The following is a 55778-nucleotide window of genomic DNA, read 5'->3' as shown; positions in this document are numbered from 1 at the left end:
CAGCGGCGTGCTCGACTGGCCGTATAGCGAGGGCCTGCGCATGGACGAGGCGATGCACCCGCTGGCGCTGCTGACCTTCGGCCTGTACGGCGAGGTGCTGCCGAACCAGAACGGCGCGCCGGTGCGCATGGTGCTGCCGTGGAAATACGGCTTCAAGAGCGCCAAGTCGATCGTCAAGATCCGCTTCCTGGACAAGCAGCCGCCCACCAGCTGGAACCTTGCGGCGCCCAGCGAGTACGGCTTCTATTCGAACGTGAACCCCGACGTCGACCACCCGCGCTGGAGCCAGGCCACCGAGCGCCGCATTGGCGAGGACAAGGGCGGCGGCGGGTTTGCCGCGCTGTTCGCGCCCAAGCGCAAGACGCTGCCGTTCAACGGCTACGCGGCCCAGGTGGCGTCGCTGTACCAGGGCATGGACCTGAGGAAGAACTTCTGATGGCCGAGCGCGACCTGCAGGCCGCCGCGCGGGCCCGGGCGGCATCGGACGGCGGGCGCCCGGCGGGCGGGCTGGCGATGCTGGCCCCGGCGCGCGTGCGCGCGGTGAAGGTCGTGGTCTGGATCGTGGCGCTGCTGCCGTTCCTGCGGTTGCTGTACCTGGGCGCCACGTCGCAATTCGGCGCCAATCCGCTGGAATTCGTGACGCGCTCGACCGGCACCTGGACGCTGGTGATGCTCTGCGTGACGCTGTCGGTCACGCCGCTGCGCCGGCTCACCGGCTGGCCGTGGCTGCTGCGGCTGCGCCGCATGCTGGGCCTGTTCACGTTCTTCTACGCCTTGCAGCACTTCCTGCTCTGGCTGGCCGTCGACCGCGGGTTCGACGTCGCCTACATGATCCAGGACATCGGCAAACGGCCATTTATCACGATGGGCTTCGCGGCCTTCGTGCTGATGGTGCCGCTGGCGGCCACGTCGTTCAATGCGGCCATCCGCTGGCTGGGCGGCAAGCGCTGGCAGGCGCTGCACCGGTCGATCTATGCAATCGCCGTGCTGGCCATCCTTCATTACTGGTGGCACAAGGCCGGCAAGAACGATTTCGGCGAGGTGTCGATCTACGCGGCCGTCGTGTTCGTGCTGCTGGCCATGCGGGTGTGGTGGTGGGCGCGCAAGCCGAAGCTGCCGAAGGCGCAGGCCGTGGCACGATGAAAAAAGGGCGACGCGCAGTGCGCCGCCCTTTGGCTTTGCTTGAGGCTGGCCGGGCGTCAGTCGTTCAGCAGGCGCTCGCTGCGGAACAGGTCGGCCGGCAGTTCGCGCTCGCGCACGAGGTGAACGGCGTCGCCATCGACCATCACCTCGGCCGCCCGGCCGCGCGTGTTGTAGTTCGAGCTCATCACAAAGCCATAGGCGCCGGCCGACATCACGGCCAGCAGGTCGCCCGGCTGCACCGCCAGCGCGCGGTCGCGGCCCAGCCAGTCGCCCGATTCGCAGACCGGCCCCACCACGTCGTAGGTGGCTGGCGCGTCGGCGCGCGGCGCCACGGGCTCGATGCGGTGGTACGCCTCGTACATGGCCGGACGCGCCAGGTCGTTCATCGCGGCATCGACGATGCAGAAGTTCTTGGCCGCGCCCGGCTTCAGGAATTCCACGCGCGTCAGCAGCACGCCGGCGTTGCCCACCAGCGACCGGCCCGGCTCGAACAGCACCTCGCGGTGGCCGTGGCCCCGCGCGGCCACGCGGTCGATCAGCGTGGTGGCGAAGCCGGTGATGTCCGGCGGCGTCTCGTCGTCATAGGTAATGCCCAGCCCGCCGCCCACGTCGATGTGCGCCAGTCGGATGCCTTCGGCTTCCAGCTGCTCCACCACGTCCAGCACCTTGTCCAGCGCTTCCAGGTACGGCGCCACCTCGGTGATCTGCGAGCCGATATGGCAGTCGATGCCGGCCACTTCCAGGTGCGGCAGCGCGGCGGCGGCGCGGTAGGTCGGCAGCACGTCCTCGAACGCCACACCGAACTTGTTGCCCTTGAGCCCCGTGGAGATATACGGGTGGGTCTTGGCGTCGACGTCCGGGTTGATGCGCAGCGACACGCGCGCGCGCTTGCCCAGCCGGCCGGCCACGGCGTTCAGGCGGTCCAGCTCGGGAATCGACTCGACGTTGAAGCCGCGCACGTCGTGCTCCAGCGCCAGCGCCATGTCGGCCTCGCTCTTGGCGACGCCCGAGAACACGACCTTGCGCGGATCGCCGCCGGCGGCCAGCACGCGCAGCAGTTCGCCGCCCGACACGATATCGAAGCCCGCGCCCAGCCGGGCAAACACCTGCAGCACCGCCAGGTTCGAATTGGCCTTGACCGCGTACTGCACGTGGGCGTTGCGGCCCTGGCAGGCGGCCGCGTAGGCGTTGTACGCGGTGGTCAGGGCCGCGCGCGAGTAGACGAAGGTGGGCGTGCCGAAGTCGGCGGCGATGCGCGCCAGCGGTACCTGTTCGACGGTCAGGGCGCCGTCTTGCCGGCGATGGAAAAAATCAGTCATGTCGGAGCGGGCACTCAACGTGCCGAGGGGGCGGAGCTGTTCTTGGCGGGTTCGGTGCGCACCGGCGCGGACGTGGCCGGCTCGCCCATGGGCGTGGTGGCCGGCGGCGTGGCGCCGGGCTGGCCCAGGCCCGGGTCGGGCACGGTGGGCGGCGTGGGGGCCGGCGGCACGCGCGGCATGTACAGCGGGCCACGAATGCCGCACCCGGCCAGGGGTATCGCGAGCAGGGCGGCAAACGCCGATACAATCGCAGCACGACGCAGCATCGGGGAGTCTTTCATTGTTGGATGGCTTCCGGATGGCTTGGAAAGCGCGTGGCTTTCCTGTTTCCGATCAATTTGATGCCGGCCGAGTGGTCCCGTCCTGAGGGCTGCCGGCGGCCTTGGAGTGTAGCATGCCCCCCCTTAGCGAGACCGAGTTCCTGGCGCTGGCCAGCGCGGCCCTGGACAAGCTGGAAGCCGACATCGAGGCTGCCGCCGATGCCGCCGACGCCGACGTGGAGATCAACCGCACCGGCAACGTGATGGAACTGGAATTCGAGGACGGCTCCAAGATCATCGTCAACAGCCAGGCGCCGATGCAGGAGCTGTGGGTGGCGGCCAAGGCCGGCGGCTTTCACTTCCGTCACGAGGGCAGCCGCTGGGTCGACACGCGCAGTGGCGCCGAGCTGTACGCGGCGCTGTCCGGCTACATGAGCCAGCAGGCCGGCACCACGCTGGCACTGTGACGCCGTGATGCTGTGACACTGGCGCAAGCCACAAAAAAACCGGCCCTTCTGGGCCGGTTTTTTCGCCCGCCCTAGCCAGGGACGGGCGGCAGGCCGGGCAGGCCGTCAGGCGCCGCCGAACATTTCCAGGATCTTCTTCTTTTCCTGCTCGGTGTCCTGCGGCGGGCGCGAGCTTTCCTCGGGCTTGCCGGGCCACGGGTCTCCCAGGCCCACCGACGCCACGCCGGCGCCGGCCGCATTCTCCTCCAGCGTCCAGTCGCCCGCGGCCATCACCACGCCCTCGGGCGGCTGGCGATCCGGGCTCTCCGGCACGCCCTTGAGCGCCTTGCTCATGTAGCCGACCCAGATCGGCAGGGCCAGGCCGCCACCGGTCTCGCGCACGCCCAGGCTCTTGGGCTGGTCGTAGCCCATCCAGGCGATGGCCACCAGCTTCGGCGTGTAGCCGGCAAACCAGGCATCGACGGCGTCGTTGGTCGTACCGGTCTTGCCGGCCATGTCGTTGCGGCCCAGGCGCTGCTTGGCCGGGTTGGCCGTGCCGCTGCGCACCACCTCGCGCAGCATGCTGTCGGCGATGAAGGCGGTACGGGCGTCCAGCACGCGCACGGCGTCCTCGCCGGCCTTCTGCGGATGCGTCTCGGAGATGACCTTGCCGCGCGAGTCTTCCACGCGCTGGATCAGGTACGGATTGACGCGGTAGCCGCCGTTGGCGAACACCGAATAGGCGCCGGCCATCTGCAGCGGCGTGACGCTGCCCGAGCCCAGCGCCATCGGCAGGTAGGCCGGGTGCTTGTCGGCCTCGAAGCCGAAGCGCGTGATGTAGTCCTGCGCGTACTGGGTGCCGATCGCGCGCAGGATCCGCACCGAGACCAGGTTCTTCGACTTGGCCAGCGCGCGGCGCATGGTCATCGGGCCCTCGAACTTGCCGTCGTAGTTCTTCGGCTCCCAGACCTGGCCGCCGGTGTCGGGGCCGATGCTGAGCGGGGCGTCGTTGATGACCGTCGCGGGCGAGAAGCCCTTTTCCAGCGCCGCCGTGTAGATGAACGGCTTGAAGCTGGAGCCCGGCTGGCGCCAGGCCTGCGTCACATGGTTGAACTTGTTGCGGTTGAAGTCGAAGCCACCCACCATCGAGCGGATCGACCCGTCCTCGGGGTTCAGCGAAATGAACGCGGCCGCCACCTCGGGCAGCTGCGTGACCGACCAGCTGTTGTCCTTCGGGTCCTGCGTCACGCGGATGATCGCGCCCGGCCGGATCTTGACCTTGGGCTGGGCATTGGCCGACAGCGACGGCGCGATGAAGCGCAGCGCCGAGCCCTCGATCGTCGCCACCTCGCCGGACAGCAGCGTCGCCTTGACCTGCTTGGCCGACACGCTGGTCACCACGGCCGAGCGCAGGTCGTCGCTGCCCGGATGCTCGACCAGCGCGTCGTCGATGGCCTGCTCGCGCTCGGCGGCGCCGGACGGCAGGTCGATGAACGCCTCCGGCCCGCGGTAGCCGTGCTTGCGCTCGTAGGTCATGATGCCGTTGCGCACGGCCTCGTAGGCGGCGTCCTGGTCGGTCTTGTTCAGCGTCGTGTAGACCGTCAGGCCGCGGGTGTAGGTTTCCTCGCGATACTGCGCGTACATCAGCTGGCGCACGATCTCGGCCACGTACTCGGCATGCGTCGAGAACTCGTTGCCTTCGCTGCGCACCTTCAGTTCCTCGCGCACGGCCTGGTCGTATTGCTCCGGCGTGATGTAGCGCAAGTCGCGCATGCGCTGGAGGATGTATTCCTGGCGCACCTTGGCACGGCGCGGGTTCACCACCGGGTTGTAGGCCGACGGCGCCTTGGGCAGCCCGGCCAGCATCGCGGCCTCGGCCGGCGTCACGTCCTTGATCGACTTGCCGAAGTAGACGCGCGCGGCGCTGGCAAAGCCATAGGCGCGCTGGCCCAGGTAGATCTGGTTCATGTACAGCTCGAGGATCTGGTCCTTGCTCAGGTTGGCCTCGATCTTGTACGCCAGCAGCATCTCGTAGATCTTGCGCGTGTAGGTCTTCTCGCTGGACAGGAAGAAGTTGCGCGCCACCTGCATCGTGATCGTCGACGCGCCCTGCGACAGCCCGCCGCGCAGGTTGGCCAGGCCGGCCCGCATCACGCCCACGAAGTCCACACCGCCGTGCTCGTAGAAGCGGTCGTCCTCGATGGCCAGCACGGCCTTCTTCATGACGTCGGGAATCTCGCTGATCGGCACGAAGTTGCGGCGCTCCTCGCCAAACTCGCCGATCAGCACGTTGTCGGCGGTGTAGATGCGCAGCGGGATCTTGGGGCGGTAGTCGGTGATCGTGTCGAGCGACGGCAGGTTCGGCGCGGCCACGACCAGCGCATAGCCAACCAGCAGCGCCACGGCGACGGCGCCGGCAGCAAGCAGCCCAAGTACCCAGAACATGACGCGCGCCCACAGCGGACGGCGGACGGGGAGGGACGGCTTCTGTTGTGCTGTGGCCATAAGGGTTTACCTAACAAGAGTGCCGCGATTATATCGTCGGTGCCCGTGCGCCCCGGCCCGGCAGTGCCGCCGGAGACGCTACGACGCTGTTACAAGATGTAATGGCGCTGATATCAGATGGTCACGCGGTGAAAGAGGTGGGCGGGAGGCGGGCTGGCCGTCGTCGGACGCGGCGGGCGGGGCGATGCGGAGGATGATCGGGAGCGTTCGTGTCGGCCCGATGCCACCCGATCGCGGGGTTGCGGACCGTGGGATTTTGACAACGGATTCGGGGGCGCATTCTCAAAAAGAAAGCGTGGTCAGAGCGGCACATTGCCAGCGCCTCCGGATTTTGTGAGAATCCACGAACATAAAAGAGCAAACGTTTCATCCAAAGAAACTGGCTCGCACCATTAGAGCAAACATGCCGTGGGCGAGTTCAAATGTCAGGGGGTCACCTTGCGACGGGGCATCTTGTCGGGTCTTCTGCGCCGCACTACGGTCGGCGTGGATATCGGGTCGTCCAGCGTCAAGGTCGTCGAGCTGTCCGTCGGGGCAGGCAAAAACGACTTCAGGCTGGAAAAATGCGCCAGCGAACTGCTGGACCGCAACGCCGTTGCCGATGGCAACGTGGTCAACATCGAGGCCGTGGGCATCGCGCTCAAGCGCGCGCTCGGCAAGGCCGGCATCCGCACCAAGGACGTGGTCCTTGGCGTGCCGTCCATGCTGACGGAATCCCAGACGGTCAGTCTGCCGGACAACCTGTCCGAAGACGAACTCTATTCGCAGGTCGAATCGGAGGCGCACCGCCTCTATCCGCCTTCCCAGGCGGTGAACTTCGACTTCGCGGTGATTGGTCCCAGCGAAACGGAAGGCGGCATCGGCGTGCGTGTCACGGCCGCCAACAGTGATCGTGTCCAGGAGCGCGTGACGGCGGCCGAGATGGCCGGCCTGAAGCCGCAGGTGATGGACGTGGAGGAATTCGCCGTGCAGCGCTCGGTGGTCCAGATGCTCGGCGTACCCGCCGGGCTGACGGAGACCGACGCCAAGGACATGCCCGTGGTGGCAGTGGTCCACCTCGGCGGCAGCCGCTCCAAGGCCATCTTCTACCAGGGCTGGAAGGAACTCTACGAGCAGCCGCTCAACAGCTACGGCGACCAGTTGACGCAGAGCGCGGCGCGCATGTTCACGCTCGACGCGCTCAAGGCGGAAATCAAGAAGCGCAAGAACACGCTTCCCGATGCCTGGCGCGCGCAACTGCTCAAGCCGTCGCTAGAGGCGCTGGCCATGGAGGTGCAGGGCGCCATCGGCAACTTCATCGCCAGCTCCAGCCTCGGCCGCGTCGACGAGATCCTGCTTTCCGGCGGGCACGCATCGCTGCTGGGTGTCCAGGCGGCGATCCAGCAACAGACGCAGATCACGACCACGCTGGCCAATCCTTTCGCAAACATGACGACCGCAGGCAAGGTCAACGAGCGCTATCTCCAGCGCGACCTGCCCGCCTACATCGTCAGTGCGGGACTGGCGCTGCGCGGCCTGCAATAAGCCACCCGGGGGGACACCCATGTCCACGACGACGAATACCATTCCGTCGGTCAACCTGCTGCCGTATCACGAGGCGCGCAAGGCCGCCCGGCGCAAGAAGGTCTACACCATGCTCGGCGGCGCGGCGGGCGCCGGCGCGCTGGTAGTGCTGATCGGCGGCTTCTACATCGACGCGCAGATCGACGAGACGACGGCGCTGAACCAGACGCTGACGACCGAGAACGCCCGCATGGACGGGCAGATCCGCGAGGTCAACACCCTGAAGAAGGACATCGAGGCCCTGCTGGATCGCCAGCGCGCCATCGAGAGCCTGCAGGCGCAGCGCAACCTGCCGGTGCAGCTGCTGGAGGAACTGGTGCGCCAGGTGCCTGAAGGCGTGTACCTGAACGGGCTCAAGCAGACCGGAGACGACTTCGTCATGTCCGGCGTGGCCCAGTCCAACGAGCGCGTGTCCGAACTGCTGCGCAACATCGGCCAGGTGCAATGGCTCGACCGCGCCGAGCTGGTGGAGTCCAAGGCGATCATGATGACCAACAACCTGCGCGAGCAGCGCCGGCTGTTCGACTTCTCGATGCGCCTCTCGTACCGCGCCCCGGAGCAGCCGGGCGACAAGAAGAAGGGCGCCTCCGACGCGGCGGCCAAGCCCGCGGGAGGCAAGGTCTGATCATGGCACTCAATTCCGATATCTCGCTTCAGGACCTGACCGCGCAGTTCCGCGGCCTGAACCTCAACGAACCCGAGACCTGGCCCGCCGCGCCGCGCGTGCTGTTCTCCGTGCTGGCCGCGCTGATCGTGCTGGTGCTGGGATGGCAGTTCTACTGGAGCGACAAGCAGGACGAGCTGGAACGCAAGCACGCCGAGCACGAGCAGCTACGCCAGCAGTTCGCGTCGAAGGTCGCCCAGGTGGCCAATCTGGACGAACTGCGCAAGCAGAAGGTGGAGGTGGAAAAGCGCGTGGCCCTGGCCGAGCGGCAACTGCCGAACAGCACGGAAATGGACGCGCTGCTGGCCGACGTCAACCACGCCGGCGTGGCCCGTGGGCTGCAGTTCGAGCTGTTCAAGCCCCAGGCCGCCGTCGTGAAGCCGTACTTCGCCGAAATCCCGGTCAACCTCAAGGTCACGGGCCGCTACCACGACGTGGCGCTGTTCAACGCCGACGTGGCGGCGCTGTCGCGGATCGTGTCGATGCGTAACCTGAACATGACGACGGGCAAGGACGGCACGCTGTCGATGGAAGCCGTGGCAATGGCCTACCGGGCACTGGATCCGGACGAGCAGGCCGCGCAGCGCAAGGCTGCCGCCGATGCCGCCGCCAAGAAGAAGGGAGGCGCCAAGTGAGCCGCCTGACCCGATGCCCGCCGGTCGCCCTGCACACGTTCGCCGCCGCGGCCCTGGCCGTGATGGCCCTGGCCGGCTGCGGCCAGAGCGACGACGCCGGCCTGCAGCAGTGGATGGCGCAGACCCGCGCCGCCAAGGCCCCGCCGCCCGAGCCGTTGCCCGAGGTCAAGCCGTACACGCCGCGCGAGTACGGCGGGCGCACGTCGCCGGAGCCGTTCGCGCAGACCAAGATCGGCGAGCTGAACAAGACGATGTCCGAGTCGCCGGAGGCCGGCCGGCGACACGAGCCGCTTGAAGACTATCCGCTGGAGAACTTCAAGATGCTCGGCATGCTGAAGAAAAACGGCGAGACCTACGGTGTCGTACGCGTAGATAACAAGATCCACCACGTCAAGGTGGGTCAGTATCTCGGCCAGAGCTATGGCCGGGTGGTCCGCATCAGCGATCAGGAGATCGTGTTGCGCGAATTGGTTCGGGAAGGGGTCTCAGATTGGAAAGAGAAAATGACCAGCCTGAAGCTGGAGGCATCCGCATGATCACGGCACGTTGGGTCCGGGCGCTTGCGGGCGCTTCAGCGATGGCGCTGGTGCTGGCCTCTCCGGCCGCACTGGCACAGAACAACCAGCTCAAACAGGTGGAGGCCAACGTCGTTGGCGAGCAGACCGTGTTCACGGTCGACCTCAAGAGCCCGCTGGCGCAGAAGCCGGTGGATTTCACGACGCAGAACCCGGCGAAGATCGCGATCGACTTCTTCGACACCGGCTTCGCGGCGGGCCGCGCGCAGTACGAGTACGCCGGCAAGCTGCTGAAGAGCGCCAACGTGATGCAGATCGGGGACCGCACCCGCGTGGTGCTGAACCTGGCCCGCACGGCCACGTACCGCACGGAAATGCGCGGCACCCAGTTCGTGGTGCTGATGGACAACGTGGCGCAGTCCGCCACGGCGGCCGCGCCGACGTTCGCGCCGGCGGCCCCGGTCATGCAGCCCGTGGCGGTCAACCGCACGCTGATCCGCAACATCGACTTCCGCCGCGGCACCGACGGGGCGGGGCGCGTGGTGGTGGACCTGTCGTCGCGCGACTCGGGGATCAACATCCAGCAGCAGGGACAGAACCTGGTGGTCGACTTCATCGGCACGGGGCTGCCGGCGGACCTGCGCCGCCGCTTCGACGTGACCGACTTCGGCACGCCGGTCCAGGCCATGCGCGCCACCGACGCCAACGGCGCCGCGCGCCTGACGATCGAGCCGCGCGGCAACTGGGAATACAGCTCGTACCAGACGGACAACCAGTTCGTGGTGGAGGTGCGCCAGGTCAAGGAAGATCCGAACAAGCTGATTGCCGGCCAGGGGTATCGCGGCGAGCGGTTGTCGCTGAACTTCCAGAACATCGACATCCGGTCGCTGCTGCAGGTCTTTGCCGATTTCACGAACCTGAACATCATCACGAGCGACACGGTGCAGGGCAACCTGACGCTGCGCCTCAAGGATGTGCCGTGGGACCAGGCGCTGCAGATCGTGCTGGATTCGAAGGGCCTGGCATCGCGCCGCAACGGCAACGTGCTGTGGGTGGCCCCGAAGGCCGAGCTGGCGACCAAGGAAAAGCTGGAGCTGGAAGCGCAGCAGCAGATCAACGAGCTGGAGCCGATCCGCAGCCAGGTGTTCCAGTTGAACTACCAGCGCGCCGAGGACGTGCGGCGGATGCTGCTGGGCCTCTCTGCCGGCGGCGGCGGCGTGTCGGCCGCGGCAGTCGGCGGCGCGGGCGCCAGCGGTGGCGCCACGCGGATGCTGTCCAAGCGCGGCTCGCTGACGGCTGATCCGCGGACGAACCAGTTGTTCGTGTCCGACATCGGCTCCAAGCTGGAAGAGGTGCAGGGCTTCCTGCAGAAGATCGACATCCCGGTGCGCCAGGTGGTGATCGAGGCACGCATCGTCGAAGCCAGCGACACGTTCAGCCGCAACCTCGGCGTCAAGCTCGGGTTTGCGTCGCGCCGGTCGGGCGCCGGCTACGGCAACACGTACGAGAACGTGGCGTCGCCGTTCACCCAGGACGCGCAGTGGACCACGAGCCCGGCGGTCAGCCTGCCGGCGGCGGCGATCAACGGCACGAATCCGGCGTCGGTGGCGTTCAGCATCTTCAACACGGCGGCCGGCCGCTTCCTGGACCTGGAACTGTCCGCGCTGGAAGCCGACGGCAAGGGCAAGATCATCTCCAGCCCGCGCGTGGTGACGGCCAACAACATCAAGGCGCTGATCGAGCAGGGTACGGAACTGCCGTACCAGTCGGCCACGTCGAGCGGCGCCACGTCGGTGCAGTTCCGCAAGGCCAACCTGAAGCTGGAGGTCACGCCGCAGATCACGCCGGAAGGCAACGTGCTGCTCGACGTCGACGTGAACAAGGACAGCGTGGGTATCCAGACCGTCAACGGGTTCGCCATCGACACCAAGCACGTGCAGACGCAGGTGCTGGTGGAAAACGGCGGCACGGTGGTGATCGGCGGCATCTACAGCCAGGACGAGAGCAACAACTACAGCAAGGTGCCGTTCCTGGCCGAGATCCCGGTGCTGGGCTACCTGTTCCGGAATAACGCCAAGGTCAACAACCGCACCGAGTTGCTGGTGTTCCTGACGCCGCGGATCCTGAACGACAGCGTCTCGCTGAAGTAAGTCCGCAAGCAGGCCGGAGGGCGCCGCCCGCCCGCTTGAGACGATTCTGAAAACGGGCGCCCGGGTGCAGTTGGGGCCCCGGATGCAGTAGACTGGCAGGCCGCGTCGCATCTGACGCGGCCTTTTTCTTTTTGGCGGCAACGCGGGAAACCGGCGGCCAGCCGGAGCCGGTCACGACACGGCGCAATGGCGTATGCAGCACGCCGGCGCGGCGGACCGACCGGGTGGCCGGGCCCCGAGCCTTATCGTGCAAGACAGTCCAGTGACAGCCAATCGCCCGAATCTTTTCTTTGTTGGCCTGATGGGCGCCGGCAAGACCACCGTCGGCCGTTCGGTGGCCCGACGCCTGAACTACCCGTTCTTCGACTCGGACCACGAGCTGGAAGCGCGTTGCGGTGTCAAGATTCCCGTGATCTTCGAGCACGAGGGCGAAGACGGTTTCCGGGACCGCGAGGCGCAGATGATCGCCGAGCTGACCGGCCGGACCGGCATCGTGCTGGCCACGGGCGGCGGCGCGGTGCTGCGCCCGGCCAATCGGGAAGCACTGAAGGCGAACGGCACCGTGGTCTACCTGCGGGCCAGCCCGCACGACCTCTGGCTGCGCACGCGCCATGACCGCAACCGTCCGCTGCTGCAGACGGAGGACCCGAAGGGCCGGCTGGAGGCGCTCTACGCCCAGCGTGACCCGCTCTACCGCGAAGTGGCGGACTTCATCATCGAAACCGGCAAGCCGACCGTGGCGCAGCTTGCTAATATGGTTCTCATGCAACTTGAAATGGCCGGCTTCACGTTTCCGCCCGAGGAAACCGTGCCCGACACCGAACCGGTGGCCGGGCAGCCGGCGCAGGACACCCATTCATGATCACGCTGGAAGTCGATCTCGGGGCGCGTAGCTACCCCATCCATATCGGCGGCGGCCTGCTGGACCGCGCCGACCTGCTGCAGCCGCACGTGCGCGGCCAGCACGCCGTCATCGTGACCAACGAGACGGTCGGTCCGCTGTACGCGGCGCGCGTGGAGGCGGTGCTTGCCGGGCTCGGCAAGACCGTCCGCACCGTGGTGCTGCCCGATGGCGAGCGGTTCAAGCAGTGGGAAACGCTGAACCTGATCTTCGATGCGCTGCTGCAGGCGGGCGCCGACCGCAAGACCACGCTGATCGCGCTGGGCGGCGGCGTGGTGGGCGACATGACCGGCTTCGCGGCGGCCTGCTACATGCGCGGCGTGCCGTTCGTGCAGATGCCGACGACGCTGCTGTCCCAGGTGGATTCGTCGGTGGGCGGCAAGACTGGCATCAACCATCCGCTCGGCAAGAACATGATCGGCGCGTTCCACCAGCCCAACGCGGTGATCGCCGACATCGACACGCTGCGCACGCTGCCGCCGCGCGAGCTGGCGGCCGGTCTGGCCGAGGTCATCAAGCACGGCGCGATTGCCGACGCCGGCTACTTTGGCTGGATCGAGGCCAATATCGCGGCGCTCAACGCCTGCGACACGGTGCTGATGGCCGAGGCGGTGCGCCGCTCGTGCGAGATCAAGGCGGCCGTGGTGGCGCAGGACGAGCGCGAGGGCGGCCTGCGCGCCATCCTGAACTTCGGCCACACCTTCGGCCATGCGATCGAGGCCGGCATGGGCTACGGCGAATGGCTGCACGGCGAGGCCGTGGGCTGCGGCATGGTGATGGCGGCGGACCTGTCGCACCGGCTCGGGTTCATCGACACCGAGACGCGCGCCCGTATCCGCGAGCTGACGCAGACGGCGATGCTGCCCGTGGTGGCGCCGGACCTGGGCATCGACCGCTACATCGAACTGATGAAGGTGGACAAGAAGGCGGAAGCCGGCAGCATCAAGTTCATTTTGCTGCGCAAGCTGGGCGAGGCGTTCATCACCACCGTGCCCGACCCGGACCTGCGCGACACGCTGCGCCACGCCGTCCTGAAACCTCCCACCGAGGCACCGGTCGCCTGAGCGCCTGGTTATGCCTTGCAACCCCGAACCAGCCACGGAACCACGGATTGCCGCATGACCCACACGCCAGTGACCGACCTCGACGCCCATCTCGCCCCCTTTGCCGCGCGTTCCGCCAACACGCGCGGACGGGTGCATGCCGAGCCGGCGTCGTCCTCGCGCAGCGAATTCCAGCGCGACCGGGACCGCGTCATCCACAGCACGGCCTTCCGCCGGCTGGAATACAAGACGCAGGTGTTCGTCAACCACGAGGGCGACCTGTTCCGGACGCGCCTGACGCATAGCCTGGAGGTGGCGCAGATCGCGCGGTCGATCGCCCGCAACCTGCGGCTCAACGAGGATCTGGTCGAGGCGATCTCGCTGGCGCATGACCTGGGCCACACGCCGTTCGGCCATGCCGGCCAGGACGCGCTGAACGGGTGCATGAAGAACCATGGCGGCTTCGAGCACAACCTGCAGAGCCTGCTGGTCGTGGACGAGCTGGAAGAGCGCTACGGCGGCTTCAACGGGCTGAACCTGACGTTCGAGACGCGCGAAGGCATTCTCAAGCATTGCTCGCGCGTCAACGCGGCGGCGCTGGGCGAACTGGGCCGGCGGTTCCTGGAGGGCAGCCAGCCGTCGCTGGAGGCCCAGCTGGCCAACCTGGCCGACGAGATCGCCTACAACAACCACGATATCGACGATGGCCTGCGCTCGGGTCTGCTGACGCTGGACCAGCTGGACGAAGTGCCCATGTGGGCGCGGCACCGGGCCGAGGTGTCGGCCGCGTTCCCGGGCATCAACGGGCGGCGCGCGATCAACGAGACGGTCCGGCGCATGATCAACACGCTGATCGTTGACCTGATCGAGACGACGGGGCGGAATATCGCCGCCGCCAATCCGAAGTCGATCGACGATGTGCGGGCGGCCGGCCCGCTGGTGTCGTTCAGCCCGAAGATCCACGAGGAGGCGGCCGCGCTGAAGCGCTTACTGTTCCGCCACCTGTACCGGCACTACCTGGTGATGCGCATGTCCGCCAAGGCGCAGCGGATCATCGTCGACCTGTTCAACGCGTTCATGCAGGACTCGCGGCTGCTGCCGCCCCAGTACCAGGCGGCCCACGGCGCCGACCAGCCCCGGCTGATCGCGCACTACATCGCCGGCATGACCGACCGCTATGCGATCCGCGAGCATCGCCGCATCTTTGCCGTCACCGAGAGCCATTCGATCGGCTGACTGAAAACGGGGACAGATCACGGTATCATCCGGGCATCGCTCAACGAGGGATGCCCCGATGGCCCGCCTTCCCCGCTTTTCCCCCGCCGGCCTGCCGGCCCTGGTGTTGCAACGTGGCAACAACCGCCAGCCAGTGTTCCTGGGGAACGAAGACTACCTGCACTACCTCGACTGCCTGCGCATGGCGGCGCGCGAGCATGAGCTCGCCATCCATGCCTATGCGCTGCGGCCCAACCACATCCACCTCGTGGCAACGCCGAAGGGCCCGGATTCGCTGAGTCTGACGATGCAGGCGGTGGGCCGGCGCTATGCGCGGCACTTCAACCGCGTGGCGGAGCGCACCGGCACGCTGTGGGAGGGGCGCTTCCGCTCGGCGGTGATCGAGCCGGAAACGTGGCTGCTGCCGGCCATGCTCTACGCAGAAGGCAACGCCGTGCGCGCCGGCGACGTCCTGTCGCCCGAGACCGATCGCTGGAGCAGCTATCGCCATCACGCCGGCATCGAGGCCAGCGCCATTGTGAGCGATCACTCCAACTACTGGGACCTTGGCAACACGCCATTCGAGCGGCAATCGAATTACCGCGCGCTCATGGCCGAGGGCCTGTCCGGCCGGACGCTCGCCACCTTGCAGAAGCATGCGCACAGCGGCTGGCCGCTGGGCGGCGAAGCATTCCTGGCGCAACTGGAGCGGCATGCCACACGCCGCGTGCAGCCGCTGCCGAAAGGCCGACCACGGAAGTCGACTATTCCTGACGAAGACAGCGCGACGACCGACTGACTTCCGGAATCCAAAGGAATCGCACCAAACCAGTGCAAATGCGGCCGCAATTTAATGTGTCCCCATTAAAAATTCACGCCGAAACTGTGCGAAGAAAAATGTATTCCGACCCCATTTAATAATTTTGCGAGCAGTAGGGCTTTCTCTTATAGTTGCTCCACCCACAGTCATTGTGCGGCGCGTCACGCTCGTGTACGCCGCTGCGGTCCCGTTGTCCGTCCAAGCCCGTCCGAAGAGACAGAGGCGCCCCCGCGACAGCCATCCCGTTCGGTCTGCCTTGCTGGCTGCGCAGCCTTCACCGGAATTCAGCCCGTGGACCACTCGCAACAACCTTCCGATCTCGCCGCCCGCCCGCAGGCCCAGGGCCTCTACGACCCGACCAACGAGCACGACGCCTGCGGCGTCGGCATGGTCGCGCACATCAAGGGCAAGAAGTCCCACGAGATCATCTCGCAGGGCCTGAAGATCCTGGAGAACCTGGACCACCGGGGCGCCGTGGGCGCCGACGCGCTGATGGGCGATGGCGCGGGCATCCTGATCCAGATCCCGGACCAGTTCTACCGCGAGGAAATGGCCAGGCAGGGCGTGACGCTGCCGCCCAATGGCGAGTACGGCGTGGGCATGATCTTCCTGCCGAAGGAACACGCCTCGCGCCTGGCCTGCGAGCAGGAACTGGAGCGCACCGTACGCCTGGAAGGCCAGGTCGTGCTGGGCTGGCGCGACGTGCCGGTGGACTGCAACATGCCGATGTCCCCGACCGTGCGCAAGACCGAGCCGGTGATCCGCCAGATCTTCATTGGCCGTGGCCGCGACATCATGACCACGGACGCGCTGGAACGTAAGCTCTACGTGATCCGCAAGACGGCCAGCCACGCCATCCAGGCGCTCAAGCTCAAGCACGGCAAGGAATACTTCGTGCCGTCGATGTCGGCCCGTACCGTCGTGTACAAGGGCCTGCTGCTGGCCAACCAGGTGGGCGAGTACTACCTGGACCTGCAGGATTCGCGCGCCGTGTCGGCCCTGGCCCTGGTGCACCAGCGCTTCTCGACCAACACGTTCCCGGCCTGGGAACTGGCCCACCCGTACCGGATGGTCGCCCACAACGGCGAAATCAACACGGTCAAGGGCAACGTGAACTGGGTGAACGCCCGGACCGGCGCCATCTCGTCGCCGGTGCTCGGCGACGACCTGCCCAAGCTCTGGCCGCTGATCTACCCGGGCCAGTCGGACACGGCATCGTTCGACAACTGCCTCGAACTGCTGACGATGGCTGGCTACCCGCTCGTCCACGCGATGATGATGATGATCCCGGAAGCCTGGGAACAGCACACGCTGATGGACGACAACCGCCGCGCGTTCTACGAGTACCACGCCGCGATGATGGAGCCGTGGGACGGCCCCGCCGCCATCTGCTTCACCGACGGCCGCCAGATCGGCGCCACGCTGGACCGTAATGGCCTGCGTCCGGCCCGCTTCTACGTGACCGAGGACGATTTCGTCGTGCTGGCGTCGGAAGCCGGCGTGCTGCCGTTCCCCGAGTCGCGGATCGTCCAGAAATGGCGCCTGCAGCCGGGCAAGATGTTCCTGATCGACATGGAGCAGGGCCGCATCATCGACGACAAGGAGCTCAAGGACAACCTGGCCAACGCCAAGCCGTACAAGAGCTGGATCGACGCCGTGCGCATCAAGCTCGACGAGATCGACGCCAAGCCCGAGGACGTGGCCGCCGAGAAGAAGCCGGTGTCGCCGCTGCTGGACCGCCAGCAGGCGTTTGGCTACACGCAGGAAGACGTCAAGTTCCTGATGGCGCCGATGGCGCTGGCCGGCGAGGAAGCCACGGGCTCGATGGGCAACGACTCGCCGCTGGCCGTGCTGTCGTCCAAGAACAAGACGCTGTACCACTACTTCCGCCAGCTGTTCGCCCAGGTGACCAACCCGCCGATCGACCCGATCCGCGAGAACATGGTCATGTCGCTGGTGTCGTTCATCGGTCCGAAGCCGAACCTGCTGGAGCTGAACAACATCAACCCGCCGATGCGGCTTGAAGTGTCCCAGCCGGTGCTGGACTTCAAGGACATCGCCAAGATCCGCAACATCGAGCACTACACGGGCGGCAAGTTCCGGTCGTACGAGCTGAACATCTGCTACCCGGTGGCATGGGGCAAGGAGGGCATCGAGGCCCGCCTGGCGTCGCTGTGCGCCGAAGCGGTGGACGCCGTGCGCTCGGGCTACAACATCCTGATCGTGTCCGACCGCCGCGTCGACGACACGCAGGTGGCCATCCCCGCGCTGCTGGCCACGTCGGCCGTGCACCATCACCTGGTGGAAAAGGGCCTGCGCACGTCCAGCGGCCTGGTCGTGGAAACCGGCTCGGCCCGCGAGGTGCACCACTTCGCGCTGCTGGCCGGCTATGGCGCCGAAGCCGTGCACCCGTACCTGGCCATGGAAACGCTGGCCGACATGGCCGCGGGCCTGTCGGGCGACCTGTCGCCCGAGAAGGCGGTCAAGAACTTCGTCAAGGCGATCGGCAAGGGCCTGTTCAAGGTGATGTCGAAGATGGGCATCTCCACGTACATGTCGTACACGGGCGCCCAGATCTTCGAGGCCATCGGCCTGTCGCGCGAACTGGTGCAGAAGTACTTCCACGGCACGCCGTCGAACGTCGAGGGCATCGGCATCTTCGAGGTGGCCGAGGAAGCGCTGCGCCTGCACACCGACGCCTTCGGCAGCAACCCGGTGCTGAGCAACATGCTCGACGCCGGCGGCGAGTACGCGTTCCGGATCCGTGGCGAAGAACACATGTGGACGCCGGATTCGATCGCCAAGCTCCAGCACGCGGTGCGCGCCGAGGACGGCCGCGGCCAGTACCAGACGTACAAGGAATACGCGAACATCATCAACGACCAGAGCCGCCGCCACATGACGCTGCGCGGGCTGTTCGAGTTCAAGGTGGACCCGTCGCGCGCCATTCCGCTGGAGGAAGTGGAACCGGCCAAGGAAATCGTCAAGCGCTTTGCCACCGGCGCCATGTCGCTGGGCTCGATCTCGACCGAAGCCCATGCCACGCTGGCCGTGGCGATGAACCGCATCGGCGGCAAGTCGAACACGGGCGAGGGCGGCGAGGACGAGAAGCGCTACCGCAACGAACTGCGCGGCATCCCCATCAAGCAGGGCGACTCGCTGAAGAGCCTGCTGGGCGACCACGTGGTGGAAAAGGACCTGGCACTGCAGCCCGGCGATTCGCTGCGCTCGAAGATCAAGCAGGTGGCGTCGGGCCGTTTCGGCGTGACCGCCGAATACCTGGCGTCGGCCGACCAGATCCAGATCAAGATGGCGCAGGGCGCCAAGCCGGGCGAAGGCGGCCAGCTGCCGGGCCACAAGGTGTCCGACTACATCGGCAAGCTGCGCTACTCGGTGCCGGGCGTGGGCCTGATCTCGCCGCCGCCGCACCATGACATCTACTCGATCGAGGATCTGGCGCAGCTGATCCACGACCTGAAGAACGTCAACCCGTCGTCCGACATCTCGGTCAAGCTCGTGTCCGAAGTGGGCGTGGGCACCGTGGCGGCCGGCGTGGCCAAGGCCAAGGCCGACCACGTGGTCATCGCCGGCCACGACGGCGGCACCGGCGCCTCGCCGTGGTCGTCGATCAAGTACGCGGGCTCGCCGTGGGAACTGGGCCTGGCCGAGACGCAGCAGACGCTGATGCTGAACGGCCTGCGCAACCGCATCCGCGTGCAGGCCGACGGCCAGATGAAGACCGGCCGCGACGTGGTGATCGGCGCGCTGCTGGGCGCCGACGAGTTCGGCTTTGCCACGGCGCCGCTGGTGGCCGAGGGCTGCATCATGATGCGCAAGTGCCACCTGAACACCTGCCCGGTGGGCGTGGCCACGCAGGATCCGGCGCTGCGCCAGAAGTTCCAGGGCAAGCCCGAGCACGTGGTGAACTTCTTCTTCTTCGTGGCCGAGGAAGCGCGCGAGATCATGGCGCAACTGGGCATCCGCACGTTCGACGAGCTGATCGGCCGCGCCGACCTGCTCGACATCCGTGCCGGCATCGAACACTGGAAGGCACGCGGCCTGGACTTCGGCCGCATCTTCTACCAGGCCCCGATCCCGGCCGACGTGCCGCGCTACCACACCGACGTGCAGGACCACGGCCTGTCGGTGGAAGCCGGCAAGGCGCTGGACCACACGCTGATTGCCAAGGCCCGTCCGGCCATCGACAAGGGCGAGCGCGTGTCGTTCATCCAGCCGGTCAAGAACGTGAACCGCACGGTGGGCGCGATGCTGTCCGGCGTGGTGGCCAAGCAGTACGGCCACGAAGGGCTGCCCGACGACACGATCCACATCCAGCTCCAGGGCACGGCCGGGCAGTCGTTCGGCGCGTTCCTGGCGCACGGCATCACGCTGGACCTCGTGGGCGACGCCAACGACTACGTCGGCAAGGGCCTGTCGGGCGGCCGCGTGATCGTGCGCGCCCCGCACGAGTTCCGCGGCGACCCCACGCGCAACATCATCGTCGGCAACACGGTGCTGTACGGCGCGCTGGCCGGCGAGGCGTTCTTCAACGGCGTGGCCGGCGAGCGCTTTGCGGTGCGTAACTCGGGCGCCACGGCCGTGGTCGAAGGCACCGGCGACCATGGTTGCGAGTACATGACCGGCGGCACCGTGGTGGTGCTGGGCGGCACGGGCCGCAACTTCGCGGCCGGCATGTCGGGCGGCGTGGCCTACGTCTATGACGAGGACGGCCTGTTCGACAAGCGCTGCAACACGTCGATGGTGGCGCTGGAAGCCGTGCTCGCCTCTGCCGACCAGCAGAAGGGCCAGCCGGAATCGCAGTGGCACAAGGCCGGCGGCAAGCGCCAGCTGGACGAAGTGATCCTGCGCAACCTGATCGAGCAGCATTTCCGCTACACCGGTTCGGAGCGCGCCAAGGCGCTGCTGGCCGACTGGACCACGGCACGCCGCAAGTTCGTCAAGGTCTTCCCGACCGAGTACAAGCGCGCGCTGGGCGAGATGTACGAGAAGGAACAGGCGGCCCGCGACAGCGATCGCGAAGCGGTCGCCGCCTGACCGGCAGCCCCACGACGAGAGGTGCCCGCGGCCAAGCGCCGCGGCACCGACAAGATACTGACCCCACGCGAGGCCGGCCCGGCCGCCTCGCGCCAAGCAAGACCAAGGATGCAACATGGGTAAGGCGACTGGCTTTCTCGAATTTCCGCGCCAGAACGAAGGCTACGAACCCGTAGTCAAGCGCGTGAAGCACTACAAGGAATTCGTGTTCGCGCTGTCCGACAGCGAAGCGAAGATCCAGGGTGCGCGCTGCATGGACTGCGGCATCCCGTTCTGCAACAACGGCTGCCCGGTCAACAACATCATCCCGGACTTCAACGACCTCGTGTATCGCCAGGACTGGAAGCAGGCGATCGAGGTGCTGCACCAGACCAACAACTTCCCCGAGTTCACGGGCCGCATCTGCCCGGCACCGTGCGAGGCGGCCTGCACGCTGGGCATCAGCGAGCTGCCGGTGGGCATCAAGTCGATCGAGCACGCCATCATCGACAAGGCCTGGGAAGAGGGCTGGGTGGCGCCGCAGGTGCCGAAGCACAAGACCGGCAAGACCGTGGCCGTGGTGGGCTCGGGCCCGGCCGGCCTGGCCGCCGCGCAGCAACTGGCGCGCGCCGGCCACGACGTGACCGTGTTCGAGAAGAACGACCGCATCGGCGGCCTGCTGCGCTACGGCATCCCCGACTTCAAGATGGAGAAGACGCTGATCGACCGTCGCATCGAGCAGATGCAGACCGAGGGCGTGACCTTCCGCGCGGGCGTGATGGTGACCGATGGCGACAAGCTGCCGGCCGGCATCAAGAACTACGCCCGCGAGACCATCTCCGCCCAGGCGCTGATGGACCAGTTCGACGCCGTGGTGCTGGCTGGCGGCTCCGAAGTGCCGCGCGACCTGCCGGTGCCGGGCCGCGACCTGGCCGGCGTGCACTACGCGCTGGAATTCCTGATCCCGCAGAACAAGGAAGTGGCCGGCGACGGCGTGAACGAGATCCGCGCCGAAGGCAAGCACGTGATCGTGATCGGCGGCGGCGATACGGGGTCGGACTGCGTGGGCACGTCGAACCGCCACGGTGCTGAATCGGTCACCCAGTTCGAACTGCTGCCGCAGCCGCCGGAAGAAGAGAACAAGCCGCTGGTGTGGCCGTACTGGCCGATCAAGCTGCGCACGTCGTCGTCGCACGACGAAGGCTGCTCGCGCGACTGGTCGGTCGCCACCAAGGAACTGATCGGCGAAAACGGCAAGGTCACGGCGCTCAAGGCGTGCCGCGTGGAGTGGAAGGACGGCCGCATGCAGGAAGTGCCGGGCAGCGAGTTCGTGCTGAAGGCCGACCTGGTGCTGCTGGCCATGGGCTTCACGAACCCGGTGGGCTCGATGCTGGAGGCATTCGGCGTGGACACGGACGCGCGCAAGAACGCCAAGGCCGCCACGGAAGGCGACCGCGCCTATCACACCAACGTGCCGAAGGTCTTTGCCGCGGGCGACGTCCGCCGCGGCCAGTCGCTGGTGGTCTGGGCCATCCGCGAAGGCCGCCAGGCCGCCCGCTCGGTCGACACCTTCCTGATGGGCCACTCGGAACTGCCGCGCTGAGCGCCGCAGGGTCCGATGGGCAAAACCCCCGCATGCCGGAAGGCTGCGGGGGTTTTTTGTTTCAGGATCGTCCGATGGCGTCAATCGGAAGAAGTGCCGCATGCGGCTCCCCTCTCCCGCCTGCGGGAGAGGGGTTGGGGGTGAGGGCAAGCGCTTCTACAGCCGACACCCCATCACCACCGCCCCCTCCCCATAACTCGCCAGCTTCTCCACATGCCGGGCCGCGTCGACGGGGGCGTACCCGAGCCTGCGCCAGTAGGCGTCGGCCGACTGCACGGCGATCAGGTGCGAGGTGCGCAGGCCGGTGGTCATCGCCACGTCACGGGCGGCGTCGTAGAGTCGGGCGGCCAGTCGGGCGCCGCGGCCGGCTGGCGCCACGGCCATGTCGTGGATAAACCAGGTCAGGGGTTCGGTGGCGGGCCAGGCGGCCGCCAGGTGGCCGTTCCACGGTGGCAGCGTGGCCTGGGGCCAGGCGTGGCTGAACAGGTAGGCGGCCGGTGCCTGGCCGCGCAGGGCGGCCACCCAGCACGTGTCGGGCGCCAGCGCCAGGCGGCTGGCCAGTGCGTCGGCCGATTCCTGGAGCGCCGGGCCGTAGCACCGGGCCTGGATGGCGAAGATGGCGGGCAGGTCGGTGGCCTGCATGGGCCGCAGGTCGAAATCTGACATCGGGCGATTATACGGGCGCTCACATCCGGGTCCTCCCGGAGAGCGTTTACGCGGTCTGTGCCGGGTGGTGCGATCTCCTTACAATCGTTCCAAACTAGATAAGAAGAGACTGCCTCGAAATCCCTTTCAGCCGATTTGGTGCCGTAGCGGTGGGTGCGGCCCGGAGGAAATTGATGTCCGAAGTACGCATATCCCTGCGGCTTTGGCGAGGTATAGCGAAGTTGCCAATACTCGCTGCCAGATGGCTGTCACCTGCGGCCGCCGTTGCGCTCTGCACGGCGACGGCCCTCGCTCAGCCTCCCGCTTTTGCCCAGCTCGCCAGCATTCCGTCGCCCACGCGCGCCGACGTGGCCAGCCGCCAGATGACCTATCCCGCCCGTCCGCTGCGCCTGATCGTGCCATTCCCGGCCGGTGGCGTGGCCGATGCGGTGGCGCGGCTGCTGGCCGAGCGGCTGGCCGTCCGGCTCGGCGTCTCCGTCGAGGTGGACAATCGCCCCGGCGCGGCCGGCACCATGGCGGGCGACCTCGTCGCCAAGGCCAGTTCCGACGGCCACACGCTGCTGTTCCACCAGGCCAACATGCTGATCCAGCCCGGGCTGGAGCCCGTGCCCTACGACGTGATGCGCGATTTCACGCCCGTCGTGCGCGTGGCGGCCACGCCGTTGTTTCTGGTCATCGACGGTCATCTGCCGATGACCACGCCGCAGCAATGGGTCACGGCCGTGCGGTCGAACCCGGCGTCGTACAGCTACGGCTACGGCCAGCCGGGCAGCCCGGCCCATCTCTACGCCGAATACGCCGTGCGCGGCCTGCCGAACAGCGTGCCGCTGGTGATGGGCAAGGGCGAGAGCGCCGTGGTCCAGGAGATGCTGGCCGGGCGGATCAGCGCGTGCTTCTGCTCGTGGTCGGCTGTCCAGTCGCATGTGCGCTCGGGGGCACTGAAGATCCTCGGCGTGACCGGCCCGGTGCGCTCGCCGCTGACCCCGCAGGTGCCGACGTTGCAGGAAGGCGGGCTCGACGGGTATGCCGCGCTGTCCTGGTATGGCGTGATGGCGCCGGCCAAGACGCCGCGTGCCATCGTCGCCCGATTGGCCAACGAGCTGGACAATGTGACCAACGAGCGCGAAGTCCGCGCGCAACTGCTGGCGGCCGGCCTGACGCCGGTGCGCGACTCGCCCGAGGCATTCGCCACGGCCATCCGTGCCGAATCCGTGCAGTGGCAGGTCATCCTGCGCCAGGCCCCGCCGCGCGGCGAACCCTGAGCCGGCCGGGGGCGCGCGGGCGTCCCGGGCTGTCGTCACAGCCCTGTCACCGATTGTTGTCGCCAGTGCAATGGTGAGATCACCACACCGCGCGGCGACCGATAGGTAGTAGCCCTTATAATGGCGCCCTGTCCAAATCCGGTGACAACGTGACCGCTACCGTGCCGAACCCGTCTGGCCAGGGCTTTTCAGGCCCGAACGTCGTCGAACTCGCGGATGTCGATTTTGCATACGCGGCTGGCGACAAGCCCATCCTGTCCGGCCTTTCCATGCGGTTTCCGCGCGGGAAGGTGGTGGCCGTCATGGGCGGATCGGGCTGCGGCAAGACCACCGTGATGCGCCTGATCGGCGGCATGGTGCGCCCGCAAAGCGGCCGCATCACGTTCAATGGCACCGACATCGACGCGCTGGACCAGACCGGCCTGTACGCGGTGCGCCGCCAGATGGGCATGCTGTTCCAGTTCGGCGCGCTGTTCACCGACCTCTCGGTGTTCGACAACGTCGCCTTCCCGCTGCGCGAGCACACCGACCTGCCCGAATCGATGATCCGCGACCTGGTGTTGATGAAGCTCAACGCCGTGGGCCTGCGCGGGGCGCGCGACCTGATGCCGGCGCAGATCTCGGGCGGCATGGCGCGGCGCGTGGCGCTGGCGCGGGCCATTGCGCTGGACCCGGCGCTGCTGATGTACGACGAGCCGTTCGCCGGGCTGGATCCGATCTCGCTGGGCCTGACCGCCAACCTGATCCGCGACCTGAACGACGCGCTGGGCGCCAGCACGATCATCGTCTCCCATGACGTGCAGGAGACGTTCCAGATTGCCGACTACGTCTATTTCATTGCCAACGGCCGGATTGCCGCCGAAGGCGCGCCCGACGCGCTGCGGGCGTCGAGCGATCCGTTCGTGCACCAGTTCGTCCACGCCAAGGCCGACGGCCCGGTGCCTTTCCACTACGCCGGCCCCTCGCTGGCCGATGATTTCCTGGCCGGAGGCGCGCGTTGACCGGCTTCTTCACTACCATCGGCGCTGCGGTGCGCCAGTTCGTGGGCGGCATCGGCCGCGCCACGCGCATGTTCCTGGCGCTGCTGGCCGGGTCGCCGGCGCTGCTGCGGCGGCTGCGGCTGGTGACCGACCAGGTGTTCTTCGTCGGCAACCTGTCGCTGGTGATCATCGCCGTGTCCGGCCTGTTCGTCGGCTTCGTGCTGGGCCTGCAGGGCTATTACACGCTGAACCGCTATGGGTCCGAGCAGGCGCTGGGCCTGCTGGTGGCGCTGTCGCTGGTGCGCGAGCTGGGGCCGGTGGTGTCGGCGCTGCTGTTCGCGGGCCGCGCCGGGACGTCGCTGACGGCCGAGATCGGGCTGATGAAGGCCGGCGAGCAGCTGACCGCCATGGAGATGATGGCCGTCAACCCGCTGCAGCGCGTCATCGCGCCGCGGTTCTGGGCCGGCGTCATCGCCATGCCGATCCTGGCGGCCATCTTCAGCGCCGTAGGCATCCTGGGCGGCTACCTGGTGGGCGTGCAGCTCATCGGCGTGGACGCCGGCGCGTTCTGGTCGCAGATGCAGGGCGGCGTGGACGTGCGCGCCGACGTGCTCAACGGCGTGATCAAGAGCTTCATTTTTGGCATCGCGGTGACGTTCATCGCGCTGTACCAGGGGTTCGAGGCGAACCCGAAGCCCGAAGGCGTATCGCGCGCCACCACGCGGACCGTGGTCATGGCGTCGCTCGCCGTGCTCGGGCTGGATTTCCTGCTGACCGCGCTGATGTTCAGCTGACAAGCATTCGACTAGAGACTCGCATGAAGAAAAATTCGCTCGACTACTGGGTGGGGCTGTTCGTGGTGCTGGGCTTTGCGGCCCTGCTGTTCCTGGCGCTGAAGGCCGGGAACATGAGCAGCCTGTCGTTCCAGGAAACCTACACGGTGACCGCGCAGTTCGACAACATCGGCGGGCTCAAGCCGCGCGCGCCGGTCAAGAGCGCCGGCGTGGTGGTCGGCCGCGTGGCGGCCATCAACTTCGACGACAAGCAGTACCAGGCCACGGTGACGCTGAACCTGGAAAAGCGCTACGAGTTTCCGCGCGACACGTCGGCCAAGATCCTGACCTCGGGGCTGCTGGGCGAGCAGTACATCGGCCTGGAGGCCGGTGGCGACGACAAGATGCTGGCGCAGGGCGGCAAGATCACGATGACGCAGTCGGCCGTGGTGCTGGAAAACCTGATCGGCCAGTTCCTGTACAACAAGGCTGCCGACGCGGGCGCCGGTGGCGGCGGCTCGTCGGCGCCGGCCCCGGCCGCCGCGCCGGCGCCGTCCGCTCCGGACGCGTCGGGCCCGGCCCCGGCAGCACTGCCCGCCGCGCCGGGGATGGGCGGCAGCAAATGAGTACCTTGCAACGCCTGACCGCGGCCCTGGCGGCCGCGCTGGCCCTGGCTGGCTGCGCCACGGGCCCCAATGCCAATCCGGCCGATCCGCTGGAGCCGTTCAACCGCGGCGTGTCGACGTTCAATGACAACGTCGACAAGTACGCGCTGAAGCCGGTGGCGGAGACCTACCAGGACTACATCCCGTCGCCGGTGCGCACGGCGGTGGGCAACTTCTTCTCGAATGTCAGCGACGTCTACTCGGCCGCCAACAACCTGCTGCAGGGCAAGCCCTCGCGGGCGGCGGAAGACACGATGCGCGTGGCGATCAACAGCGTGCTGGGCATCGGCGGGCTGATCGACATCGCCACGCCGGCCGGCCTGCCCAAGTACAAGGAAGACTTTGGCCAGACCATGGGCGTCTGGGGCGTGCCCGCCGGCCCGTACCTGGTGCTGCCGCTGTTCGGGCCCAGCAGCGTGCGCGACGCGTCGGGCATGGTCGTGGACCGCTTCATGGACCCGACCAGCTATATTTCCCCGTGGTACGCCCGCCTGTCGGTGTCGACGGTGCGCGTGGTGGACGGCCGGGCCCAGTTGCTGGGCGCCACGAGCCTGATCGAGGCCGCCGCGCTGGACAAGTACGCCTTCCTGCGCGATGCGTACATGCAGCGCCGCCAGTATCTGATCCACGACGGCAGTCCGCCGTCGCAGGATGACGAGGACCAGCCGGCGCCGGCCACGCCCGCGCCCGAGGGCGACGACGCGGCGGCCGGCAAGACCACCGGCTGACGCCGGCCAGCCCGGGCCGGGCAAGGGTTTGCGGCGGCTGTGAGCGCGCTGTGAGCCCTGAAACAAAGTGTTTGAAAGTAGCGTCCGCGCCATATGCATGTCGCATGCTGGGCCGGGGGCTGTGTTTCAATGATCCCCGATGGCGGCGCACCCCCAGCGCCCTGTCTAGAAAGGAAAAACTCACATGATCAAGCGATTGCTGCTCCCGTTCCTGACTGTCGTGGCCTTTGCCGGCGCTGGCGCCGCCCAGGCCCAGACCGATGCCGCCACGCCCGACGGCCTGGTCAAGTCCGTCGTGACCGACGTGATGTCGACCGTGCAGGGCGACAAGGACATGCAGGCCGGCAACATCGGCAAGATCACCCAGCTCGTCGAGCAGAAGATCCTGCCGCATGCCAACTTCACGCGCACCACGCAGATCGCCATGGGCCGCAACTGGTCCAAGGCCACGCCGGAACAGCAGAAGGCGATCACCGACGAGTTCAAGACGCTGCTGATCCGCACGTACGCCGGCGCCATTGCCCAGATCCGCGACCAGAAGGTGCAGTTCCGCCCGTACCGCGGCGCGGCTGACGATACCGACGCCACGATCCGCACGCAGGTCATCAACAAGGGCGAGCCGATCCAGATGGATTACCGCCTGGAGAAGACCGCCGACGGCTGGAAGGTGTACGACATCAACGTGCTGGGCGCCTGGCTGACCGAAGCCTACAAGGGCAGCTTCAACACGATCGCCAACCAGCAGGGCGTGGATGGCGTGATCAAGACGCTGCAGGACCGCAACCGCCAGCTGGCCAACGCCAAGAGTTGACCGGCGCGGCCGGCCGGGTCGCTGCGCCGCAACACGGCGCGGCCGATTCTGGCTACAATGGCCGCTCGCTCCCGCCTTCGGGCGGGAGCTTCCGTTTCCAACCGGCTTTCTCCACTTCCATCGCGCCCCATGCCTTCCCTTGGCACCTCGCTGACCAACCGCAACGCCGCCGCCGTGCTGCGTGACGGGCTGTCGCGCGTGCATCAGGGGGACGTGGCGGTCGACTGCAGCGCGCTGACCCAGCTCGACTCGTCGGCCGTTGCCGTGCTGCTGGCCTGGCAGCGGGCCGCCGCCCAGCACGGGCAGTCCCTGGCGATCGGCGGCGCCTCGCCGCAACTGCGGTCGCTGGCCAGCCTGTACGGCGTCGACGGCCTGCTCGGCCTGGCCGCCCCGGCCGCCCACCCGGAACTCCACCACCACCGACATTGAACCGGCATCCGTTGCCGTGCGCGTGTTGCTGCGTACGGTCATGCGATGCCACGGCGTCGGGCCGCGGGCCTGGCGTCGCGCCGGGCAGAGCGGGGAAACCCCCGCATCCCCTATAATTCCGGGTTGTTCGCCCCCAAGTCGCCCCCAAGTCCCTGACACGTTCCCCAGGTGCTGCGCGGCTAACCTCAGGGGCGCTCCCCCCAACTCCAGGAGTGGCTGGCCAGACGCCGGCCGCATCCAAGACATTCGGCCATGAAAGCCATCGAAATCACCGATGTCCGCAAGCGCTACCGCAATCTGCAGGCGCTCAAGGGCGTCAGTTTCAGCGTCGAGCGCGGCGAGTTCTTCGGCCTGCTCGGTCCCAACGGCGCCGGCAAGACCACGCTGATCTCGATCCTGGCGGGGCTGAACCGCGCCGATTCGGGCCAGGTCAGCGTGCTGGGCCACGACGTGGTGGACGACTACCGGATGGCGCGCCGCATGCTGGGCGTGGTGCCGCAGGAGTTGGTGTTCGATCCGTTCTTCACGGTGCGCGAGACGCTGCGGCTGCAGTCCGGCTACTTCGGCCTGGCGCGCAACGACGACTGGATCGACGAGATCATGGCCAACCTGGACCTGACCAACAAGGCCGACAGCAACATGCGCCAGCTCTCGGGCGGCATGAAGCGCCGCGTGTTGGTGGCCCAGGCGCTGGTGCACCGCCCGCCCGTGATCGTGCTGGACGAACCCACCGCCGGCGTGGACGTGGAACTGCGCCAGACGCTCTGGAAGTTCATCTCGCGGCTGAACCGCGAGGGCCACACCATCATCCTGACCACCCACTACCTGGAAGAAGCCGAGGCGCTGTGCGACCGCATCGCCATGCTGAAGTTTGGCGAGGTGGTGGCGCTGGACCGCACCAGCAGCCTGCTGAACCAGTTCGCGGGGCTGCAACTGGTGCTGACATTGTCGAAGGGTACGCTGCCGGCCGAGCTGGAAGCGCTGCGCACGCCGGCCAACCCGGGCGAACGCGCCCACCGGCTGCGGCTGTCCGGCTACGAGGCCGTGGAGCCCATCCTGGCCGCGCTGCGCGCCGCCGGCTGCGAGATCGAGGACATGGAAATCAGCAAGGCCGACCTGGAGGACGTTTTCGTGCAGATCATGCGCCGCGAGGGCGAAATGCCCGGCCGCACGCCGAACGCCGCCATGGAGGCCGCGGCATGAAGAATCCGGCCGATATCAAGGTGAACGAGCAGCACGACGCCCAGCGCATCGCGGCGATGGCCGTGGGGGGCTTTGTCGGCTTTCGCACGCTGCTGTACAAGGAAGTGCTGCGCTTCTGGAAGGTGGCCTTCCAGACCGTGGCGGCGCCGGTGCTGACCGCCGTGCTGTACCTGCTGATTTTCGGGCACGTGCTGGAAGACCGCGTGCGCGTCTACGACCAGATCAGCTACACCGCGTTCCTGGTGCCGGGGCTGGTGATGATGAGCGTGCTGCAGAACGCGTTCGCCAACAGCTCGTCGTCGCTGATCCAGTCCAAGATCACCGGCAACCTGGTGTTCATCCTGCTGCCGCCGCTGTCGCACTGGGAAATGTTTGGCGCCTACGTGGTGGCGTCGATCATCCGTGGGCTCTGCGTGGGCCTGGGCGTGCTGCTGGTGACGGCGTGGTTTGCCCATCTGCATTTCGCGCATCCGCTCTGGATCCTGGTCTTCGGGCTGGCCGGCGCGGGCATCCTGGGGACGCTGGGCCTGATCGCCGGCATCTGGGCCGAGAAGTTCGACCAGCTCGCCGCGTTTCAGAATTTTCTGATCATGCCGGCGACGTTCCTGTCCGGCGTGTTCTATTCGATCCACTCCTTGCCGCCGTTCTGGCAGGCCGTGTCGCATGCCAACCCGTTCTTCTACATGATCGACGGTTTCCGCTTTGGCTTCTTCGGCGTGTCCGACGTGCCGCCGCTGCAGAGCCTGGCCGTGGTGGTCGTGGCGTTCGCGGTGCTGGCCACGCTGGCGATGCGCCTGCTGCGCAAGGGTTACAAGCTGCGGCACTGACCGGCCGCAAACCACCGTATTCACAGAGACAGACATGCTGCCTACTCCGGAACAAGTCAGGGATTACATTGCCCAAGGGTTGCCCTGCGACCATCTGCAAGTGGAAGGCGATGGCCAGCACTTCTTCGCCACCATCGTGAGCGGGGAATTCGAGGGCAAGCGCCTGATCCAGCGGCACCAGCGCGTCTACGCGGCGCTGGGCGACCGCATGCGCGCCGAGATCCATGCGCTGTCGATGAAGACGCTGACGCCGGCCGAATGGCAGGCCGAGGCCGGCAAGTAAGCCGCGCCATCCGAAACATTCCCCGGCCGGGCGCGTGCCCGGCCGGACGACCAGACAGAACAATGGACAAATTCCAGATCCAGGGCAACGGGCCGCTCAAGGGCGAGGTCCGCGTGTCGGGCGCCAAGAACGCCGCGCTGCCGATCCTGTGCGCCGGCCTGCTGACGGCCGACACCGTGACGCTGGCCAACGTGCCCGACCTGCAGGACACGCGCACGATGCTCAAGCTGCTGCGCCAGATGGGCATGCAGGCCGACATGGTGGACGGCGTGGCCACGCTGAACGGCGCCGACATCAATTCGCCCGAGGCGTCGTACGACTTGGTGAAGACCATGCGGGCGTCGATCCTCGTGCTGGGGCCGCTGGTGGCCCGCTTTGGCGAGGCGCGCGTGTCGCTGCCCGGCGGCTGCGGCATTGGCGCGCGGCCGGTGGACCAGCACATCAAGGGCCTGCAGGCCATGGGCGCCGAGATCACGATCGAGCACGGCTTCATCCACGCCCGCGCCAGCCGCCTCAAGGGCGCCCGCGTGGTGACGGACATGATCACCGTGACCGGCACCGAGAACCTGCTGATGGCCGCCACGCTGGCCGACGGCGAGACCATCCTGGAGAACGCCGCGCGCGAGCCCGAGGTGACCGACCTGGCCGAGCTGCTGGTCAAGATGGGCGCCCGGATCGACGGCATCGGCACCGACCGCCTGATCGTGCAGGGCGTGGACAAGCTCCACGGCGCCGAGCACCGCGTGGTGGCCGACCGCATCGAGGCCGGCACGTTCCTGTGCGCGGCCGCCGCCACGCTGGGCGAGATCGTGGTGCGCGACGTGCCGCCGCTGATCCTGGACGCGGTGCTGCTCAAGCTGCGCGAGACCGGCGCCACGATCGAGACCGGCGACGACTGGATCCGCCTGGCGATGAAGCAGCGCCCGCAGGCCGTGAGCTTCCGGACGTCCGAGTACCCCGCCTTCCCGACCGACATGCAGGCCCAGTTCATGGCGCTGAACGCCGTGGCCGAGGGCACCGCGCGCATCACCGAGACGATCTTCGAGAACCGCTTCATGCACGTGCAGGAGCTGAACCGGCTGGGCGCCAACATCACGGCCGAGGGCAACACCGCCGTAGTGACCGGCGTGCCGCGGCTGTCGGGCGCCAGCGTGATGGCCACCGACCTGCGCGCGTCGGCCAGCCTGGTGATTGCCGGGCTGGTGGCGGACGGCGAGACCACGATCGACCGGATCTACCACCTGGACCGTGGCTACGACCGCATGGAAAACAAGCTGTCGGCCGTCGGCGCCAGGATCCGCCGCATCGGCTGAACCCGGCCACGCACCACCCGCCGCCCCCGAACACCGCCTGAAGAATCTATGAGCCCCGCTTTCAATGCCTCGCCCAACCAGCTCACGCTGGCGCTGTCCAAGGGCCGCATCTTTACCGAAACGCTGCCGCTGCTGGCGGCGGCCGGCATCGAGGTGACCGAAGACCCGGACACCTCGCGCAAGCTGATCCTGCCCACTTCGGACCCGGCGGTGCGCGTGATCATCGTGCGCGCGTCGGACGTGCCGACGTACGTGCAGTACGGCGCGGCCGACTTCGGGGTGGCCGGCAAGGACGTGCTGATGGAGCACGGCATGACCGGCCTGTACGCGCCGATCGACCTGAACATTGCGCGCTGCCGCATGTCGGTGGCGGTGCCGGCCGGCTTTGACTACGCCAACGCGGTGCGCCAGGGCGCGCGGCTGGCCGTGGCCACCAAGTACGTGCAGACCGCGCGCGAGCACTTTGCCAAGAAGGGCGTGCACGTGGACCTGATCAAGCTGTACGGGTCGATGGAGCTGGGGCCGCTCGTGGGGCTGTCGGACGCCATCGTCGACCTGGTCAGCACCGGCGGCACGCTGCGCGCGAACAACCTCGTGGAAGTGGAGGAGATCGTGCAGATCTCGTCGCGGCTGGTGGTCAACCAGGCCGCACTGAAACTCAAGCGGGAGCGGCTGGCGCCGATCCTGGACGCATTCGAACGGGCCTCGGCGGCGCTCGCCTGAGGCAGCGACAACCGGAATGACCGGGACGCCCGCAAGGGGGTCCGCAAGGAAAAAGCAGTCATGAACGAAACGGATATGGAAAACCTGTCGATCCGTCGGCTCGACTCGACCGAGCCCGGTTTTGCCGGGGCGCTGCGCCAGGTGCTGGCCTTCGAGGCCGCCGAGGACGAGGCCATCGACCGCGCCGCGGCCGATATCCTGGCCGACGTGCGCCGCCGTGGCGACGAGGCCGTGCTGGAGTACACGCGCCGGTTCGACCGCGTGGAAGCCGCGTCGATGGGCGCGCTGGAACTGTCGCAGTCGCAGCTGGAAGCCGCGCTGGAAGACCTGGAGCCCAAGCGCCGCGCCGCGCTGGAGGCCGCCGCGGCCCGCGTGCGCGCCTATCACGAGAAGCAGAAGATCGAGTGCGGCAGCCATAGCTGGGAATACACCGAGGCCGACGGCACGATGCTGGGCCAGAAGGTGACCCCGCTGGACCGCGTGGGCCTGTACGTGCCCGGCGGCAAGGCGGCCTATCCGTCGTCGGTGCTGATGAACGCGATCCCGGCCCGCGTGGCCGGCGTCAAGGAAGTCATCATGGTCGTGCCCACGCCGGGCGGCGTGCGCAACGAGCTGGTGCTGGCCGCCGCGCAGATCGCCGGCGTGGACCGCGTGTTCACGATCGGCGGGGCGCAGGCGGTGGGCGCGCTGGCCTTCGGCACGGCCACGCTGCCGCAGGTGGACAAGATCGTCGGTCCGGGCAATGCCTACGTGGCGGCGGCCAAGCGCCGCGTGTTCGGCACGGTGGGCATCGACATGATCGCCGGGCCGTCCGAGATCCTGGTGATTTGCGACGGCACGACCGAACCCGACTGGGTGGCCATGGACCTGTTCTCGCAGGCCGAGCACGACGAACTGGCGCAGTCGATCCTGCTGTGCCCGGACGACGCCTACCTGCGGCGCGTGGAGGAAAGCATCCAGCGGCTGCTGCCGACGATGCCGCGCCGCGACGTCATCGCCGCGTCGCTGGCGGGGCGGGGCGCGCTGGTCAAGGTGCGCGACATGGAGGAAGCGTGCGAGATCGCCAACGCGATCGCGCCCGAGCATCTGGAGATATCGGCCGAGAATCCGCGCCAGTGGAGCGAGAAGATCCGCCACGCGGGCGCGATCTTCCTGGGCCGCTACACCAGCGAGTCGCTGGGCGACTACTGCGCGGGGCCCAACCACGTGCTGCCCACCTCGCGCACCGCGCGCTTCTCGTCGCCGCTGGGCGTGTACGACTTCCAGAAGCGGTCGAGCCTGATCGAGGTCAGCGAGGGCGGCGCCCAGATGCTGGGGCAGATTGCCGCCGAACTGGCCTACGGCGAAGGGCTGCAGGCCCACGCCCGCAGCGCCGAGTACCGTTTCAAGCGTTAAGCCACTTTTCCAAGCCAGACCCACAGGACCATCATGGCAGCCGTAGATCCATCCCTGATCGAACACATCATCCGTGACGACGTGCGCGCCATGGGCGCCTACCACGTGGCCGATTCGCACGGACTGGTGAAGCTCGATGCGATGGAAAACCCGTACCGGCTGCCGCCCGCGCTGCGCGCGGAACTGGCCGCGCGGCTGGGCGAGGTGGCGCTGAACCGCTACCCGGTGCCGAGCAGCGAGGCGCTGCGCGCGCAACTGAAGCGCGTGATGCAGGTGCCGGCCGGCATGGACGTCATGCTTGGCAATGGTTCGGACGAACTGATCAGCATCCTTTCGCTGGCCGCGTCGCGCCCCGGCGCCAAGGTGCTGGCCCCGGTGCCGGGTTTCGTCATGTACGCGATGTCGGCCCAGTTTGCCGGCCTGGACTTCGTCGGCGTGCCGCTGCGCGCCGATTTCACGCTGGACCGCGCGGCGATGCTGGCGGCGATGGCCGAGCACAAGCCGGCCATCATCTACCTGGCCTACCCGAACAACCCGACCGGCAACCTGTTCGATGCCGCGGACATGGAGGCCATCGTCCGTGCGGCGCAGGGCCCGGTGTGCCAGAGCCTGGTGGTCGTCGACGAGGCGTACCAGCCGTTCGCGCAGGAAAGCTGGATGGCGCGGCTGACCGAGTTCGGCAACCTGCTGGTGATGCGCACGGTGTCCAAGCTTGGCCTGGCCGGCATCCGGCTGGGCTACATGGCCGGGTCGCCCGACTGGCTGGCGCAGCTGGACAAGGTGCGGCCGCCGTACAACGTCAACGTGCTGACCGAGGCCACGGCGCTGTTCGCGCTGGAACACGTGGCGGTGCTGGACGAGCAGGCCGCGCAGCTGCGCGCCGAGCGCGCCCGGCTGGCCGACGCCATGGCGGCACTGCCCGGCGTGACGGTCTTCCCGAGCGCGGCCAACTTCCTGCTGGTGCGCGTGCCGGATGCGGCACAGACGTTCGATCGGGTGCTGGCGCGGAAGGTATTGATCAAGAACGTGAGTAGAATGCACGCATTGCTGGCCAACTGTCTGCGCGTGACGGTCAGCACGCCCGAAGAAAACGCGCAGTTTCTTGAGGCGTTTGCCGCCTCATTGCAGGATTAACCCCACCATGCGTGTTGCAGAGGTCACCCGCAATACCTCGGAAACGCAGATCCGCGTTTCGCTGAACCTTGATGGCACCGGCCGCCAGAAGCTGGCCTCCGGCGTGCCGTTCCTCGACCACATGCTGGACCAGATCGCCCGCCATGGCATGTTCGACCTCGAGGTCGAGGCCACGGGCGACACCCATATCGACGACCACCACACGGTGGAGGATGTCGGCATCACGCTCGGCCAGGCCGTGGCGCGCGCCATCGGCGACAAGAAGGGCATCACCCGCTACGGCCACAGCTACGTGCCGCTGGACGAGTGCCTGTCGCGCGTGGTGATCGATTTCTCGGGCCGTCCGGGCCTGGAATTCCACGTGCCGTTCACGCGCGCCCGGGTGGGCACCTTCGACGTCGACCTGACGATCGAGTTCTTCCGCGGTTTCGTCAACCACGCCGGCGTGACGCTCCATATCGACAACCTGCGTGGCATCAATGCCCACCATCAATGCGAAACGGTGTTCAAGGCCTTTGGCCGGGCACTGCGCATGGCGGTGGAGCTGGATGCGCGCGCGGCCAACCAGATTCCATCGACCAAGGGATCGCTCTGACCCATACTCGAGCCGGTCTGACGGCGACCTGAACCCCGACCTGGCCACCTGTATGGCAGGCGCGCCGGCGGCTTGCGGCGGCGCCGGCCGACCCGGACAATCCCGCACCCGATGGATACGCTCAAGTCTTTCATCTCGCTGCTGGCGCTGATCAACCCGATCGGGGCGATCCCGTTCTTCATCAGCCTGACCAGCCAGCAGACCGAGGCGGAAAAGCTGCGGACGATCAAGACGGCGTCGATTGCCGTGGCCATCGTGGTGGGCCTGGCGGCGCTGCTGGGCCAGCAGATCATCGAGTTCTTCAATATCTCGGTGGCGTCGCTGCAGGTGGGCGGCGGGCTGATCATGATCATGATGGCCATGAACATGCTGAACGCCCAGACCGGCCGCACCAAGGCCACGCCGGAGGAAGAGGACGAGGCCGAGGCCAAGACCAGCATCGCGGTGGTGCCGCTGGCGCTGCCGCTGCTGACCGGGCCGGGGTCGATCAGCACGGTCATCGTCTACGCCGGCAAGACGCACCACTGGTACGAGCTGCTGATCCTGGTGGCGATTGGCGCGGTGCTGGGGCTGGTGGTGTATGGCACGTTCCGTGCGGCGGATCCCATCGCGCGGGTGGTTGGCAGGACCGGGATCAATATCGGCACGCGCCTGATGGGGTTGATCCTGTCTGCGCTGGCCGTCGAATTCATCGTGGACGGGCTGAAGACATTGTTGCCTGTTTTGAAATCATGACTACCATAGCAATTGTGGATTACGGCATGGGCAACCTGCGCTCGGTGGCGCAGGCCCTGCGAGCGGCGGCACCCGAGGCGGACGTGCAGGTCGTGGACCGGCCCGAAGGCATCCGCGCGGCGGACCGCGTGGTGCTGCCTGGCCAGGGCGCGATGCCGGACTGCATGGGCGCGCTGGGCGAATCGGGCCTGCAGCAGGCCGTGCTGGAAGCCGCCGCATCGAAGCCGATGCTGGGTGTGTGCGTTGGCGAACAGATGCTGTTCGAACGCAGCAGCGAAGCTCGCACCGGAGCGGACAGCACGCCGGCGCTGGGGCTGATGCCCGGCGAGGTGGTCCGGTTCGAACTGGATGGCATGACGCAGCCCGACGGCTCGCGCTTCAAGGTGCCGCAGATGGGCTGGAACCGCGTGCGCCAGGCGAAGCCGCATCCGCTGTGGGACGGTATTCCGGACGATAGCTGGTTCTATTTCGTGCACAGCTATTTCGTCCGCGCGCAGGACCCGGCCCACGTCGCCGGCCAGACCGAATATGGCGTCGTGTTTACCAGTGCGGTGGCACGCGATAATATTTTCGCCACGCAGTTCCACCCGGAGAAGAGCGCCGCGATGGGTTTGCAGCTATACCGGAATTTCGTGCACTGGAATCCGTAAAGCGTCAGAAGCACCTGTTACCAGAAGCGCCACAACGTCATCAGCGATACCGATATCCGTCGTTCAGAGCCACCGACCAGACTGCATCCACTGCATAACTGCCATGACCTGAACGCCGGCGCAGCCGCGCCGGCATCGCTACCTTTTCCCTTTTTACACAACCACCACGCTCGTTACGCTATGTTGCTCATTCCGGCCATCGACCTGAAGGACGGTCAGTGTGTACGCCTCAAACAAGGCGACATGGACCAGGCCACCGTCTTTTCCGAAGATCCCGCCGCCATGGCACGTCACTGGGTGGACCAGGGCGCGCGTCGCCTGCATCTGGTCGACCTGAACGGCGCTTTCGTGGGCAAGCCCCGCAACGAGGCCGCCATCAAGGCCATCATCGCCGAAGTGGGCGACGAGATTCCGGTGCAGCTCGGCGGTGGCATCCGCGACCTGAACACGATCGAGCGCTGGCTCGACGACGGCCTGTCGTACGTGATCATCGGCACGGCTGCCGTCAAGAACCCGGGCTTCCTGAAGGACGCCTGCTCGGCGTTCGGCGGCCACATCATCGTCGGGCTCGATGCCAAGGACGGCAAGGTGGCCACCGACGGCTGGAGCAAGCTGACCGGCCACGAGGTGGCCGACCTGGCGCGCAAGTACGAGGACTACGGCGTCGAGGCCATCATCTATACCGACATTGGCCGCGACGGCATGCTGCAGGGCATCAATATCGACGCCACGGTCAAGCTGGCGCAGTCGATGTCGATTCCGGTGATCGCCAGCGGCGGGCTGTCGAACATGGCGGACATCAGCCAGCTCTGCGCGGTGGAGCGCGAGGGCGTGGAAGGCGTGATCTGCGGCCGTGCGATCTATTCGGGCGACCTGAACTTCACCGAAGCCCAGTCGTACGCCGACAAGCTGGCGTCCGAGTAACGCCATCCGGCGGGACGCCACAACCAGCCGCGCGTGGCGCAACGCGCGCGCGGCAGGCAAGGAACCTCATGCTAGCCAAACGTATCATCCCCTGCCTCGACGTGACCAACGGGCGGGTGGTCAAGGGTGTCAACTTCGTCGAACTGCGCGATGCGGGCGACCCGGTGGAAATTGCGCGCCGCTATGACGACCAGGGTGCCGATGAAATCACATTTCTCGACATTACTGCCACCAGCGACGGCCGCGACCTGATCCTGCACATCATCGAGAGCGTGGCGTCGCAGGTGTTCATCCCGCTGACGGTGGGTGGCGGCGTGCGCACGGTGGAGGATGTGCGGCGGCTGCTGAACGCCGGCGCGGACAAGATCAGCGTCAACTCGTCGGCCATCGCCAATCCGCAGCTTGTGTCCGATGCCACCGGCAAGTACGGCTCGCAGTGCATCGTGGTGGCCATCGACGCCAAGCGCAGCTCGGCGCCGGGCGAACCGGCGCGCTGGGAAGTGTTCACCCACGGCGGCCGCAAGGCGACGGGGCTCGACGCGGTGGAGTGGGCCAGCGAGATGGCCCGGCGCGGCGCGGGCGAGATCCTGCTCACGAGCATGGACCGCGACGGCACCAAGAGCGGATTCGACCTGGAACTGACGCGCGCGGTCAGCGACGCGGTGCCGGTGCCGGTCATCGCATCGGGCGGGGTTGGCGGCCTGCAGGACCTGGCCGACGGCATCAGGCTCGGCCACGCCGACGCGGTGCTGGCCGCCAGCATCTTCCACTATGGCCAGCACACCGTTGGCGAGGCAAAGGCATTCATGGCCCGCGAGGGCATCCCCGTCCGGATCTGATCATGGCAAAGAAGTGGCTGAACAAGGTGAAGTGGGACGACAACGGCCTGGTGCCGGTGATCGTCCAGGAAGTGGGCTCGAACGACGTGCTGATGTTCGCGTTCATGAACCGCGAGGCGCTGCAGCGCACCGTGGAACTGGGCGAGGCCGTGTTCTGGTCGCGCTCGCGCAAGCGGCTGTGGCACAAGGGCGAGGAATCGGGCCACGTGCAGAAGGTGCACGAGATCCGGCTGGACTGTGACGAGGACGTGGTGCTGCTGAAGGTGACCCAGGTGGACAGCATCGCCTGCCATACGGGCCGTCATTCGTGCTTCTTCCAGAAGTTCGCGGGCGACGCGGAATCGGGCGACTGGCAGACCGTGGAGCCGGTGCTCAAGGACCCGTCGACCATCTACGCGGCCAAATCATGAGCCAGGACCCGAATACCGCCGACATCCTGGCCCGCGTGGCGGCCACGCTGGAGTCGCGCAAGCCGGAAAACGGCGGCGACCCGGACACGTCGTACGTGGCAAAGCTGTACCGGAAGGGCGACGACGCGATCCTGAAGAAGATCGGCGAGGAAGCCACCGAGACCGTGATGGCCGCCAAGGACGCCCGCGCGGCGGGCCTGGGCGCCGAGGCCGTCGACAAGGTCGTCTACGAGGTGGCCGACCTCTGGTTCCACACGATGGTGCTGCTGTCGCACATCGGCGCCACCCCGGCGGACGTCGTGAACGAACTGGCGCGGCGTGAAGGGCTCTCCGGTCTGGTCGAGAAAGCCAGCCGCAAGGAGTAGCATTGAGCCTATGGCCGCCCGGACAGCGTCCGGACATGGCTTAATGCGGCACAACGCTGGAGGGCACGATGGCGACGGACTACACCACGCAGGTCACGACGACGGCAGACACGGACAAGCTGGACGGGCTGCGCAAGCTCACGCACATCCTGTATGCGCTGTACGCCATCCACTGGTTCACGGGCGGCATCACGGCGCTGATCGCGATCATCGTCAACTACGTGAAGCGCGACGACACGCGCGGCACCGTCTATGCCTCGCACTTCGCCTGGCAGATCCGGACGTTCTGGTGGTCGATCGTCTGGTATGTGGTGGGCGGGTTCATGTTTGTGACGGTGCTGCTGTTCCCGGTGGCGATCGGCGTATTCTGCGTGTTGTCACTGTGGATACTGTATCGTATCGTCAAGGGTTGGCTATACCTGAACGACCGCAAGCCGATGTACCCCGGCGAGGCGCTCTGAGGCGCCGCCATCCGGTAATCGGCACATTTCTCCAACGGGTCGACAGGCTGCAACAAGAACTTCATGAAATCCCAGGACAATTGCGTTTTCTGCAAGATCGTGGCCGGCCAGATCCCGTCGAACAAGGTGTACGAGGACGACGACCTGCTGGCATTTCACGATATCCATCCCAAGGCGCCGGTACACTTTCTGGTTATTCCGAAATCGCACGTCGATTCGCTGGCCGAATGCGGACCCGGCGATGCGGGGGTGCTTGCTAGAATAATGCTCAAGGTGCCTGAACTGGCGCGCCTTGCCGGCTGCAGCAACGGGTTCCGGACGGTGATCAATACCGGCACGGACGGCGGGCAGGAGGTATTCCACCTCCACCTGCACGTACTCGGCGGCCCGCGCGACCAGTGGCAGTCACCGGCGTTCTGAGGGGATTATCAGAAGCCTGAGTATGAGAGCGGCCCGGGCAGCGATGCCCGGCCGAATGCTGCGCCGGCCACCGTCGCCCGGCGCAGCCTTTGAGGGACGGAACTACGGGGCCGGGCGACCTTTATCCGCCGCCCGCGGCTTTATCAGGAGCAAGAAATGGGTTCGTTTAGCATTTGGCACTGGCTGATCGTGCTGGTGATCGTCATGCTCGTCTTCGGTACCAAGAAGCTGCGCAATATCGGCCAGGATCTGGGCGGCGCGGTGAAGGGCTTCAAGGACGGCATGAAGGACAGCAACGGCGAGGAACCCGGTGCCAAGCCGGCACCTGCCAAGGAGCTGCGCGACGCCACCACGATCGACGTGGAAGCCAAGGAAAAGCAGCGCCAGGAATAATCCGCAGCCGGATTCTTCCTTGTTCGCCATTCATCCGGCGGCCGCGCCCGGCGCGGCCAGCCTGTCCCGTGTCACTGTTCCGATGTCCGCATGATTGATCTCGGCATTTCCAAGCTGGCACTGATCGGCGCCGTGGCGCTGATCGTGATCGGCCCCGAGCGTCTGCCGAAGGTGGCCCGTACGGTTGGCGCACTGGTCGGCCGCGCGCAGCGCTATATCAACGACGTGAAGGCCGAGGTCAGCCGCGAGGTGGAACTCGAGGAACTGCGCAAGATGCGCACGGAATTCGAGAACGCCGCGCGCGATGTGGAGCAGACCATCCACAAGGAAGTCAGCGAGCATACGCAGGCGCTGAACGAGGCGCTCAACGGCGAGACCACGGACGTGGCCGGCACCGGCACCGGCGCTACCGACGTCAGCGCCGGCTATGTGCCGAGCTGGGACAGCGCGCACAAGACCCGCAACGGCCGCAAAAGCTGGCGCGTCAAGCAGGGTGCGCGGCCGATCTGGTTCAAGCGCCAGCAGAACGTCCGCGTGTGGGTGCAGTCGGGCGCCGCGCGCGTCAAGCGCCATCGCCCGGCCAGCGGCCGTAACCGTTCCTTCTTCGAGTAAGCATGGCGGGCCAGAATCCCAACGACCCCAACGACGAGTCCCAGCAAGAGACCTTCATTTCCCACCTGATCGAACTGCGCGAGCGGCTGGTGAAGGCGGTGGCCGGGGTGCTCGTCGTGTTCTTGTGCCTGGTGTACTGGGCCGCGGAAATCTTCAATATCTTCTCGTCCCCGCTGACCGAAGCGCTGCCCAAGGGCGGCCGCATGATCGTCACCGACGTCACCGGCTCGTTCTTCGTGCCGATGAAGGTGACGATGCTCGTGTCGTTCCTGATCGCGCTGCCGTGGGTGCTCTACCAGGTCTGGCGCTTCGTGGCGCCGGGGCTGTACCAGCATGAGAAGAAGCTGATCATGCCGCTGGTGACCAGCAGCTACGTGCTGTTCCTGTGCGGCGTGGCCTTCGCGTATTTCCTGGTGTTCCCGACCGTGTTCCATTTCATGGCGCATTACAACGCGCCGCTCGGGGCCGACATGTCGACCGACATCGATAAGTACCTGAGTTTCGCGATGACCACGTTCCTGGCGTTCGGCATCACATTTGAAGTACCGGTGGTGGTAATCGTGCTGGTCCGGTTTGGCGTGGTGGAACTGGAGAAACTGAAGCAGATCCGGCCGTATGTGATTGTCGGGGCCTTCATTATCGCGGCCGTGGTTACCCCGCCTGATGTGATGTCGCAACTGTTATTGGCCGTGCCGCTCGTGCTGCTGTACGAACTGGGCCTGCTGATGGCGCGTTTTGTGTCGAAACAGCCACTGGGCGCGCCTGCCGAGGGCGAAACGCAGCCCGACTAAGTTCCGATGACCTTGTAAATCCCCTGTATCACGCAGCTCTGGATGCTGCGTTTTGCACCATATTGGGGAAATCGCCCCCGATTGCTGTTGCTTCGTCACAACAAGAACCGCCAGTAAACCGTGTTTACGGCGAAAAAGACTTCTGACGGGCCGGGGGGGTGACACATAATACGACGCAGACGTGAAGGTTAATGCGTCGCCCAAGCACTTGGGCAACCAAGATTTCCCAATCAGTTGACAAGGAAAGTGTCGATATGAAGATGAAACTGTTTGCAGCTGCCGTTGCCGCTCTGGCCGCCGGCGGCGCCTATGCCCAGTCCAGCGTGACCCTGTACGGTGTGGTTGACGCCGGTGTCGAGTACGCTAACCACCAACCGGGCGTGGCTGGTAGCCACGACGTCGTGCGCCTGACCTCGGGCAACATGTCGTCCGGCAGCCGTTGGGGCCTGCGTGGCGTGGAAGATCTGGGCGGTGGCCTGAAGGGCATCTTCGTGCTGGAAAGCGGTTTCAACGTTGACACCGGTACGCAGGGTCAAGGTAACCGTCTGTTCGGCCGTCAAGCTTTCGTCGGTGTGCAGAGTCAGTTCGGTACGCTGAGCCTGGGTCGTCACCAAACGCCGCTGTATGACTTCGGTCTGGCCTTCGATCCGATGGCCATCTCGACGAACTACTCGATCACCACGCAAGACGGCGGTTTCGCCAGCCGTGCTGACAACTCGATCAAGTACACGGGTACGTTCGGCGGCCTGACCGGCTCGCTGCTGTACAGCACCGGCTCGAACACCGGCGCCACTGCAGGCAACGCCTACCAAGGCAATGCCGGCGAAGTTCCGGGCAACTACAAGCTGGGCCGCGAATACGCTGCCAGCCTGATCTACAACGGTGGCCCGTTCTCGATCGGTGCCGTGTATGACGAAGTCAACCCGGGTATCGCCCTGGCTGACGACGCCAAGATCCGCCGCGCTTCGGTTGCCGGTACGTACGCTTTCGGCCCGGCCAAGGTGTTCGCTGGTTACCGTTGGGCCAAGGCATCGGACGGTGCCCGCCTGGCCGGTGGTACGCTGGCTGACGGCACGGTCGCTTCGTCGCGCTCGAACCTGTACTGGCTGGGCATGGGTTACCAGCTGACCCCGGCCCTGTCGCTGACGGGCGCTGCTTACTACCAAGACTTCAACAACACCGGCGCCGATCCGTGGAGCTTCGTGGTGTCGACGGACTACGCTTTCTCGAAGCGTACCGACGCATACCTGAACGTTTCGTACGCGAAGAACAAGGACGGTTCGACCCTGGGCGTGTCGTCGGGTGGTCCGGGCGCCATCGCTGGTTCGGGCTTCGGCACGACCCAAGGCTCGGCTAACCAGTTCGGCGCCGTGGTTGGTGTTCGCCACAAGTTCTAATTTGATGCGGGTGTGAGCCCGCTCAGATTCGGCTTGATCGAAACGCCGGCATCCGCAAGGATGCCGGCGTTTTGTCTTTGGGGGATTGGATAACACGAACCGGCCGGGCGACGTCCCCAGGCAGTGTTTTCGAAGTCCTACTAAAGACTGGCAGCGTCTGATGTGCTGTGCAGCGCGACGCGCCCGCCACAGCCACCGGTCAGGACTTGGCCGCAATCGAGCGCCGAGACAGGGGGGAGGACCGTGGTGCCTTGGACTTCTGCCGCAAGCGCTGCCGCGCCGGGCAGCACGGGCCACCGCACCAGTGCACCCTTTCGACATGGAACACTGCCCCGGCATCGGCACGCATGCCGCGACGATTCCTGCCCCTGGCCATCCCTCGCCACACGCGGCGCCAGCCGCCCAAAAAGAAAAACCCCCGCCATGGCTGGCGGGGTTTTATCTTGCTCGAAGGACTCAGGCGAAGAAGTTTCTCCGCCCGCAGCCCTTAGCCGCTAATCGCTAGCCGCGATCACTCGTCGTCTTCCAGCGGCATCGCCCGGCGCGGTGGCGGCGGGCGCTTGCCGATGGTGACCGTGATATCGGCCGGCTTGCCGCGGCGGATTACCTTCATCTTCACGTCGGCGCCGGGCTTGAGCTGGGCGATGGCGTTCAGCAGCGCGGTGGTGTCCGAGATGACCTGGTTGTCCACCGATACCAGCACGTCGCCGGGCCGCACGCCGGCCTTGTCCGCCGGGCCGCCCTGGACCACGGCCGCGATCAGTGCGCCTTCCTTGGCGTCCAGGCCGAACGACTCGGCAATCTCGGGCGTCAGGTCCTGCGGTTCGACGCCGATCCAGCCGCGCGTCACGCTACCCGTGGAGATGATCGACTCCATCACCTGCTTGGCCGTCGACACCGGAATCGCAAAGCCGATACCCAGCGACCCGCCCGAGCGCGAATAGATGGCCGTGTTGATGCCAAGCAAGTTGCCCTGCGCATCGACCAGCGCGCCGCCCGAGTTGCCCGGGTTGATCGCCGCGTCGGTCTGGATGAAGTTCTCGAACGTATTGATGCCCAGGTGGCTGCGACCCAGCGCCGACACGATACCCATCGTCACGGTCTGGCCCACGCCGAACGGGTTGCCGATTGCCAGCACCACGTCGCCGACCTTCACGTTCTCGATCCGGCCCAGCGTGATGGCCGGCAGGTCCTTGAGCGTGATCTTCAGCACGGCCAGGTCGGTTTCCGGGTCGGACCCGACGACCTTGGCGTTGGCCTTGCGGCCATCGGTCAGCGCCACTTCGGTCTCGTCGGCGCCGTCGACGACATGGTGGTTGGTTAGAATGTAGCCCTCGGCGCTGACGATCACGCCCGAGCCCAGGCTGGACACCGGCTCCTGACGCTCCGGCAGCCGGTCGCCGAAGAAGAACCGGAACCATGGGTCCTCCGCCTGCGGATTGGGCGACCGCTTCGAGCCGTTCTTGCTGGTGAAGATATTGACCACCGCCGGCATGGCTTCCTTGGCGGCGTCGCTGTAGGACCCCTGCGCGGCGGACTCCGCCACGCTCGGCACCACTTCCTTCAGTGCCACGATGGGCGACCCCGACTGCACAGCCACCCGCCCGCGCTGCAGCCACTCGGGTTTGAGCGTGGCTATCACGAACCACACGGCCAGCACGACCGTGACGGCCTGAGCGAAGAACAGCCAGAATCGGCGCAACATATTGGAGTTTGACCCGGAAATGAAAACCAAAGAGCTGGAATTGTACTTGAACGACCTGCTGGAGGTTCCCCGTTTCAAGGACTATTGCCCGAACGGACTCCAAGTGCAAGGTCGGTCCGACGTCACCCACATCGTCACCGGCGTCACGGCGAGCCTGGCGCTGGTGGACGCGGCCATCGAAGCCGGCGCCGACGCCATCCTGGTCCATCACGGCTATTTCTGGAAGAACGAGGATGCACGCGTCATCGGTCAGAAACACGCAAGATTGAAGAAACTGCTGGGTGCCGACATCAACCTGATGGCCTACCACCTGCCGCTCGACAATCATCCCGAACTCGGCAACAACGCCCAGCTCGGGCTGCAGCTGGGTCTGCAGCCCAACGGCCGCTTCAGCGATGACCAGCTTGGATGGACCGGCACGCTGCTGCAGCCGATGCCGCTCCACACCTTTGCCGCGCACGTTGGCGGCGTGCTGGAGCGCGAGCCGCTGACCATCGGCGATCCCGACCAGATGGTGCGCAGCGTGGGCTGGTGTACCGGCGGCGCGCAGGGCTACTTCGCGGCGGCCGTGGCAGCCGGCGTGGACGTCTATATCAGTGGGGAAGTTTCCGAGCCGACCACGCATCTGGCGCGCGAAAGCGGGGTGGCGTATATCGCGGCCGGCCATCACGCCACGGAGCGCTACGGCATCCGCGCCGTGGGTGAACATCTGGCGCAGCGGTTCGACCTGCGCCACACCTTCATCGATATTCCGAACCCGGTCTGAGCGGCCGGGTCCGGGCAAGGCGCTGTCAGGCGCGCGGGGGCACCGTCCGCAGGCTGTCGCGGATCTCGCGCAGCAGCTTGATGTCCTCGGGCGTCTCGGCCGGCTTGGGCGCTTCCTCGTGCTTCTCGCGCATTTTGTTGAAGGCGCGGACCATCATGAAGATGATGAAGGCGAGGATCACAAAGTTGACCACGATGGTCAGGAAATTGCCGTAGGCAAACACCGGCACGCCAGCCTTCTTCAGCGCGTCCAGCGTGTGGGGCACGCCCGGCGGCGGCTCGGCCAGCGCGACGAACATGTTGGAAAAGTCGAGTTTGCCGACGACGCGGCCCACCAGCGGCATGATCAGGTCATTGACAACCGAATCAACGATCTTTCCAAACGCGGCGCCGATGATCACACCGACTGCGAGGTCGATCACATTGCCGCGCATCGCAAAAGTTCGGAACTCGCTCATCATTCCCATCGGTTTTTCTCCAATTTGTTGTTCCAGATTAACGTTTGTGTTTGACGAAGCCTGCATCATCGCACCCTCGAGTGCAAGTCTGGATGCCGCGTTCGAACGCTTTCCCCGCGATCCCGCGGCCGATCCCATGACCGATTATCGGCGCCACGGCTATCAGTAGTTCGCCTATCGTCGCCAGATGTGCCTCAGGTATAATTTTTTGTTGACGCAGGATTCAATTGATGACATCCCCTGGGGTTTGGAATGAGTGACCAGCAAGACGTGAAGAACGTGGACAAAGGTCGCCGCAATTGGTTGATCGCGACTTCTGTCGCGGGCGGCGTAGGAGGCGTAGCGGTAGCAGTTCCATTTGTCAGTACTTTTGCCCCATCTGAAAAGGCCAAGGCCGCCGGGGCACCAGTGGAGGCGGATATCGGCGCGCTCAAGCCCGGCGAGATGATGACCGTGGAATGGCGCGGCAAGCCCGTCTGGATCCTGCGGCGCACCCCCGAGATGCTGGCCTCGCTCAAGAAGACCGACGCTGAAGTCGCGGATCCCAATTCCGACGTTCCTTTCACGATGAAGACGCCGGACTATTGCAAGAATGAGACCCGCTCGCGTGCCGAACACAAGGACCTGCTGGTCGTGGTCGGCATCTGCTCCCACCTTGGCTGCTCGCCGTCGGGCCCGTTCGCCTCGGGCGCCAATCCGCAGCTCGGCGCCGACCCCGGCTTTCTCTGTCCGTGCCACGGTTCCACCTTCGACCTCGCGGGCCGCGTGTTCAAGAACAAGCCTGCCCCGCAGAATCTTGACGTCCCCCCGTACCAGTTCCTGACCGACACCAAGATCGTGATCGGCAAGGACGAGAAAGGAGAAGCGTGATCATGGCGGCCGAAAAAGAAGTCAAGACCACCGGGCTGCTGGGCTGGATCGACGCCCGATTCCCCGCCACCCAGCTCTGGGAAGACCACCTCTCCAAGTACTACGCACCGAAGAACTTCAACTTCTGGTATTTCTTCGGCTCGCTGGCGCTGCTGGTGCTGGTGATCCAGATCGTCACCGGCATCTTCCTGGTGATGAACTACAAGCCCGACGGCACGCTGAACGCCGCCGGCATTCCCGTGGCGTTCGCCAGCGTGGAATTCATCATGCGCGAGGTTCCGTGGGGCTGGCTGGTGCGCTACATGCATTCCACCGGCGCCTCGGCGTTCTTCGTCGTCGTGTACCTGCACATGTTCCGCGGCCTGCTCTACGGCTCGTACCGCAAGCCGCGCGAGCTGGTCTGGATCTTCGGCTGCCTGATCTTCCTGTGCCTGATGGCCGAGGCGTTCATGGGCTACCTGCTGCCCTGGGGCCAGATGTCGTACTGGGGCGCGCAGGTGATCGTGAACCTGTTCTCGGCAATTCCGGTGATCGGCCAGGACCTGTCGCTGTTCATCCGCGGCGACTACGTCGTCAGCGATGCCACGCTGAACCGCTTCTTCTCGTTCCACGTGATCGCCGTGCCGCTGGTGCTGCTGGGCCTGGTGGTGGCGCACATCATCGCGCTGCACGAGGTGGGTTCGAACAACCCGGACGGCGTGGAGATCAAGGCGAAGAAGGACGAGAATGGCGTGCCGCTGGATGGCATCCCGTTCCACCCGTACTACTCCGTGCACGACATGCTGGGCGTGGCCGGCTTCCTGATCATCTTCTCGGCCGTGATCTTCTTCTTCCCGGAAGTGGGCGGCTATTTCCTGGAAGCCAACAACTTCTTCCCGGCTGATCCGCTCAAGACGCCGCCGCACATCGCCCCGGTCTGGTACTTCACGCCGTTCTACTCGATGCTGCGCGCCACGACGTCGAACTTCCTGCCGATCCTGTGGCTGTTCTTCGCGTTCGTGCTGGGCATGGTGTTCCTGCGCACGAAGGATGCGCGCATCCGCATCGGCTCGGTGGCCGTGCTGGTGGTGCTGGCCGTCGGCTTCTACTTCATCGACGCCAAGTTCTGGGGCGTGCTGGTGATGGGCGGCTCGGTGATCGTGCTGTTCTTCCTGCCGTGGCTGGACTGCTCGCCGGTCAAGTCCATCCGCTACCGTCCCGCCTTCCACAAGTCGATCCTGATCGTCTTCGTGGTGGTGTTCCTGATCCTGGGTTACCTGGGGGTGCAACCGCCGTCGCCGGTAGGCGAGAAGGTGTCGCAGCTCGGTACGCTGCTGTACTTCGCCTTCTTCCTGACCATGCCGCTGTGGAGCCGCGCCGGCACGTTCAAGCCGGTGCCGGATCGCGTCACGTTCCACCCGCACTAAGACGCCGCGCGACCCTACAAGAGGACAAGGACCCAAGATGAAAAAGTTGCTTTCGATCTTCGCACTGGTCGGCGCATGCTTTGCCGCCATGCCGGCGATGGCCGCGGAAGGGGGCTACCCGCTGGAGCCCGCGCCGCTGGATACGAGCGATGTGTCGTCGCTGCAGCGCGGTGCCAAGCTGTTCGTCAACTACTGCCTGAACTGCCATGGCGCGTCGATGATGCGCTACAACCGGCTCAAGGACCTGGACCTGACCGACGATCAGATCCGCCAGAACCTGCTGTTCACGGCGGACAAGGTGGGCGAAACGATGACGATCGCGCTGCCGCCGAAGGACGCCAAGACGTTCTTCGGTGCCGCGCCGCCCGACCTGTCGGTCATCGCCCGCGCCCGCGGCAACGACTGGCTCTATACCTACCTGCGCACGTTCTACCGTGACGACACTCGCGCGACAGGCTGGAACAACCTGGTTTTCCCGGCCGTGGGCATGCCGCACGTGCTCTGGGAATTGCAGGGCCAGCGCGCGCCGAAGTTCACCGAAGTGGAAGAACATGGCCACAAGGTCCACAAGCTGGCCGGCTGGGAGCAGCTGACCCCGGGCAAGATGAGCACGCAGGAGTACGACCAGGCGGTTGCCGACCTGGTCAACTACCTGAGCTGGATGGCCGAGCCGGCGCAGAGCCACCGCAAGCGCCTGGGCGTCTGGGTGCTGCTGTTCCTGGGCGTGCTGATGGTGTTCGTGTGGCGCCTGAACGCCGCCTACTGGAAGGATGTGAAGTAATGCCCAGCGGCGCGACAGGGCGCCGTCGGCCGCAATCCAGGATGTAACAGTCGGCCCTGTCGCCTCCAGGGGCCGGCGCGGAAGTTGCACCAGTGCAGCACCGCGCCGGCCCTTTGTATTTGTAGGTTTGGATGGCCAGGTGACGTCTAATCCTCGTCAGACCGGCGTCCGGCTATTTGTAACTAATTTGCTTTTCGATGGGCCGTTCTGACAGAATGTTTGCCCTGTCTGAACTAGCACCGCCGAGTGCGTCAAATCGCAATGGATTTGGCGCACTTCACACCCAAGGAATCCAAACCATGATGGTGTTGTATTCGGGTACCACCTGCCCGTTTTCCCAACGTTGTCGCCTCGTCCTGTTCGAAAAGGGCATGGACTTCGAAATCCGCGACGTGGACCTGTTCAACAAGCCGGAAGATATTTCGGTGATGAACCCGTACGGCCAGGTGCCGATCCTCGTCGAACGTGACCTGATCCTGTACGAATCGAACATCATCAACGAGTACATCGACGAGCGCTTCCCGCACCCGCAGCTGATGCCGGCCGACCCGGTGCAACGTGCCCGCGCCCGCCTGTTCCTGTTCAACTTCGAAAAGGAACTGTTCACCCACGTCTACGTGCTGGAGAACGAGAAGGGCAAGGCCGCCGAGAAGAATCACGAACGGGCCCGCGCCGCCATCCGCGACCGCCTGACCCAGCTTGCGCCGATTTTCGTCAAGAACAAGTACATGCTGGGGGAGGAATTCTCGATGCTCGACGTCGCGATCGCCCCGCTGCTGTGGCGCCTGGATCACTACGGTATCGAGCTGTCGAAGAACGCCGCGCCGCTGCTGAAGTACGCTGAGCGCATTTTCAGCCGTCCGGCCTATATCGAAGCACTGACCCCGTCCGAAAAGGTCATGCGTCGCTAAGACGTACCGGCGCCACCGCCACGCGTAATGCCAGAAACCTCCACCAAGCCCTACCTGATCCGCGCCATCTACGAATGGTGTACCGATAACGGCTTCACGCCGTACATCGCAGTGTTCGTCGACGCCAACACGAACGTGCCGCGCGAATTCGTCAAGAACAACGAAATCGTGCTGAACGTGAGCTTTGACGCAACCAGCGGACTGGACATGGGCAACGAGTGGATCAGCTTCAGCGCACGCTTCGGTGGCGTATCGCGCAAGATCGACGTGCCCGTGGAAAACGTGCTGGCGATCTATGCGCGCGAGAACGGCCAGGGCATGGCCTTCCCGGTGGAACGCAGCATCCCCGAAACCCAGGCCGCCACGGAACGCGAAAACAACCCGCCTCCCAAGCTGGCCTCGGTCGACGCGGACACGCCCGCAACGGTCCCCGCGGAAGCGGGCATCGAAGGCCCGGACGACGAGCCCACGCCGCCGCCCGTCCCACGCATCGGCGGCAAGAAGCCATCCCTGAAGGTCGTCAAATAAGCCATCGCCAAGACACACCGCATAAAGTAGAATCGCGGTCTGCACCAGACATGCCGGCTTAGCTCATCAGGTAGAGCAGTTGATTTGTAATCATCAGGTGGCGGGTTCGAGTCCTGCAGCCGGCACCAACGAATTCAAGGGGTTACGCAAGTTTTGCGTAACCCTTTTTATTTGTGCCCCGCACTCTGAGCGTCAGGGGCTACCGACGTTCGCTCTTGATGATCTCGGCAAGCTCTTCCACGCTCAGCCATGGGCGTGATGCATGTACTACCCTGTGGCAATTAGCGCAAAGTAGTGCAAGCTCGTCCAACCGTGTAATCCCGCCTTCTGCTAGCGAGTGAAGTGGCCGAGTGTGGTGGACATCAATAATGTTAGCGCCGCGGTTGCCGTACTCCGCCTCGAAGTCAAAGCCGCAGGCCTCGCAGCAAAGGCGGCCATACTTCTTTCTCGCAGCTGCTTTAGCGGCAAGTACTAAAGCGCGGCTTCGTTCACGTACACGGTGCACGCGAGTAAGTATCCGCCCCTCTTCGGCTTCTGCGACTTCAGGCTCTTCCGGACCAAGGCCAGCGCCAGTCAACGGGTCATCGATAGCTTGAATAATTGCCCCACATACCAGGGATAGTTCAAGTGGGTTGCCGGCATATCTCGCCCATACGATCTCTTCGTCTTTATTGCCCCTAGCAAGCCCAACTTTTCCGTTTTTCGTGTATTCGGGGTCGAAGCGGCGGAAGTTCATCATTTTCATGTAGACGCCGTTTCTATTGCGGTATGAGCCGTCATGTCCCAGACCTAAGGTTGCGCCCATCTTATTTAAAGTAAGAGAGAGCGCAGCCACCTCGGGGCTGTCCTTGCTGGGTGGAGCGGAGCGATGCGTCAAGTACAACTGAAGCGCCAGGAGCAATTCGTCGCGGGACCAAACGGGATTGCGCTTAACGGTGCTACCTGTCACAGCGTCCTTGGTGAGACTTGCGTTGTCAGGCAGAAGAGATGGCGTATTCGACTTAAGGGGCATGGAAGGGTTCTAGTTCTCATATTCCCCCTATTTTCATCAGATTCGATGCACTTCAGTCAACTTTAAGTCGACTACAACAAAAAAGACGAACGCCGCCGGGAGCAATCCCCCGTGCGGCGTGTGATCAGTTCCTAGCTGTGGAGGGCTCTAGCTTTCCTCCGACGACTCACCCCCATCAAGCCCCCACCGGCTTCCCTTCCTTGTGCCGCAGCACCACCGTCGACGAGCGCGACGGCAGGTTGGCGTCCGGCCAGTTGCCGCCGGCGGCGCCGGTGCCGGTCGGGTGCTGGATGTTGATGAAAAACGTGGTCAGGTCCGGCGTGTAGGCGATGCCGGTGATCTCGCAGCCTACCGGGCCGACCAGGATGCGGCGCGTCTGGCGCGTCGTCTGGTCCAGGTAGTGCATCGAGTTGGCGCCGAAGATGCTGGTGACAGACGACCCCGTGCCGGCGTCGGTCTGGATCCACAGGCGGCCCTTGGGGTCGACGCGGATGCCGTCCGGGCTGCTGAACGTCGAGCCGACGATGTTGCCCTTCTGGTTGGCGGCGGCGATGGACGGGTCGCCGGCCAGCAGCAGGATTTCCCACTTGAACTTGGTTGCCAGCGGCGAATCGGCGTCCTCGCGCCAGCGCACGATGTGGCCGTGCGGGTTGGTGGCGCGCGGGTTGGCTGCGTCGGTCTGCACGCGGCCGCCGTTGTTGGTCAGCGTGCAGTAGATCGTCTTGTCCTGGCCCACCGTGATCCACTCCGGGCGGTCCATCAGCGTGGCGCCGGCCACGCGGGCGGCGGCCTTGGTGTTGATCAGCACGTCGGCCTGGGTGTTGAAGTCGATGGCCACCGGCGTCGTGGCGCCCGGAGCGGCCTGGGTCCAGTTGCCCGGGTCCGATGCGCCGGCCACCAGGCCGTTCTTGCCCTGGGTCAGTTCGATCCAGTCGCCGGTGCCGTCGGCGTTGAAGCGGGCGGCGTACAGCGTGCCGTTGTCGAGCAGGCTGGCGTTGTTCAGGCGGTTGGTCGCGTCGAACGCGCTCGACGGGATGAACTTGTAGATGCAGCCCGGCGTGCCGTCGTCGCCCATGTAGAACGCCACGCGGTTGCTGGCGTCGGCCATGAACGCGGTGTTCTCGTGGTCAAAGCGGCCCATCGCGGTGCGCTTGACCGGCAGGCCGGACAGTTGCTGCAGCGGGTCGATTTCCACCACCCAGCCGTAGCCCTCGTCGGGCTGGGTCGGGTCCAGGTAGTTGTCGGTGGTTTCCTCGCAGGTCAGGTACGTGCCCCACGGCGTATGGCCGCTGGAGCAGTTGTTCAGCGTGCCGATGACCACCGGGCCCACCGCGCTGGCGGCCGGGCCCGAGACACGGTAGGCCGTGTTGCCCGAGTAGCGCTTGTTGTAGAGCGAGTTGCGCTTGACCTGCCACTTGCCGGCCACCAGTTCCACCTCGATGACCGAGACGCCGACCGACGACAGCACCACGCGCTTCTGCTCCGGCGTGGCCGTGGCGGCGTTGTAGGCGGTGGGCAGCAGGATGGCCGCGTCGGGGGCCTCGTGGTTCATCACCAGCAGGCCGCCCTTTTGCGGATCGACGCCCGGGATCTCGAAGAAATGCATGCCGTCGTGGTTGCCGCCGGCCTGCTGCTCGGTCTCCATCGACGTCTGGAACGCGCCCTTGTAGCCGGCCGCGCCTGCCGCGACGGGGTCGCCGGCCGAGAACAGGACGTACGTTTCATACGTGTCCGGAACGGTCACCTGGTTGGCCGTGATCTTCGACGGCAGCGACTGGAAGTTGACGCTGTAGTCCAGCGGCTGCTGGCCCGGTGCCGGGGCGGGCGCGGGGGCCGGGGCAGGTGCCGGCGCGGGCGACGGGGCCGGCGCGGCGCCGTTGTCGTCGTCGCCGCCGCAGGCAGCCAGCAGGGTGCCGCCGCCGAACGCGGACAGCAGCGAGACGCCCAGGCTGCCACGCAGCACGCGGCGGCGTGCGGGGTTGGCGGCCACCAGTTCTTCCAGCGTCTGACCCGGGACGGTCTTGTTGCCCTCGGCGTCGCGGCGCGGCGCGCGGAGCTTGTCGGTGATGTACGACATGGATGGATTCCTCCAGATTTTTGTGGGGGCGGCCGCCGTGCGGACGGTGCCGTAGGGATTAGCCGGCCAGATACTAAGGAGGGAATGTGTCGCTTTAGTTACGGAATGACTCGTCATGGAGTCATTGCCGGGGCCGCCGGGGGCGGCCGGGTGCCGCTTCAGAACGCCGCCGGGGGTCCGATAACGGTGAGGGGGGCAGGTCCGTCAAGGGTTGCGGTGTCCGATGACAGGGTGATGGCATCGGCGCCTGCCTCGCGCATAATCCGCACACGCGGAACATCGACCCTTCCTGAAAAGGGCAAAACATATCCGCCGTTCATTTTTTTGTTGGGTACAACAGGAGAGGTCAAACATGCATAGCAAACTGGCAGGCCGCCGCCTTGCGCGACTGGCCGCGGCAACCCTCGTCGCCACGCTCGCCGCCTGCGGCGGAGGCGGCGACGACGACGGCGGGTCCGTGGTGCGGGTGTCCGAAGCCACCACGCTGGCGCCGACGGCCGTCACCACCGTGGACACCGCCACCACGCGCTGGATGCCGTCGCTGAACGACACCTGGCAGCTCCAGCTCCAGGGCACGATCAACACCAGCTACAACGTGGCGGTCTACGACATCGACCTGTTCGATACGCCGCAGGCCACCATCAACGCGCTCAAGGCGCAGGGCAGGCGCGTGGTGTGCTATTTCTCGGCGGGCAGCAGCGAGAACTGGCGGCCCGACTATTCGAAGTTCAAGCCGTCCGACATGGGCAACGCGCTGGACGGCTGGGCGGGCGAGCGCTGGCTCGATACCCGCTCGGCCAACGTGCGGGCGATCATGCAGGCGCGCATGGACCTGGCGAAGTCCAAGGGCTGCGACGGCGTGGATGCCGACAATGTCGATGGCTACACCAACAACCCGGGCCTGCCGCTGACGGCCGCCACGCAGCTCAACTACAACCGCTTCCTGGCCGACCAGGCGCACGCGCGGGGCCTGGCGATCGGGCTGAAGAACGCCGTCGCGCAACTGGCCGACCTGGCGTCGTCGTTCGACTTCGCGGTCAACGAGCAGTGCTTCCAGTACAACGAGTGCAGCGGCTATTCGGCCTTCACGGTGCAGGGCAAGCCCGTGTTCAACGTCGAGTACCAGGCGAAATGGAAGGACGCCACCACGCGCCAGAAGCTCTGCGCCAAGGCCAGGGCGCTGAACCTGCGGACGCTGGTGCTGCCGCTGGCGCTGAACGACAAGTTCCGCTATAGCTGCGACTGAACGGACGCGGTAATCGCGCCCGCGCCCCCGGTCCGATGAAGTTCAGGGCCAGGGGCGCGGACCGGCGGCCTAAGCCTGCGCCGGCCCCCGCTCCATCTCGCGCCACGCCAGGTACAGCCGGGTATCGAACTCCAGCTGGTGATAGCGCGGCTCCATATGCTCGCAGAGCCGGTAGAACGCCTTGTTGTGATCCGATTCCTTGAGGTGCGCCAGCTCGTGCACCACGATCATCCGCAGGAAGTCGGCCGGCGCGTCCTTGAATAGCGACGCCACGCGGATTTCCTTCTTCGCCTTCAGCTTGCCGCCCTGCACGCGCGAGATCGCCGTATGCAGGCCCAGCGCATGCTGCGCCGTGTCCAGCCGGGCGTCGTAGCCCACCTTGTGCAGCGGCGGGGCGCTGCGCAGGTATTCCTGCTTGA

The 55778-nt window shown here is 66.1% G+C and carries 57 protein-coding genes and 1 tRNA gene (2 of these 58 only partly in view); 49 read left to right on the top strand and 9 right to left on the bottom strand.

Annotated features, from left to right (window positions below; translation table 11 throughout):
• Together msrP and msrQ are read left to right on the top strand one after the other, a co-directional pair.
• Window positions 1-436 carry the 3' portion of a protein-methionine-sulfoxide reductase catalytic subunit MsrP gene (msrP, locus tag EPAKOI_RS14940; RefSeq protein WP_423192520.1) on the top strand. It extends 575 nt beyond the left edge of the window, so only the last 436 of its 1011 coding nucleotides appear in the window; the start codon falls outside the window, past its left edge; the stop codon is at window positions 434-436.
• Complete coding sequence (gene msrQ / locus EPAKOI_RS14935; protein WP_124683051.1) at window positions 436-1143, top strand: protein-methionine-sulfoxide reductase heme-binding subunit MsrQ; 708 nt, start codon at window positions 436-438, stop codon at window positions 1141-1143. The genes msrP and msrQ overlap by 1 nt, the downstream gene beginning before the upstream one ends.
• Before the next feature lie 56 nt (window positions 1144-1199).
• On the opposite strand, the gene lysA is transcribed toward msrQ, so the two are convergent.
• Both lysA and lptM read right to left on the bottom strand, forming a co-directional pair.
• Complete coding sequence (gene lysA / locus EPAKOI_RS14930) at window positions 1200-2462, bottom strand: diaminopimelate decarboxylase (protein WP_423192519.1); 1263 nt, start codon at window positions 2460-2462, stop codon at window positions 1200-1202.
• A 14-nt stretch (window positions 2463-2476) separates the two neighbouring features.
• Window positions 2477-2728, bottom strand: coding sequence for an LPS translocon maturation chaperone LptM (gene lptM / locus EPAKOI_RS14925; protein ID WP_124683053.1), 252 nt, complete (start codon window positions 2726-2728; stop codon window positions 2477-2479).
• A 128-nt stretch (window positions 2729-2856) separates the two neighbouring features.
• Here lptM and cyaY point away from each other — a divergent pair, with 128 nt between their 5' ends.
• The gene (cyaY, locus tag EPAKOI_RS14920; protein WP_423192518.1) at window positions 2857-3189 is read left to right on the top strand and encodes an iron donor protein CyaY; all 333 of its coding nucleotides are present in this window, start codon (window positions 2857-2859) and stop codon (window positions 3187-3189) included.
• A gap of 105 nt (window positions 3190-3294) precedes the next feature.
• On the opposite strand, the gene EPAKOI_RS14915 is transcribed toward cyaY, so the two are convergent.
• The gene (locus EPAKOI_RS14915) at window positions 3295-5673 is read right to left on the bottom strand and encodes a penicillin-binding protein 1A (RefSeq protein WP_313839986.1); all 2379 of its coding nucleotides are present in this window, start codon (window positions 5671-5673) and stop codon (window positions 3295-3297) included.
• A gap of 453 nt (window positions 5674-6126) precedes the next feature.
• Between EPAKOI_RS14915 and pilM the strand changes: the two genes are divergently transcribed.
• From pilM to EPAKOI_RS14860, 11 genes are all read left to right on the top strand, one after another.
• On the top strand, window positions 6127-7197 hold the full coding sequence (gene pilM, locus EPAKOI_RS14910; RefSeq protein ID WP_172966022.1) for a type IV pilus assembly protein PilM: 1071 nt from the start codon (window positions 6127-6129) through the stop codon (window positions 7195-7197).
• 19 nt (window positions 7198-7216) lie between these two features.
• Complete coding sequence (locus EPAKOI_RS14905) at window positions 7217-7861, top strand: PilN domain-containing protein (protein WP_423192517.1); 645 nt, start codon at window positions 7217-7219, stop codon at window positions 7859-7861.
• Window positions 7862-7863: 2 nt separating this feature from the next.
• Window positions 7864-8535 carry a type 4a pilus biogenesis protein PilO gene (locus EPAKOI_RS14900; protein ID WP_124683058.1) on the top strand — a complete coding sequence of 224 codons (672 nt, stop codon included), beginning with the start codon at window positions 7864-7866 and terminating at the stop codon, window positions 8533-8535.
• A gap of 62 nt (window positions 8536-8597) precedes the next feature.
• Window positions 8598-9071, top strand: coding sequence for a pilus assembly protein PilP (locus EPAKOI_RS14895; protein WP_124685021.1), 474 nt, complete (start codon window positions 8598-8600; stop codon window positions 9069-9071).
• A complete protein-coding gene (gene pilQ, locus EPAKOI_RS14890) occupies window positions 9068-11200 on the top strand; it encodes a type IV pilus secretin PilQ (RefSeq protein WP_124683059.1) in 2133 nt (710 codons plus the stop codon). Before EPAKOI_RS14895 ends, pilQ begins: the two co-directional genes overlap by 4 nt.
• A gap of 301 nt (window positions 11201-11501) precedes the next feature.
• Window positions 11502-12062: a shikimate kinase gene (locus EPAKOI_RS14885; RefSeq protein ID WP_253700056.1), complete on the top strand. Its 561-nt coding sequence runs from the start codon at window positions 11502-11504 to the stop codon at window positions 12060-12062.
• Window positions 12059-13165, top strand: a complete 1107-nt coding sequence (gene aroB, locus EPAKOI_RS14880) for a 3-dehydroquinate synthase (protein ID WP_423192516.1) — start codon at window positions 12059-12061, stop codon at window positions 13163-13165. Before EPAKOI_RS14885 ends, aroB begins: the two co-directional genes overlap by 4 nt.
• 54 nt (window positions 13166-13219) lie before the next feature.
• Window positions 13220-14380, top strand: a complete 1161-nt coding sequence (locus EPAKOI_RS14875; protein WP_423192515.1) for a deoxyguanosinetriphosphate triphosphohydrolase — start codon at window positions 13220-13222, stop codon at window positions 14378-14380.
• 58 nt (window positions 14381-14438) lie between these two features.
• Window positions 14439-15158, top strand: a complete 720-nt coding sequence (locus EPAKOI_RS14870) for a transposase (RefSeq protein ID WP_423192514.1) — start codon at window positions 14439-14441, stop codon at window positions 15156-15158.
• A gap of 408 nt (window positions 15159-15566) precedes the next feature.
• Window positions 15567-20234, top strand: a complete 4668-nt coding sequence (locus EPAKOI_RS14865; RefSeq protein ID WP_423193525.1) for a glutamate synthase-related protein — start codon at window positions 15567-15569, stop codon at window positions 20232-20234.
• Window positions 20235-20349: 115 nt separating this feature from the next.
• Window positions 20350-21816 carry a glutamate synthase subunit beta gene (locus EPAKOI_RS14860; protein WP_124683064.1) on the top strand — a complete coding sequence of 489 codons (1467 nt, stop codon included), beginning with the start codon at window positions 20350-20352 and terminating at the stop codon, window positions 21814-21816.
• 156 nt (window positions 21817-21972) lie between these two features.
• On the opposite strand, the gene EPAKOI_RS14855 is transcribed toward EPAKOI_RS14860, so the two are convergent.
• Window positions 21973-22482: a GNAT family N-acetyltransferase gene (locus EPAKOI_RS14855; protein ID WP_423192513.1), complete on the bottom strand. Its 510-nt coding sequence runs from the start codon at window positions 22480-22482 to the stop codon at window positions 21973-21975.
• A 173-nt stretch (window positions 22483-22655) separates the two neighbouring features.
• Between EPAKOI_RS14855 and EPAKOI_RS14850 the strand changes: the two genes are divergently transcribed.
• From EPAKOI_RS14850 to EPAKOI_RS14720, 27 genes are all read left to right on the top strand, one after another.
• Window positions 22656-23744, top strand: a complete 1089-nt coding sequence (locus EPAKOI_RS14850; protein ID WP_423192512.1) for a Bug family tripartite tricarboxylate transporter substrate binding protein — start codon at window positions 22656-22658, stop codon at window positions 23742-23744.
• A 149-nt stretch (window positions 23745-23893) separates the two neighbouring features.
• A complete protein-coding gene (locus EPAKOI_RS14845; RefSeq protein ID WP_124683068.1) occupies window positions 23894-24745 on the top strand; it encodes an ABC transporter ATP-binding protein in 852 nt (283 codons plus the stop codon).
• Window positions 24742-25518 carry a lipid asymmetry maintenance ABC transporter permease subunit MlaE gene (gene mlaE / locus EPAKOI_RS14840; RefSeq protein WP_423192511.1) on the top strand — a complete coding sequence of 259 codons (777 nt, stop codon included), beginning with the start codon at window positions 24742-24744 and terminating at the stop codon, window positions 25516-25518. Before EPAKOI_RS14845 ends, mlaE begins: the two co-directional genes overlap by 4 nt.
• 23 nt (window positions 25519-25541) lie before the next feature.
• Window positions 25542-26123 carry an outer membrane lipid asymmetry maintenance protein MlaD gene (gene mlaD / locus EPAKOI_RS14835; RefSeq protein ID WP_124683070.1) on the top strand — a complete coding sequence of 194 codons (582 nt, stop codon included), beginning with the start codon at window positions 25542-25544 and terminating at the stop codon, window positions 26121-26123.
• Window positions 26120-26890, top strand: a complete 771-nt coding sequence (locus EPAKOI_RS14830; RefSeq protein WP_423192510.1) for an MlaA family lipoprotein — start codon at window positions 26120-26122, stop codon at window positions 26888-26890. Before mlaD ends, EPAKOI_RS14830 begins: the two co-directional genes overlap by 4 nt.
• Before the next feature lie 184 nt (window positions 26891-27074).
• Entirely contained in the window at window positions 27075-27701 is a 627-nt protein-coding gene (locus tag EPAKOI_RS14825) for an MlaC/ttg2D family ABC transporter substrate-binding protein (RefSeq protein WP_124683072.1), read from the top strand.
• Window positions 27702-27830: 129 nt separating this feature from the next.
• The gene (locus EPAKOI_RS14820) at window positions 27831-28130 is read left to right on the top strand and encodes an STAS domain-containing protein (protein ID WP_423192509.1); all 300 of its coding nucleotides are present in this window, start codon (window positions 27831-27833) and stop codon (window positions 28128-28130) included.
• Window positions 28131-28382: 252 nt separating this feature from the next.
• A complete protein-coding gene (locus EPAKOI_RS14815) occupies window positions 28383-29333 on the top strand; it encodes an ABC transporter ATP-binding protein (RefSeq protein ID WP_124683074.1) in 951 nt (316 codons plus the stop codon).
• Entirely contained in the window at window positions 29330-30160 is an 831-nt protein-coding gene (locus EPAKOI_RS14810) for an ABC transporter permease (RefSeq protein ID WP_409559075.1), read from the top strand. The genes EPAKOI_RS14815 and EPAKOI_RS14810 overlap by 4 nt, the downstream gene beginning before the upstream one ends.
• A 34-nt stretch (window positions 30161-30194) precedes the next feature.
• The gene (locus EPAKOI_RS14805; RefSeq protein ID WP_124683075.1) at window positions 30195-30443 is read left to right on the top strand and encodes a BolA family protein; all 249 of its coding nucleotides are present in this window, start codon (window positions 30195-30197) and stop codon (window positions 30441-30443) included.
• 62 nt (window positions 30444-30505) lie between these two features.
• Window positions 30506-31756 (top strand): UDP-N-acetylglucosamine 1-carboxyvinyltransferase, encoded by a 1251-nt coding sequence (gene murA, locus EPAKOI_RS14800; protein WP_423192508.1) that lies wholly within the window; start codon window positions 30506-30508, stop codon window positions 31754-31756.
• A 48-nt stretch (window positions 31757-31804) separates the two neighbouring features.
• A complete protein-coding gene (gene hisG / locus EPAKOI_RS14795) occupies window positions 31805-32479 on the top strand; it encodes an ATP phosphoribosyltransferase (RefSeq protein WP_124683077.1) in 675 nt (224 codons plus the stop codon).
• Window positions 32480-32539: 60 nt separating this feature from the next.
• A complete protein-coding gene (gene hisD, locus EPAKOI_RS14790) occupies window positions 32540-33874 on the top strand; it encodes a histidinol dehydrogenase (protein WP_124683078.1) in 1335 nt (444 codons plus the stop codon).
• Between the two features lie 33 nt (window positions 33875-33907).
• Window positions 33908-35008 (top strand): histidinol-phosphate transaminase, encoded by a 1101-nt coding sequence (gene hisC / locus EPAKOI_RS14785; protein WP_313839973.1) that lies wholly within the window; start codon window positions 33908-33910, stop codon window positions 35006-35008.
• 7 nt (window positions 35009-35015) lie between these two features.
• Entirely contained in the window at window positions 35016-35603 is a 588-nt protein-coding gene (gene hisB, locus EPAKOI_RS14780) for an imidazoleglycerol-phosphate dehydratase HisB (RefSeq protein WP_124683080.1), read from the top strand.
• A gap of 111 nt (window positions 35604-35714) precedes the next feature.
• A complete protein-coding gene (locus tag EPAKOI_RS14775; protein WP_124683081.1) occupies window positions 35715-36338 on the top strand; it encodes a YchE family NAAT transporter in 624 nt (207 codons plus the stop codon).
• Entirely contained in the window at window positions 36335-36988 is a 654-nt protein-coding gene (hisH, locus tag EPAKOI_RS14770; protein WP_313839972.1) for an imidazole glycerol phosphate synthase subunit HisH, read from the top strand. The genes EPAKOI_RS14775 and hisH overlap by 4 nt, the downstream gene beginning before the upstream one ends.
• A gap of 180 nt (window positions 36989-37168) precedes the next feature.
• The gene (gene hisA, locus EPAKOI_RS14765; protein WP_313839971.1) at window positions 37169-37912 is read left to right on the top strand and encodes a 1-(5-phosphoribosyl)-5-[(5-phosphoribosylamino)methylideneamino]imidazole-4-carboxamide isomerase; all 744 of its coding nucleotides are present in this window, start codon (window positions 37169-37171) and stop codon (window positions 37910-37912) included.
• 68 nt (window positions 37913-37980) lie between these two features.
• The gene (hisF, locus tag EPAKOI_RS14760; RefSeq protein WP_124683084.1) at window positions 37981-38751 is read left to right on the top strand and encodes an imidazole glycerol phosphate synthase subunit HisF; all 771 of its coding nucleotides are present in this window, start codon (window positions 37981-37983) and stop codon (window positions 38749-38751) included.
• 2 nt (window positions 38752-38753) lie between these two features.
• Window positions 38754-39161, top strand: a complete 408-nt coding sequence (gene hisI / locus EPAKOI_RS14755; RefSeq protein WP_124683085.1) for a phosphoribosyl-AMP cyclohydrolase — start codon at window positions 38754-38756, stop codon at window positions 39159-39161.
• Window positions 39158-39526 carry a phosphoribosyl-ATP diphosphatase gene (locus EPAKOI_RS14750; protein ID WP_124683086.1) on the top strand — a complete coding sequence of 123 codons (369 nt, stop codon included), beginning with the start codon at window positions 39158-39160 and terminating at the stop codon, window positions 39524-39526. Before hisI ends, EPAKOI_RS14750 begins: the two co-directional genes overlap by 4 nt.
• A gap of 68 nt (window positions 39527-39594) precedes the next feature.
• Window positions 39595-39987, top strand: a complete 393-nt coding sequence (locus EPAKOI_RS14745) for a DUF4870 family protein (RefSeq protein ID WP_124683087.1) — start codon at window positions 39595-39597, stop codon at window positions 39985-39987.
• A gap of 63 nt (window positions 39988-40050) precedes the next feature.
• Window positions 40051-40407, top strand: a complete 357-nt coding sequence (locus EPAKOI_RS14740) for a histidine triad nucleotide-binding protein (protein WP_124683088.1) — start codon at window positions 40051-40053, stop codon at window positions 40405-40407.
• Window positions 40408-40563: 156 nt separating this feature from the next.
• Window positions 40564-40800 (top strand): Sec-independent protein translocase subunit TatA, encoded by a 237-nt coding sequence (gene tatA / locus EPAKOI_RS14735; RefSeq protein ID WP_124683089.1) that lies wholly within the window; start codon window positions 40564-40566, stop codon window positions 40798-40800.
• A gap of 90 nt (window positions 40801-40890) precedes the next feature.
• Window positions 40891-41412, top strand: a complete 522-nt coding sequence (gene tatB / locus EPAKOI_RS14730; RefSeq protein ID WP_313839970.1) for a Sec-independent protein translocase protein TatB — start codon at window positions 40891-40893, stop codon at window positions 41410-41412.
• 2 nt (window positions 41413-41414) lie between these two features.
• On the top strand, window positions 41415-42203 hold the full coding sequence (gene tatC / locus EPAKOI_RS14725; protein ID WP_124683091.1) for a twin-arginine translocase subunit TatC: 789 nt from the start codon (window positions 41415-41417) through the stop codon (window positions 42201-42203).
• Between the two features lie 254 nt (window positions 42204-42457).
• Window positions 42458-43600, top strand: coding sequence for a porin (locus EPAKOI_RS14720; protein ID WP_423192507.1), 1143 nt, complete (start codon window positions 42458-42460; stop codon window positions 43598-43600).
• Window positions 43601-44111: 511 nt separating this feature from the next.
• Here EPAKOI_RS14720 and EPAKOI_RS14715 read toward each other — a convergent pair.
• A complete protein-coding gene (locus EPAKOI_RS14715; protein ID WP_423192506.1) occupies window positions 44112-45305 on the bottom strand; it encodes a Do family serine endopeptidase in 1194 nt (397 codons plus the stop codon).
• Between the two features lie 19 nt (window positions 45306-45324).
• Between EPAKOI_RS14715 and EPAKOI_RS14710 the strand changes: the two genes are divergently transcribed.
• Window positions 45325-46071 (top strand): Nif3-like dinuclear metal center hexameric protein, encoded by a 747-nt coding sequence (locus tag EPAKOI_RS14710; RefSeq protein ID WP_423192505.1) that lies wholly within the window; start codon window positions 45325-45327, stop codon window positions 46069-46071.
• A 25-nt stretch (window positions 46072-46096) separates the two neighbouring features.
• On the opposite strand, the gene mscL is transcribed toward EPAKOI_RS14710, so the two are convergent.
• On the bottom strand, window positions 46097-46537 hold the full coding sequence (gene mscL, locus EPAKOI_RS14705) for a large conductance mechanosensitive channel protein MscL (protein ID WP_124685023.1): 441 nt from the start codon (window positions 46535-46537) through the stop codon (window positions 46097-46099).
• Between the two features lie 243 nt (window positions 46538-46780).
• On the opposite strand from mscL, the gene petA reads away from it, so the two are divergent.
• The 6 genes from petA to EPAKOI_RS14675 all read left to right on the top strand — a co-directional run bounded on the left by petA (window position 46781) and on the right by EPAKOI_RS14675 (window position 51152).
• A complete protein-coding gene (gene petA, locus EPAKOI_RS14700; protein ID WP_124683095.1) occupies window positions 46781-47398 on the top strand; it encodes a ubiquinol-cytochrome c reductase iron-sulfur subunit in 618 nt (205 codons plus the stop codon).
• 2 nt (window positions 47399-47400) lie between these two features.
• A complete protein-coding gene (locus EPAKOI_RS14695) occupies window positions 47401-48804 on the top strand; it encodes a cytochrome b (protein WP_124683096.1) in 1404 nt (467 codons plus the stop codon).
• Between the two features lie 37 nt (window positions 48805-48841).
• Window positions 48842-49585, top strand: coding sequence for a cytochrome c1 (locus tag EPAKOI_RS14690; RefSeq protein ID WP_124683097.1), 744 nt, complete (start codon window positions 48842-48844; stop codon window positions 49583-49585).
• A gap of 299 nt (window positions 49586-49884) precedes the next feature.
• Entirely contained in the window at window positions 49885-50496 is a 612-nt protein-coding gene (locus EPAKOI_RS14685; protein WP_008643086.1) for a glutathione S-transferase N-terminal domain-containing protein, read from the top strand.
• 27 nt (window positions 50497-50523) lie between these two features.
• Complete coding sequence (locus EPAKOI_RS14680) at window positions 50524-51024, top strand: ClpXP protease specificity-enhancing factor (RefSeq protein ID WP_423192504.1); 501 nt, start codon at window positions 50524-50526, stop codon at window positions 51022-51024.
• A 52-nt stretch (window positions 51025-51076) separates the two neighbouring features.
• A tRNA-Thr gene (locus EPAKOI_RS14675) sits at window positions 51077-51152 on the top strand.
• Between the two features lie 71 nt (window positions 51153-51223).
• On the opposite strand, the gene EPAKOI_RS14670 is transcribed toward EPAKOI_RS14675, so the two are convergent.
• On the bottom strand, window positions 51224-52036 hold the full coding sequence (locus EPAKOI_RS14670) for an HNH endonuclease (protein ID WP_423192503.1): 813 nt from the start codon (window positions 52034-52036) through the stop codon (window positions 51224-51226).
• Window positions 52037-52211: 175 nt separating this feature from the next.
• Window positions 52212-54113 (bottom strand): PhoX family protein, encoded by a 1902-nt coding sequence (locus tag EPAKOI_RS14665; protein ID WP_124683111.1) that lies wholly within the window; start codon window positions 54111-54113, stop codon window positions 52212-52214.
• A gap of 352 nt (window positions 54114-54465) precedes the next feature.
• On the opposite strand from EPAKOI_RS14665, the gene EPAKOI_RS14660 reads away from it, so the two are divergent.
• Complete coding sequence (locus tag EPAKOI_RS14660) at window positions 54466-55359, top strand: endo alpha-1,4 polygalactosaminidase (RefSeq protein ID WP_423192502.1); 894 nt, start codon at window positions 54466-54468, stop codon at window positions 55357-55359.
• 69 nt (window positions 55360-55428) lie between these two features.
• Here EPAKOI_RS14660 and EPAKOI_RS14655 read toward each other — a convergent pair whose 3' ends face one another.
• Window positions 55429-55778, bottom strand: the 3' portion of a protein-coding gene (locus EPAKOI_RS14655) for a M48 family metallopeptidase (RefSeq protein ID WP_124685024.1). It continues 151 nt past the right edge of the window; only the last 350 of its 501 coding nucleotides appear in the window; the start codon falls outside the window, past its right edge; its stop codon occupies window positions 55429-55431.

The organism is Cupriavidus sp. H18C2 (genome assembly GCF_049393795.1).
Lineage (GTDB): Bacteria > Pseudomonadota > Gammaproteobacteria > Burkholderiales > Burkholderiaceae > Cupriavidus > Cupriavidus pauculus_C.
Note: the sequence above shows the minus strand (reverse complement) of the source record. Positions and strands in the feature narration are given on the sequence as shown.

Bases quoted from the DNA above. Each gene is read 5' to 3' on its own strand.
- msrQ (WP_124683051.1), top strand. From the start codon at position 436: ATGGCCGAGCGCGACCTGCAGGCCGCCGCGCGGGCCCGGGCGGCATCG.
- lysA (WP_423192519.1), bottom strand. From the start codon at position 2,462: ATGACTGATTTTTTCCATCGCCGGCAAGACGGCGCCCTGACCGTCGAA.
- lptM (WP_124683053.1), bottom strand. From the start codon at position 2,728: ATGCTGCGTCGTGCTGCGATTGTATCGGCGTTTGCCGCCCTGCTCGCG.
- cyaY (WP_423192518.1), top strand. From the start codon at position 2,857: ATGCCCCCCCTTAGCGAGACCGAGTTCCTGGCGCTGGCCAGCGCGGCC.
- EPAKOI_RS14915 (WP_313839986.1), bottom strand. From the start codon at position 5,673: ATGGCCACAGCACAACAGAAGCCGTCCCTCCCCGTCCGCCGTCCGCTG.
- EPAKOI_RS14905 (WP_423192517.1), top strand. From the start codon at position 7,217: ATGTCCACGACGACGAATACCATTCCGTCGGTCAACCTGCTGCCGTAT.
- EPAKOI_RS14900 (WP_124683058.1), top strand. From the start codon at position 7,864: ATGGCACTCAATTCCGATATCTCGCTTCAGGACCTGACCGCGCAGTTC.
- EPAKOI_RS14895 (WP_124685021.1), top strand. From the start codon at position 8,598: ATGGCCCTGGCCGGCTGCGGCCAGAGCGACGACGCCGGCCTGCAGCAG.
- pilQ (WP_124683059.1), top strand. From the start codon at position 9,068: ATGATCACGGCACGTTGGGTCCGGGCGCTTGCGGGCGCTTCAGCGATG.
- EPAKOI_RS14885 (WP_253700056.1), top strand. From the start codon at position 11,502: ATGGGCGCCGGCAAGACCACCGTCGGCCGTTCGGTGGCCCGACGCCTG.
- aroB (WP_423192516.1), top strand. From the start codon at position 12,059: ATGATCACGCTGGAAGTCGATCTCGGGGCGCGTAGCTACCCCATCCAT.
- EPAKOI_RS14875 (WP_423192515.1), top strand. From the start codon at position 13,220: ATGACCCACACGCCAGTGACCGACCTCGACGCCCATCTCGCCCCCTTT.
- EPAKOI_RS14870 (WP_423192514.1), top strand. From the start codon at position 14,439: ATGGCCCGCCTTCCCCGCTTTTCCCCCGCCGGCCTGCCGGCCCTGGTG.
- EPAKOI_RS14865 (WP_423193525.1), top strand. From the start codon at position 15,567: ATGGTCGCGCACATCAAGGGCAAGAAGTCCCACGAGATCATCTCGCAG.
- EPAKOI_RS14860 (WP_124683064.1), top strand. From the start codon at position 20,350: ATGGGTAAGGCGACTGGCTTTCTCGAATTTCCGCGCCAGAACGAAGGC.
- EPAKOI_RS14855 (WP_423192513.1), bottom strand. From the start codon at position 22,482: ATGTCAGATTTCGACCTGCGGCCCATGCAGGCCACCGACCTGCCCGCC.
- EPAKOI_RS14850 (WP_423192512.1), top strand. From the start codon at position 22,656: ATGTCCGAAGTACGCATATCCCTGCGGCTTTGGCGAGGTATAGCGAAG.
- mlaD (WP_124683070.1), top strand. From the start codon at position 25,542: ATGAAGAAAAATTCGCTCGACTACTGGGTGGGGCTGTTCGTGGTGCTG.
- EPAKOI_RS14830 (WP_423192510.1), top strand. From the start codon at position 26,120: ATGAGTACCTTGCAACGCCTGACCGCGGCCCTGGCGGCCGCGCTGGCC.
- EPAKOI_RS14825 (WP_124683072.1), top strand. From the start codon at position 27,075: ATGATCAAGCGATTGCTGCTCCCGTTCCTGACTGTCGTGGCCTTTGCC.
- EPAKOI_RS14820 (WP_423192509.1), top strand. From the start codon at position 27,831: ATGCCTTCCCTTGGCACCTCGCTGACCAACCGCAACGCCGCCGCCGTG.
- EPAKOI_RS14815 (WP_124683074.1), top strand. From the start codon at position 28,383: ATGAAAGCCATCGAAATCACCGATGTCCGCAAGCGCTACCGCAATCTG.
- EPAKOI_RS14810 (WP_409559075.1), top strand. From the start codon at position 29,330: ATGAAGAATCCGGCCGATATCAAGGTGAACGAGCAGCACGACGCCCAG.
- EPAKOI_RS14805 (WP_124683075.1), top strand. From the start codon at position 30,195: ATGCTGCCTACTCCGGAACAAGTCAGGGATTACATTGCCCAAGGGTTG.
- murA (WP_423192508.1), top strand. From the start codon at position 30,506: ATGGACAAATTCCAGATCCAGGGCAACGGGCCGCTCAAGGGCGAGGTC.
- hisG (WP_124683077.1), top strand. From the start codon at position 31,805: ATGAGCCCCGCTTTCAATGCCTCGCCCAACCAGCTCACGCTGGCGCTG.
- hisD (WP_124683078.1), top strand. From the start codon at position 32,540: ATGAACGAAACGGATATGGAAAACCTGTCGATCCGTCGGCTCGACTCG.
- hisC (WP_313839973.1), top strand. From the start codon at position 33,908: ATGGCAGCCGTAGATCCATCCCTGATCGAACACATCATCCGTGACGAC.
- hisB (WP_124683080.1), top strand. From the start codon at position 35,016: ATGCGTGTTGCAGAGGTCACCCGCAATACCTCGGAAACGCAGATCCGC.
- EPAKOI_RS14775 (WP_124683081.1), top strand. From the start codon at position 35,715: ATGGATACGCTCAAGTCTTTCATCTCGCTGCTGGCGCTGATCAACCCG.
- hisH (WP_313839972.1), top strand. From the start codon at position 36,335: ATGACTACCATAGCAATTGTGGATTACGGCATGGGCAACCTGCGCTCG.
- hisA (WP_313839971.1), top strand. From the start codon at position 37,169: ATGTTGCTCATTCCGGCCATCGACCTGAAGGACGGTCAGTGTGTACGC.
- hisF (WP_124683084.1), top strand. From the start codon at position 37,981: ATGCTAGCCAAACGTATCATCCCCTGCCTCGACGTGACCAACGGGCGG.
- hisI (WP_124683085.1), top strand. From the start codon at position 38,754: ATGGCAAAGAAGTGGCTGAACAAGGTGAAGTGGGACGACAACGGCCTG.
- EPAKOI_RS14750 (WP_124683086.1), top strand. From the start codon at position 39,158: ATGAGCCAGGACCCGAATACCGCCGACATCCTGGCCCGCGTGGCGGCC.
- EPAKOI_RS14745 (WP_124683087.1), top strand. From the start codon at position 39,595: ATGGCGACGGACTACACCACGCAGGTCACGACGACGGCAGACACGGAC.
- EPAKOI_RS14740 (WP_124683088.1), top strand. From the start codon at position 40,051: ATGAAATCCCAGGACAATTGCGTTTTCTGCAAGATCGTGGCCGGCCAG.
- tatA (WP_124683089.1), top strand. From the start codon at position 40,564: ATGGGTTCGTTTAGCATTTGGCACTGGCTGATCGTGCTGGTGATCGTC.
- tatB (WP_313839970.1), top strand. From the start codon at position 40,891: ATGATTGATCTCGGCATTTCCAAGCTGGCACTGATCGGCGCCGTGGCG.
- tatC (WP_124683091.1), top strand. From the start codon at position 41,415: ATGGCGGGCCAGAATCCCAACGACCCCAACGACGAGTCCCAGCAAGAG.
- EPAKOI_RS14720 (WP_423192507.1), top strand. From the start codon at position 42,458: ATGAAGATGAAACTGTTTGCAGCTGCCGTTGCCGCTCTGGCCGCCGGC.
- EPAKOI_RS14715 (WP_423192506.1), bottom strand. From the start codon at position 45,305: ATGTTGCGCCGATTCTGGCTGTTCTTCGCTCAGGCCGTCACGGTCGTG.
- EPAKOI_RS14710 (WP_423192505.1), top strand. From the start codon at position 45,325: ATGAAAACCAAAGAGCTGGAATTGTACTTGAACGACCTGCTGGAGGTT.
- mscL (WP_124685023.1), bottom strand. From the start codon at position 46,537: ATGGGAATGATGAGCGAGTTCCGAACTTTTGCGATGCGCGGCAATGTG.
- petA (WP_124683095.1), top strand. From the start codon at position 46,781: ATGAGTGACCAGCAAGACGTGAAGAACGTGGACAAAGGTCGCCGCAAT.
- EPAKOI_RS14695 (WP_124683096.1), top strand. From the start codon at position 47,401: ATGGCGGCCGAAAAAGAAGTCAAGACCACCGGGCTGCTGGGCTGGATC.
- EPAKOI_RS14690 (WP_124683097.1), top strand. From the start codon at position 48,842: ATGAAAAAGTTGCTTTCGATCTTCGCACTGGTCGGCGCATGCTTTGCC.
- EPAKOI_RS14685 (WP_008643086.1), top strand. From the start codon at position 49,885: ATGATGGTGTTGTATTCGGGTACCACCTGCCCGTTTTCCCAACGTTGT.
- EPAKOI_RS14680 (WP_423192504.1), top strand. From the start codon at position 50,524: ATGCCAGAAACCTCCACCAAGCCCTACCTGATCCGCGCCATCTACGAA.
- EPAKOI_RS14670 (WP_423192503.1), bottom strand. From the start codon at position 52,036: ATGCCCCTTAAGTCGAATACGCCATCTCTTCTGCCTGACAACGCAAGT.
- EPAKOI_RS14665 (WP_124683111.1), bottom strand. From the start codon at position 54,113: ATGTCGTACATCACCGACAAGCTCCGCGCGCCGCGCCGCGACGCCGAG.
- EPAKOI_RS14660 (WP_423192502.1), top strand. From the start codon at position 54,466: ATGCATAGCAAACTGGCAGGCCGCCGCCTTGCGCGACTGGCCGCGGCA.